Source organism: Spirosoma fluviale, from assembly GCF_900230225.1.
Classification (GTDB): Bacteria; Bacteroidota; Bacteroidia; order Cytophagales; family Spirosomataceae; genus Spirosoma; species Spirosoma fluviale.
This window is the reverse complement of the sequence record NZ_OCNH01000009.1, coordinates 115,344-173,014: the sequence shown is the minus strand read 5'-3', so window position 1 is coordinate 173,014 and position 57,671 is coordinate 115,344. Positions and strand designations below refer to the sequence as shown.

General features: G+C 49.4%; 44 protein-coding genes. 16 read left to right on the top strand and 28 right to left on the bottom strand.

Features of this window, described 5'->3' with window-relative positions; all coding sequences use genetic code 11:
- Nucleotides 1-8 precede the first annotated feature (8 nt).
- From CRO74_RS29910 to CRO74_RS29825, 18 genes are all read right to left on the bottom strand, one after another.
- On the bottom strand, nucleotides 9-929 hold the full coding sequence (locus CRO74_RS29910; protein ID WP_097131775.1) for an ROK family protein: 921 nt from the start codon (nucleotides 927-929) through the stop codon (nucleotides 9-11).
- Nucleotides 930-936: 7 nt separating this feature from the next.
- Nucleotides 937-3,564: a glycosyl hydrolase-related protein gene (locus CRO74_RS29905; RefSeq protein WP_097131773.1), complete on the bottom strand. Its 2,628-nt coding sequence runs from the start codon at nucleotides 3,562-3,564 to the stop codon at nucleotides 937-939.
- Nucleotides 3,565-3,897: 333 nt separating this feature from the next.
- Nucleotides 3,898-7,347, bottom strand: a complete 3,450-nt coding sequence (locus CRO74_RS29900; RefSeq protein ID WP_097131771.1) for a glycosyl hydrolase — start codon at nucleotides 7,345-7,347, stop codon at nucleotides 3,898-3,900.
- A 116-nt stretch (nucleotides 7,348-7,463) separates the two neighbouring features.
- Entirely contained in the window at nucleotides 7,464-8,558 is a 1,095-nt protein-coding gene (locus CRO74_RS29895; RefSeq protein WP_097131770.1) for a cellulase family glycosylhydrolase, read from the bottom strand.
- 21 nt (nucleotides 8,559-8,579) lie between these two features.
- Nucleotides 8,580-9,356 carry a glycoside hydrolase family 16 protein gene (locus tag CRO74_RS29890; RefSeq protein WP_097131768.1) on the bottom strand — a complete coding sequence of 259 codons (777 nt, stop codon included), beginning with the start codon at nucleotides 9,354-9,356 and terminating at the stop codon, nucleotides 8,580-8,582.
- 89 nt (nucleotides 9,357-9,445) lie between these two features.
- Entirely contained in the window at nucleotides 9,446-11,860 is a 2,415-nt protein-coding gene (locus CRO74_RS29885; RefSeq protein WP_144036004.1) for a glycosyl hydrolase, read from the bottom strand.
- Nucleotides 11,861-11,977: 117 nt separating this feature from the next.
- Nucleotides 11,978-13,672, bottom strand: a complete 1,695-nt coding sequence (locus CRO74_RS29880; RefSeq protein ID WP_097131764.1) for a RagB/SusD family nutrient uptake outer membrane protein — start codon at nucleotides 13,670-13,672, stop codon at nucleotides 11,978-11,980.
- Between the two features lie 14 nt (nucleotides 13,673-13,686).
- Nucleotides 13,687-17,193: a SusC/RagA family TonB-linked outer membrane protein gene (locus CRO74_RS29875; RefSeq protein WP_218840251.1), complete on the bottom strand. Its 3,507-nt coding sequence runs from the start codon at nucleotides 17,191-17,193 to the stop codon at nucleotides 13,687-13,689.
- 22 nt (nucleotides 17,194-17,215) lie between these two features.
- Nucleotides 17,216-18,220 carry a FecR family protein gene (locus CRO74_RS29870; RefSeq protein ID WP_097131762.1) on the bottom strand — a complete coding sequence of 335 codons (1,005 nt, stop codon included), beginning with the start codon at nucleotides 18,218-18,220 and terminating at the stop codon, nucleotides 17,216-17,218.
- 66 nt (nucleotides 18,221-18,286) lie between these two features.
- The gene (locus CRO74_RS29865; RefSeq protein ID WP_245878029.1) at nucleotides 18,287-18,994 is read right to left on the bottom strand and encodes an RNA polymerase sigma-70 factor; all 708 of its coding nucleotides are present in this window, start codon (nucleotides 18,992-18,994) and stop codon (nucleotides 18,287-18,289) included.
- 169 nt (nucleotides 18,995-19,163) lie between these two features.
- Nucleotides 19,164-20,471, bottom strand: a complete 1,308-nt coding sequence (locus CRO74_RS29860) for an MFS transporter (RefSeq protein ID WP_097131760.1) — start codon at nucleotides 20,469-20,471, stop codon at nucleotides 19,164-19,166.
- A 42-nt stretch (nucleotides 20,472-20,513) separates the two neighbouring features.
- Nucleotides 20,514-21,521: an AraD1 family protein gene (araD1, locus tag CRO74_RS29855; protein ID WP_097131758.1), complete on the bottom strand. Its 1,008-nt coding sequence runs from the start codon at nucleotides 21,519-21,521 to the stop codon at nucleotides 20,514-20,516.
- A 75-nt stretch (nucleotides 21,522-21,596) separates the two neighbouring features.
- Nucleotides 21,597-22,388, bottom strand: a complete 792-nt coding sequence (locus CRO74_RS29850) for an SDR family NAD(P)-dependent oxidoreductase (protein WP_097131757.1) — start codon at nucleotides 22,386-22,388, stop codon at nucleotides 21,597-21,599.
- A gap of 20 nt (nucleotides 22,389-22,408) precedes the next feature.
- Complete coding sequence (locus tag CRO74_RS29845) at nucleotides 22,409-23,578, bottom strand: enolase C-terminal domain-like protein (protein WP_097131755.1); 1,170 nt, start codon at nucleotides 23,576-23,578, stop codon at nucleotides 22,409-22,411.
- 14 nt (nucleotides 23,579-23,592) lie between these two features.
- Entirely contained in the window at nucleotides 23,593-24,153 is a 561-nt protein-coding gene (locus CRO74_RS29840; protein WP_097131754.1) for a helix-turn-helix domain-containing protein, read from the bottom strand.
- A gap of 103 nt (nucleotides 24,154-24,256) precedes the next feature.
- Nucleotides 24,257-25,894, bottom strand: a complete 1,638-nt coding sequence (locus CRO74_RS29835; protein ID WP_245878031.1) for a GH39 family glycosyl hydrolase — start codon at nucleotides 25,892-25,894, stop codon at nucleotides 24,257-24,259.
- 163 nt (nucleotides 25,895-26,057) lie between these two features.
- Nucleotides 26,058-27,605: a RagB/SusD family nutrient uptake outer membrane protein gene (locus tag CRO74_RS29830; protein WP_097131750.1), complete on the bottom strand. Its 1,548-nt coding sequence runs from the start codon at nucleotides 27,603-27,605 to the stop codon at nucleotides 26,058-26,060.
- Nucleotides 27,606-27,624: 19 nt separating this feature from the next.
- Complete coding sequence (locus tag CRO74_RS29825) at nucleotides 27,625-30,849, bottom strand: SusC/RagA family TonB-linked outer membrane protein (RefSeq protein WP_097131748.1); 3,225 nt, start codon at nucleotides 30,847-30,849, stop codon at nucleotides 27,625-27,627.
- Between the two features lie 665 nt (nucleotides 30,850-31,514).
- On the opposite strand from CRO74_RS29825, the gene CRO74_RS31410 reads away from it, so the two are divergent.
- Both CRO74_RS31410 and CRO74_RS29820 read left to right on the top strand, forming a co-directional pair.
- A complete protein-coding gene (locus CRO74_RS31410) occupies nucleotides 31,515-31,763 on the top strand; it encodes a hypothetical protein (protein WP_144036003.1) in 249 nt (82 codons plus the stop codon).
- Between the two features lie 384 nt (nucleotides 31,764-32,147).
- Nucleotides 32,148-34,109 (top strand): KUP/HAK/KT family potassium transporter, encoded by a 1,962-nt coding sequence (locus tag CRO74_RS29820; RefSeq protein WP_097131746.1) that lies wholly within the window; start codon nucleotides 32,148-32,150, stop codon nucleotides 34,107-34,109.
- 84 nt (nucleotides 34,110-34,193) lie between these two features.
- Here CRO74_RS29820 and CRO74_RS29815 read toward each other — a convergent pair whose 3' ends face one another.
- Complete coding sequence (locus CRO74_RS29815) at nucleotides 34,194-35,423, bottom strand: PQQ-dependent sugar dehydrogenase (RefSeq protein ID WP_097131719.1); 1,230 nt, start codon at nucleotides 35,421-35,423, stop codon at nucleotides 34,194-34,196.
- A gap of 929 nt (nucleotides 35,424-36,352) precedes the next feature.
- Nucleotides 36,353-36,916, bottom strand: coding sequence for a DUF4269 domain-containing protein (locus CRO74_RS29805; RefSeq protein WP_097131714.1), 564 nt, complete (start codon nucleotides 36,914-36,916; stop codon nucleotides 36,353-36,355).
- 450 nt (nucleotides 36,917-37,366) lie between these two features.
- Here CRO74_RS29805 and CRO74_RS29800 point away from each other — a divergent pair, with 450 nt between their 5' ends.
- From CRO74_RS29800 to CRO74_RS29760, 9 genes are all read left to right on the top strand, one after another.
- Nucleotides 37,367-38,272, top strand: coding sequence for an alpha/beta hydrolase (locus CRO74_RS29800; RefSeq protein ID WP_179830346.1), 906 nt, complete (start codon nucleotides 37,367-37,369; stop codon nucleotides 38,270-38,272).
- A gap of 125 nt (nucleotides 38,273-38,397) precedes the next feature.
- Nucleotides 38,398-39,252: a helix-turn-helix domain-containing protein gene (locus tag CRO74_RS29795; protein ID WP_245878028.1), complete on the top strand. Its 855-nt coding sequence runs from the start codon at nucleotides 38,398-38,400 to the stop codon at nucleotides 39,250-39,252.
- A gap of 94 nt (nucleotides 39,253-39,346) precedes the next feature.
- Nucleotides 39,347-40,165 (top strand): MBL fold metallo-hydrolase, encoded by an 819-nt coding sequence (locus tag CRO74_RS29790; RefSeq protein ID WP_097131708.1) that lies wholly within the window; start codon nucleotides 39,347-39,349, stop codon nucleotides 40,163-40,165.
- A gap of 38 nt (nucleotides 40,166-40,203) precedes the next feature.
- Nucleotides 40,204-40,554, top strand: a complete 351-nt coding sequence (locus CRO74_RS29785) for a nuclear transport factor 2 family protein (protein WP_097131707.1) — start codon at nucleotides 40,204-40,206, stop codon at nucleotides 40,552-40,554.
- 184 nt (nucleotides 40,555-40,738) lie between these two features.
- Nucleotides 40,739-41,140, top strand: a complete 402-nt coding sequence (locus tag CRO74_RS29780; RefSeq protein WP_097131704.1) for a hypothetical protein — start codon at nucleotides 40,739-40,741, stop codon at nucleotides 41,138-41,140.
- 235 nt (nucleotides 41,141-41,375) lie between these two features.
- The gene (locus CRO74_RS29775) at nucleotides 41,376-42,227 is read left to right on the top strand and encodes a sensor histidine kinase (RefSeq protein ID WP_179830344.1); all 852 of its coding nucleotides are present in this window, start codon (nucleotides 41,376-41,378) and stop codon (nucleotides 42,225-42,227) included.
- Nucleotides 42,224-42,961, top strand: a complete 738-nt coding sequence (locus CRO74_RS29770; RefSeq protein ID WP_097131700.1) for a LytR/AlgR family response regulator transcription factor — start codon at nucleotides 42,224-42,226, stop codon at nucleotides 42,959-42,961. The genes CRO74_RS29775 and CRO74_RS29770 overlap by 4 nt, the downstream gene beginning before the upstream one ends.
- 82 nt (nucleotides 42,962-43,043) lie before the next feature.
- Nucleotides 43,044-44,075 carry a neutral zinc metallopeptidase gene (locus CRO74_RS29765; RefSeq protein WP_097131698.1) on the top strand — a complete coding sequence of 344 codons (1,032 nt, stop codon included), beginning with the start codon at nucleotides 43,044-43,046 and terminating at the stop codon, nucleotides 44,073-44,075.
- Nucleotides 44,076-44,235: 160 nt separating this feature from the next.
- A complete protein-coding gene (locus tag CRO74_RS29760; protein WP_097131696.1) occupies nucleotides 44,236-44,904 on the top strand; it encodes a porin family protein in 669 nt (222 codons plus the stop codon).
- 286 nt (nucleotides 44,905-45,190) lie between these two features.
- On the opposite strand, the gene CRO74_RS29755 is transcribed toward CRO74_RS29760, so the two are convergent.
- Nucleotides 45,191-45,934: an SDR family oxidoreductase gene (locus CRO74_RS29755; RefSeq protein WP_097131694.1), complete on the bottom strand. Its 744-nt coding sequence runs from the start codon at nucleotides 45,932-45,934 to the stop codon at nucleotides 45,191-45,193.
- Nucleotides 45,935-46,025: 91 nt separating this feature from the next.
- On the opposite strand from CRO74_RS29755, the gene CRO74_RS29750 reads away from it, so the two are divergent.
- Nucleotides 46,026-46,454 carry a winged helix-turn-helix transcriptional regulator gene (locus tag CRO74_RS29750; protein WP_097131693.1) on the top strand — a complete coding sequence of 143 codons (429 nt, stop codon included), beginning with the start codon at nucleotides 46,026-46,028 and terminating at the stop codon, nucleotides 46,452-46,454.
- Nucleotides 46,455-46,487: 33 nt separating this feature from the next.
- On the opposite strand, the gene CRO74_RS29745 is transcribed toward CRO74_RS29750, so the two are convergent.
- The gene (locus tag CRO74_RS29745; RefSeq protein ID WP_097131691.1) at nucleotides 46,488-47,390 is read right to left on the bottom strand and encodes an SDR family oxidoreductase; all 903 of its coding nucleotides are present in this window, start codon (nucleotides 47,388-47,390) and stop codon (nucleotides 46,488-46,490) included.
- A 111-nt stretch (nucleotides 47,391-47,501) separates the two neighbouring features.
- Here CRO74_RS29745 and CRO74_RS29740 point away from each other — a divergent pair, with 111 nt between their 5' ends.
- Nucleotides 47,502-47,879, top strand: coding sequence for a winged helix-turn-helix transcriptional regulator (locus tag CRO74_RS29740; RefSeq protein WP_097131689.1), 378 nt, complete (start codon nucleotides 47,502-47,504; stop codon nucleotides 47,877-47,879).
- Nucleotides 47,880-47,903: 24 nt separating this feature from the next.
- Here CRO74_RS29740 and CRO74_RS29735 read toward each other — a convergent pair whose 3' ends face one another.
- The gene (locus CRO74_RS29735) at nucleotides 47,904-48,281 is read right to left on the bottom strand and encodes a nuclear transport factor 2 family protein (protein ID WP_097131687.1); all 378 of its coding nucleotides are present in this window, start codon (nucleotides 48,279-48,281) and stop codon (nucleotides 47,904-47,906) included.
- A gap of 379 nt (nucleotides 48,282-48,660) precedes the next feature.
- On the opposite strand from CRO74_RS29735, the gene CRO74_RS29725 reads away from it, so the two are divergent.
- A complete protein-coding gene (locus CRO74_RS29725) occupies nucleotides 48,661-49,053 on the top strand; it encodes a RidA family protein (protein ID WP_097131683.1) in 393 nt (130 codons plus the stop codon).
- 34 nt (nucleotides 49,054-49,087) lie between these two features.
- Complete coding sequence (locus CRO74_RS29720) at nucleotides 49,088-49,612, top strand: VOC family protein (RefSeq protein ID WP_097131681.1); 525 nt, start codon at nucleotides 49,088-49,090, stop codon at nucleotides 49,610-49,612.
- 118 nt (nucleotides 49,613-49,730) lie between these two features.
- Here the strand turns inward: CRO74_RS29720 and CRO74_RS29715 are convergent, their stop codons facing one another.
- The 4 genes from CRO74_RS29715 to CRO74_RS29705 all read right to left on the bottom strand — a co-directional run bounded on the left by CRO74_RS29715 (nucleotide 49,731) and on the right by CRO74_RS29705 (nucleotide 53,517).
- Complete coding sequence (locus CRO74_RS29715; RefSeq protein ID WP_097131873.1) at nucleotides 49,731-50,603, bottom strand: sialate O-acetylesterase; 873 nt, start codon at nucleotides 50,601-50,603, stop codon at nucleotides 49,731-49,733.
- 27 nt (nucleotides 50,604-50,630) lie between these two features.
- A complete protein-coding gene (locus CRO74_RS29710; RefSeq protein WP_317042422.1) occupies nucleotides 50,631-52,415 on the bottom strand; it encodes a prolyl oligopeptidase family serine peptidase in 1,785 nt (594 codons plus the stop codon).
- Entirely contained in the window at nucleotides 52,399-52,797 is a 399-nt protein-coding gene (locus CRO74_RS32335; RefSeq protein ID WP_317042421.1) for a hypothetical protein, read from the bottom strand. Before CRO74_RS32335 ends, CRO74_RS29710 begins: the two co-directional genes overlap by 17 nt.
- Before the next feature lie 345 nt (nucleotides 52,798-53,142).
- Nucleotides 53,143-53,517, bottom strand: coding sequence for a zinc-binding dehydrogenase (locus CRO74_RS29705; RefSeq protein WP_218840250.1), 375 nt, complete (start codon nucleotides 53,515-53,517; stop codon nucleotides 53,143-53,145).
- Nucleotides 53,518-54,307: 790 nt separating this feature from the next.
- Here CRO74_RS29705 and CRO74_RS29700 point away from each other — a divergent pair.
- On the top strand, nucleotides 54,308-54,688 hold the full coding sequence (locus CRO74_RS29700) for a response regulator (RefSeq protein WP_179830343.1): 381 nt from the start codon (nucleotides 54,308-54,310) through the stop codon (nucleotides 54,686-54,688).
- A 299-nt stretch (nucleotides 54,689-54,987) separates the two neighbouring features.
- On the opposite strand, the gene CRO74_RS29695 is transcribed toward CRO74_RS29700, so the two are convergent.
- Entirely contained in the window at nucleotides 54,988-57,645 is a 2,658-nt protein-coding gene (locus CRO74_RS29695) for an excinuclease ABC subunit UvrA (protein WP_097131677.1), read from the bottom strand.
- Nucleotides 57,646-57,671 lie beyond the last annotated feature (26 nt).

Sequence of the window (57,671 nt, the reverse complement as noted above, 5' to 3'; positions counted from 1 at the left end):
TCGCTCTTTCACTCTTTAAATAAAGCCGCACTGCCCAAAATACCCGCCTGTTCTTCCAGATCGGAAATAACGATGGTGGTTTTGTAGGCTTTGAAAGGGTTGAGTAAGTGGGGGTCGTGTAACTTTTCTATCTCGTTTCGTAAACCTTTGGCGATGCCTCCACCCAGCACGATAATGTCAGGCGCATACAGGTTGACGTAATTATCGATACCCGTTTTAAGATAGCCAAGGTATTCATCCACAATCACTTTAGCATCAGCATTTCCCCCGTTTTTCTGATTGAAAATCGTTTCGGCGGTGAGTGGCAGGTCTGGATACCGTTGCGGCCAGCCGAGCCGGTTGGCAATCCGGATAAGTCCCGACGACGAAACCAGCGATTCGAGACAACCCGTTTTACCGCAATAGCAAACGGTTTCGCTGGTCGTGATGGTCAGGTGGCCGCCCATATGCGCAAACGGCAAGGGTCCATCCAGTTTCCCGTCGATGGTAAACCCCAGCCCCAGCCCGGTACCCAGCGTAAGCACGAGAACACGAGAGAAACCCCTCCCCTGTCCGTAAAGGGCTTCGCCAAGCGCCACCAGCCGGGCATCGTTGTCGAGCCGACAGGGCAGACCGTGCTGTTGCTGAATATGATCCGCCAGTGGGTAATCTTCCATGAATTCAAGAAACCCGTAGGTCGAATCCACGACACCATTGGCAAATACAAAACTGGGAACGCCAATGCCGACACCCGTGATAACGAGCTGTTTGGCAGCCGCCCGTTCGTTCAGTTCACGAATGGCTTCACCAATCAGGTGCAGGAACCGTTCGCTGTCTTTAGTTTCTGTGGGGGTAACAAGCATGGTCTCCACCTGCCCGGTTTGCAGGTTTACCAGCCCGATTTTGGTGCGGGTGCCGCCAATGTCGATGCCTATTGCGCGTGTTTCCAAGGATACATCAGTTAGTGAATTGGAGCCGGTAGGTATTGAGTTGCGTTGGGGCGAAACTGACGCGTAACTGATTACCGGTTGGTTTCAGCAGTCGCTCATTTGTTTCGATGTGCGTCGTTTGCCAGGCTTGCCGGATCGGTAGGGCCAGTTGCAGTACCGGCGATACCGGTTTGCCGGGTATGTTCCACAGCCGGGCAACAAGTCCCTGACGGTCGCCATCCTCAGCCGGTTTCAAGCTCCACAACAGCACCTTTGGGTCGCCGGTGTTCAGCAGCGAAAACGTTGATGCCGGGTACGTATCCGCCGAGCCGGTTATCGGGCCGGTTACCAGCGGATTCTGATGTTCGAGCGAAAATTTCATGGCTACTACCGGCTCAAAATCAGCCGCGTGGGTGGTCAGGGCGAACTGATACCGGAACCCTTTCTGCCCGTTTTGCCCAAATATACCCAATACGCCTTTGTCTTCGCGCTTGGTATCGACCTGCCCGCCCGCCAGCGCACTCAACTGCGATGATTGCTCCCAAAGTGAATCGACGGTGCTCCGGCCGAGTTTAAAAAAGCTGCAATCGACGTTCGACAGGGTGACTCCGTAGTTAGCCTCACTCATGTCGGCGAAGTGGTTGAACGTCTGCCAGTCGAGCCGGGCGTTCTGGGCGGCATAATGGCCACCCCGCGTTTCTTTTTTAGCCGTCAGAATAGCGCCCACCTCTTCGTGCCGGGTGGTTGGCTTGGCAAGGTTAAACGAAAACGCCCAGGTCTTTACGTCGGCAAAATTAGCCTGGATACTGTCTTCGATCTCAATGCGTTGCGGTCCGGCGGTCCGGCTATTGGCAAACAGCGTCACGCGAACGGTATGCGGCACTGGAACGAGCGAAACCGCTTTCAGTGTGACGGACACCGGCCCCACGTTTTCGGCCACGACCGGGTTGCCGTCGTTGACGTTCGACACCCCCAAATCATTGACATACTTCCCGTCGATTGGCTTGACCAACTGCCGCCCTTTTGCCTGATTGTCAACAATCTCCGTAATCGCTCCCGATGGACTGAGTCGCAGGCGGTACCGGCCGTTCTGCATGTACTCGCCCGAAACGGTAGCAGCTGCTGGTCGGGCGGTTGGCGTTCCGGCTCTGATTTCGAAGACCTTATACCCAACCGAGGGAATATTTTCGGCGTAGATGCGCACAAACCGCCGTCCGCCTTTCGTAACAACCTGACTGGCAACTTCTTTATTCGTGGCCACGTCGATAACACGAACGGGATCGGTACCGGTATAGGCCAGATCGGCAATGTCGTTACGGAGCCAGCTTAGTGGGTTGAAAACGAAAAACCGGGGGTTGGCCGCTTTTCTGATTTGTCCGCCGAGGGTGTTGGCCGACAGGATGAATAGTGAATCGACGTAGCCGGTAATTTGTCGTTGCAGTTTGTTCTGCCAGGTAGCCCGCACCGGTTGTTTCACCGGCCCGTCGGCGGTCCAGTTATGTTCCCAGTACATCCCGAACGACTCCCAGGCCAGCTCTTTTGCAGGCGTCAAATGATTGGCGAAGGACGGTTTTTTCAGTGCTACCAGCGAGGCCAGGGCTTCGGCCGCACGAAGCTTCTCCGTCGACCGACGCACCTGCGCCGTCGTTTCGTTCATCGACGCACAGTACAAATCCCATTCATTGCCGTAACTCACCGACTCGGACGGCAGTTTCGGGTAGCTGCGGGCCACATCTTCGAAGAAGTCTTCTTCGTTCGACACCCGTACTTTTCGGCTGGCGTTCGTACCGTTGCGGGCTGCTTCGATAAAGGGGTTGGACACGTAGGTTTCCAGATCGTCGTGCCCGTAACCGAACGCGCCCGCCACGTTGTACGGATACGTTGACTTGGTGGATATAGTATCGCAGTAGGCATCGAGCTGGTCAACAATCTGCCCGATCTCTTTGGTTGGGTTGACGGTCTTGATAATCAGGCGACATTCGGCGTAGCCACCAAAGGGCGTGTGGGCCTTGGGACGGCCATCGTACGTGTACCATTTCATCAGTACGCTCGATGCATCCAGTCCCGTGTAACGATACAACTGGTTGCGTCGGTTGGCGCGGTATTCGTAGGTCATCTGACTACCGTAACCCCCGATCCCCTTCCAGCTGTATTTGGCTCCCGACCCCGCCCAAAGGGAGCTTAGTCCCAATGGCAGGGTATTGTTTTCCATCGCTTCGGCCAGGGTAAACCGAAGCTTATATTGCCGTTCGAGCTGCCCCGCATAGTACATGCCCCGCAATACGGCCTCGGTAGGTTGTGCGCCGTAAGTACTCACCAGTGTATTCAGCGGACTCCCGATGTGCCCCGACTTAACAGCGGCAATCAACCGGTTGAACTGGGCTGGCGACCGGTATTTCTGATACGCCCGCAGCCAGTAGCTGCCGTCGCAGTTGAAGCGGGCCTGAAAATCGGGCGGATTATTTTTTGTCGAGTCGATCTGTTTCAGGTAGAAGTCGAGCATCTGCACGAAAGCCGTGTCGTATTTGGCTTCGTTGGCCGTCCACATGTAATCGGTATGGTCATCATTGGCGATGTATAACCGTTTAACCGGCTGGGCAGTGACTATTGACAAACCTGCGAGCAGGAGCAAAAAGAGGAACGTATATTTCACCATGGGAACGTATAGGGAATGGCCTACTCACAAGTGCCTACAAAATAAGCGAATAAACCTCACCCCGTTAAACGGAGCAGGTTCCGACTTTTCCCGGTTTATGGCTTTAATTTGATACGAATAGATGAATTGGGAGCCGGTAGAGTGTCTTGCGGTTGATGGCCAACTGATAAGTCAATAAAGTCGACTTAACTATATAGCTAATAAGCTTACTCACACACAAATGCCCAAAATCATACGCATTTCAGGTTGGGGCGCTCCGCGAAATCAAAAATATTACCAGCGCGAACTGGCTGAAGGCTGGCACACGATATAGGCGTTGGCCCTGTAAACAGTTCACAGACGGGCAAACCGGGTAAGTGTCAAAGGCCCCGCTAATCCCGATGGTTTCAGGGGCATGTTCTTGTTCAATATCGTTTCTACCGGCGAGGTTGTCCACAGGCTTTTTATCTGTCCGTACTGAATCAAATCACCAATGATCCGGTTGCGGCAGACGGTGGCCACGGTGATGTCGAGTTTGTTGGTTGTCCTGAGCAAACCGGATACGACCAGATTGGTGTTCGGCTGCCAGGCATAGGCGATGACCTTGCCATTCAACCGCACTTCGGCGGTGGCGCTCACGTTGCCCAGGTTCAGTACCAGCGAGTCCCACGTCGACAGGACATTTTCAGGTACGGTAAAGGTGATCGAGTAGGCGGCTTTGCCCGCAAAGTATTTGATGGCCGGATCGTCAAACTCAGTCAGGGATTTCAGGGAGGTTAATTCCAATGGCTTTATTATCTCATCGCCAACGGGAGCGAACGCCACACTGGCCCGAAAATCACCCAGTGCAATGCGGGTGGGCGCGGCAATTTGTTTTGTGATGCGCGTACCATTGTTCTGGGTGAAGGTATACTCGCCAGCGGTGGACGCGACGAAACTGTATTTCCCCCGATGTACAGACGCGTGAGGAATGGATACCGTCGAATCCTGAACGGGCTGCTGTGGAAAAATGACGCGGCCTGCCCGTGAAACCTGATGGATAAATTGACCCGGCTTTTTGTTGGTGAAAACAATCAGCTTCGATTCGTAAGGCTTGAGCGAGATGGGTAGCCTTGTTTGTTTTTTTTCTACGGAGTAAATCAACGGTTTTGTGACCGTCCCATTTTCGGCATTCCAAAGCTCGGGAGTTTTGCCCGTCACCCGGAACAGCAATTCGCGGTGCAGGGCTTTATCCTGCTGATTAAATACGTAGTAGACGTCGGTATCCCCCAGTTTCCTATGGATATACATGATCTCTTTGGGATCATTCCGATTGGTGGTCAGGTCGGGCAAGACGGACAAGTTGGCTAACATCTCCTGAATTGGCTTACCCCAGATGACCCGTCCCTTGCCAGATGTCATCTGACCCGGTTGCCCCCAGAGCTTTTGTACCAGATTGACGAATTCAGCCGAATCCTGTTTGATCTCGGGTACGCTCAATAAGTCAAGGGGCTTAGGGCCGTACACCACCGCTCCCTCATTGACTAACTGAGCGATTCGCTTCAGCGTGGCAAGCTCCATTTTTGTACTATTCGGGAGCATCAGTACGGCAAACCGCTGCGTTCCACCCAACGATAACTGACCGTCAGTAACCTGAATTTTCGTCATCAGCATATCCCGGTTGCAGGCATTGGCCTGAATACCAATCGGTAAATCGGACAGGAAGCTTTTACTGAAGAATTGCGGCAGCTGATCACCGGCGTAAAAGAGCACATCCACAAGCGGTTCACCTTGTTGCAACACGTACTGAACACGGGCCTGATACGTCAGCCAGTCCTGATTATACACCCACCAGGGGTTGTTCCGGTTGAAATGAGCACCAAATTTACCCAACGTCATGCCCGGCTTTTTATCAACCGGCTGATGCACGAAACTATGCATGATTAATTGGTTGACTCCTGAACAATAGGCCGCATCACCAAAGGGTTTCAGGTCAAACGGGGCTTCGGAGTAATGCGCAAAATTGGTATAAGCCTCCGACCCGATCACCTGCTTACCATGCGCCAGAGCTGAGTACATCGGAAAGCCGGGCGTCGGCCGATTCGCCGGTTTGTAGTCGCCCAGATTATCCTTGTTGTTTTCAGCCCAGAACTCGGTCATGGGCAAATCCATGTACTGGTTGGCCTTCAGGGGGTCGAGGGGTGGGTACGCTCCCCAGTTGCTGTAAATGGCCTCGCCGTGCAGCTCCAGACGATTCTGGTGGCACAACTCACGAAAGTGTTTGTAATGGTTCTGGTCGATCAGATCGGCAATGGTCTTGCGAAAATCATGTAGAAAGGCTTCGGAAAGTTGTTGGTTGCCGACAACTTCACCGCATAAGACCGGTAACCAGGGTACGATGCTGTACCCCCTGCGGGCCTTGAACTCGTCGGGAAACGTTTTCGACCAGGTCTGAAAGTGAGCCTCCCAACTGTCCATCAACACAAACTTCAGGGTATTGCCGACGTAGGAACCAGCCGCCTGAATCAGTTTTTTGGCATAGCTGTTAAAATGCACGCTTAGTGCCGTGGTATCCATTTTGTCCGCTTCCAGGCCAAGCCCTTCGGGCGATGAAGGATCAGTTTTGACACCGGTGGAGGTATAGCCAAACCGAATCACTTGCCAGCGCCCGTTAGGCGCGTTCCAGTTAAGGGTTCCATCGGCCGACAGAAAGCGCGTTACATCGACGATGGCGTTTTCCGAAATGGCCGTGGCAGGGAGCTTCACATTGGCATCCAGCGCGTTTTGGCTGACATCAAACACCGACGCTGCCTTTTCAAAAAACGAAGTAAGCTGCGGGTTGAACGCCGGGGGTTCTTCGTCCGTCAATAGTTCCAGCTCGCCAATGGGGTACTCGCTGAAATACAGGAAGTTGGTCTTCGCCAGCTGAAGCCGGAAAAACTTCGCCCGGGTCGTGGGAAAAGGCAGGGTAATCGACTTGTTCACACCCACGCAGGAGAGGTTGGCTATGTTGGTATAGGTTTTCCCATCCATTGACCCGGAGAGGATGAACTGAACCTCGATTTTACCCATGTCGTCCCAGCAAAAAGGCAAATAAGGCATCACAACCAGCTTATTGGCCGTAAACTCAGCGGGCAACTTTATGTCGATCACATCCCCTTTTCTGGTTTTGACAGCGGTTTTCGGATTGCCATCCGCCAGTTCGGCCGCTTCGGTACGGGCGTTTACCATCAGGGTTGGCCACGCTTTCTGAAACGAATTGTCCGTATCGGCCATCGGATAGGCCACCACAGCGACATCGCGGTAGAAGTTCTCCTGTTGTAAGGGTTGCGGAAGTTTCACGGCCGTGTTTTTCCCGCCTTCCAGTACGGTTTTACTCCAGACGTACTCCTTCATCGACAAGTCGGGGGTAATCCACGGCCCACCGGAGGTGGCGTACCCATCGATGGTTTGAATGCCGATCGTGATACCCAGTCGATTGGCTTCTTTTAGTGCCCACTGAAACATCGCAATCCATTCGGGAGAATTGAATTTAACCTGGGGTACATCTACTTTTTTGTTCAGTATGTCGCCGACATTGATCAGGCTCGCCTGTACAATACCCTGCCGCTTCATGGATTCGAGGTCTTTGGTGATACCCTCTTTGGTAATGTAACCCGCCATCCAATGCCACCACGTATGGACTTTGGACGATTGAGGGGGCGTCCGAAAGTCAGTTTTGCTAAGTCCGTTTTGCGCATTCAGCGCCGGGTTGAAAATGAATACAAGCAGACTGGCGAGGAGTATAATTCGTACAATACGGGGGAGTGGTTTATCAAAACGCATAAAAAAAGGCAGGGTACAAAGATTTTTGAGTTACGGGTTGATGTAGCCTGGACGGCCACGTCCGGGAATAAATAAACTTTGTGCTCACCCGGACATAGCCGTCCAGGCTACAGACGTTAGTTTTCCACGCCCGTAATTTCGCGGACTTTGGCGAAGAAACCTTTCTTGCGTTTTGAGTTGATTCCCCAGTCGACCGGTACCGTTTGATAGCCTTCGCGGTAGTCCGTTTCGCCCGGAAAGCGGAAATCGAAGTAGCCCCACGAGACGTAGTTTTTGATCGATACCGTGAAATTATTCGTCGGCTTGTCGAAGTCATAATGATCGTCTTCGTTATTGACGACGGGCATATTCCGGTAGCCATCCACCTGTTTCGTCGCGTCAATCAGGGTTTGGATTTGCTCCGGCTTCGACGCGCCATTGCCATGAATCAGCAGGAAATCGGAGGCTTTGACCACGTTTGGCGTTGGCACCACGATGCCACCAAAACTGGTACTGACCAGATACCGGTACCCCCGTTTATTCGTGTTTTTTACCAGGTCGATTAACTCCTGAATTCGCTTCGGGCGCAAAATTTCATGGTTGTAGGTGCCATTATCCACGGTCTCATTAGCAATTTCAATGACTACATGCCTGTACCGTTTGTTGAACAACCAATCGACCAGCTCACGGGTAGCCTTGATAACGGCTTTTTCATCGGTCAAATATTGATCCTGACCGAAATAGAAAATGCCGAGAATGACCACCATATTTAATTCGTCGGCTTTTTTAAGAATCCGGTCCAGCCGTTGCATGTATGGCTCCAGCAGCGAGCCATCGGTAGCGAAACCCGTATTCAGGCATTTCGACGAGCCATACCCCGACGGGCTGCCGCCCTGCATATTCAGCGTAAAGGCATTGAGTCCGTATGATTTCCAGAGCGGCATGGCGGCCACAAACTCGTTTGTGTTGCGGTCGGGGTCCCACGTTTTGGTATCGGGGTAGGAAAAGCCGGATCGGGTTTCGGGGTTAGCATCGTCGAAAATACCCTGCACCATGCGGGAGTTCATCAGCAGACCTTCAATCTTATTACCATTCCAGTATCGGCCGGGATAAGTCGGCTTGCCATTGATCAAAAACTGGTTTCCTTTAATAGCCACCACCGTTTTTTGGCCAAACGCGCCGGAATACCCAACGACGAGCAGGAAGAGATAAAGTAAAATTTTTCGGTTCATATCGGGATGTCCTTTAGGGGGTTACTCAATCATTGCTTTGTACACCCGAATGTAATCACAATACATCGTAGCTGGTAGTGGAGTCGTTTCGTTTGGCGGACCGGGCCAGCTACCACCAATCGGCAGGTTAATCAGCACGTAATGAGGAGCGTGAAATTCCTGCGTACTGTTTATGCCCTTAGCGATTGGCATCTCATGAAACTGCACATCATCGATGTACCAGGTAATGGCCGTGGGTGTCCAGATAACCGAGTACGTATGCCACTGCGTCACGTCAATTTCGGGTGAGCTTTTGCCGTTCATGACATGCTTACTTGAATCGCTGGCCCAGTGGCCAGTTCCGTGAATCATGGGCTCCGTGTTGATGTGTTCGAAAATGTCAATCTCGCCACACGACGGCCAACCGATCTGGTCGATATTGGCCCCCAGCGTCCAGAAACAGGCCCATAGTCCCTGACCGCTGGGTAGCTTAAATCGGCCTTCAATTTTTCCATAGGTCCAGTCTGCTTTTCCTTTGGAAATGACGCTGCCCGAGGTGTACGCGTAGCCGTTCATCGGCTCTTTCCGTACCGTAATCTCCAGATTGCCCTTATACCGGCGGGCGTTGGTTGTCTCTTTGGTATAGTACTGCAATTCTTTGTTGCGGATATACCCGACTTCGTAATCCCACTTTTTGGGATCGGGTGCCCCTTTTCCATTGAATTCATCCGACCAGACTAGTTTATAGTCTTGTGAGTAAGCGGAAGCGGTTGTCAACACGCAAAGACAGACAAACAGGCCTTTAAAAAATGGCTTCATGAGAAATCAATTTGGTGGTAAAAAATGAAGCCGTTGGCTTGCATCTAAGCCACGCCTGGTGTTCATGCATACTGTCCCGGATCCGTTTATCACTTATTAGATACCACAAATGTGGACGTCACCGCCTTTAATCTGAGCGGAAAACGCGTGTAAGTCTGACCGTTCTTTTTCAGGTAATCAACCTGCTCGATTCGTGTCGTTTCCCCTGTGGCCGGGTCCCACAACTCAGGGCGAATCCTGCCTTCGACTTCGGCGACTGTTTTCACCGCATCGTCCGATGAATTGGCGAAATAGTAGATGTCCTGCTTTCCTTTTTTCTTGTGGAGACACGAAAACATACCCCCGCCACTGGTTGGACTCGGGTTGCCGTCGAACGCCACATCGGCCCGTACGTTCAATTGGGCCAGAGTGGCGCTTACTATCCGCCCATCGGGTTTGCGGATAAAGACTGCCTTACCCTGCTTTTTATTCGTGCGGATGGCCGATACACCGTCGGGCCGTGGTTTGGTCGGGTCAATGCCAAACATATCGTTGATAATGGCCTGCACCTTCTCGTTGTTGGCGTTTATATCGCGGCTATCCGCTACCAGTTCGGCGGCTGTGGTGGGTAGCTGCGAGGTAGCCACAACCACTCCACCCTGATCGTAATACGCTTTGATTTTTTGTAAGGCCTTTAGCGAGATCACCCGCTGCCCCGGCAAAATCAGTGCTTTGTAGGTCTGGCTGTTTACCTTGTTGTTCAATGCCAGCGCAGGCCCCTTGAGAGTGATTTTATCGCTCAGTAAAAAGTCAGGATGCAGGAAGGTAAAGTCGCGATGAACCTCGCCCAGCAGCATTTCGCCGATGGCCAAAAAGTCATTATCGTAAGGTACAAACGAACCCCAGCGCATGTCCTTGGTGTAGGCGGGTGCATCGAACTGATAAAAAGCCTCCAGATCCGCGATCGGATAAAAGAGGGCAATGTCGGAGACACGTCGGCCCCCCTGCAAAAGCATGGAGTGCCGCCCCACCCATTCCGCGAACGTTTTGGTGCCTCCGAGTGCGTCGGTTTGGGGTAATCCGGAGCCCATCAGTCGGTTGATGCCCCGCGCATACAGTTCCATGATCCGGCGGTAGCCGATCGTTTTGCCAGCCGGCGAAAATGTGTTGAAGGTCTCGGCCGCTACAATGGGTTTGTCGTAGAAGTCGGCCCCGTCGCTGACCAGTTTGAAGCCGTCCCGCCCGGTCGGATACGAAAAGATCACATCGACCATTGGAATGGGTTGAGCCCGGTAGAATTTAAACGGGTCGCCGTTCATATCGACCGGCTGGGGGTCGTAGTTGCCCGGACAGTGTCCCGACACGGCAATATTGTTCCGTTTACCCCAATCGGTCACTAGTTTCGGAAAGCCATCGGCGAGTAGTTCGGCCCGCGTGTCGAAAAGGGCGATGCGGGCCGCGTCTGTTTCGGGGCCAATCGACTCCCACAACGCCGGGTAATAAGTGGCCGGGTTCAGGCCAAATCGCTGTTTGAATTTCTCATTGAATTTCGGAGTCCAGGTACGTTCCTCATCAAAAATGCCCACGTCGTCGAAAAACGTCTGGATGATGGTATTGCCGAAATAAGACCCTATTTCCCTGGCGTGTGGTTCATACACCTTATCAATGAACCAGTTCACGGCTTCGGGGTCCATGTAGTCGGTACCCGCCCGGTAATCCAGCTCAGACCCCACGCGTTTGGCCGTAACACAGGTAAACACCATAACCTTCCAGTTTCCGGCAGGCGCATTCCAGACGAGTGTATTATTGGTCACCTGTGGGGTGAGGTCGATCCGTTCGAGCGATTGGCTGTTCATAGCCACAACCGCCATCAGCACACCGGGAGTGGGCAATTGCTTTCGGTATACCTGCGGACCGGCAACGACTTCCTCGCTCTTTTCGAGGAGCTTCCGGTTAAATTTTTCCGGAGTCGTGTAATTGGCGATGCCGCTTGGATACCCCACTTCATCGTAAAATATCACCTTCCGGCCCCGTTCTTTGGAATACGCCAGAATCTTTTTGAGCTGATCGAAGTACTCCCGGCTCAGGTAGGCAGGCAGTGGCGCAGGCGGTGTACTTGCCTTACTGACGGGCGAGAGGTATTCTCTATACGATTTAGCTCCCGGAAACAAGGTCATCAGCCAGGGCGAGGCACCGGCCGGGTTGGTTGCCTGCAGTCCGCTGCCAATGTGCTTCATGTACCCCGGCTCGGCATTGGCTTTCCCCGAAAACGGCTTGCTATCCGTGGGCGCTACGATAATACCGCCAAAACCAAAGTTGTCATAGATATTGTTCAGCTGGCTCTCTACCGTACCCGTTTCGGTGTATTTCGCCCCCGCAGCCCCCTGAAAGGGGAAGGAAGGCCGGTACTCATACGCCGGGTTTTTAAACTGCTCCCGTGCCGTCTTTTTAGCGACAGGTTGCGCCCATAAACTGATTGCGGAGAGTGTAGCTAAACTTACTGTCAATAGAAGTCGATCAAGCATCTGGCTTTTTTGGGTCAATTGTCCTTAAAATTGAGGGTTAATTTGATCAACTTGAATCAGTTAACCAAAAATAACTGACCTTACCCAGCCATGTAAGGTCAGTTAGTTAGTCCATTTTTACAGGCTGGAATTGCCGCCGTTCCAGCCGGGACTCTGTACCAGAACGCCGTTGGAAATCAGGATTTCACTGTTGGGAATCGGCCAGAAACCACCCGTTGCATTCATCCGGTCAACGATGTCAAAACTCATGGTCGCTTTTACGTTCGAGTTCAGGACTGATACTCCATTTTGGTTGGACTGAAGGACTGTACCGGCTCCTTTGCCGTACCATCGGAGCAGATCATAGTAGCGAACGCCTTCAAACGCCAGTTCATGCCGCCGTTCTTTTTGCAATGCCTCCAGCGAATACGCTACTGACGGTAAGCCGACCCGGTTTCGCACCCGGTTCAGGCCGGTGTTGGTTCCCGTAAGCTCGGAATGCATCAGCAGAATATCCGAGAAACGGAGTAACACCAAATCCTGACTTTCGCGGATAAACGTTGCCTCGGCCGATCCGTATAAGGGGTTCGTGTAACTTGGAAAAACCGTGCGTGCTGCCTTGTTTTTCCAGGCCATAATGGTCGTGTACTTTTTGACGAAGTAGTGGGTATCATTGATCTGCGCCCACCCGTTTTCCTCGTATTTTTTTATCCCTTCGGCCGGATCATCTACGTTGAGAACCGACATAAAAATACGAGGATCTTTGGGCTCGTCCTGTTTCCACTGATCGACCAAACGCGCGTTCACGGTGCCCTGCCCCCAACCCGCGCCAAACGGAAAACAATCAGCGTTATTATTCGATTGACCACGCAAGCTGAACGCTGTGTTTATAGCGTTTTGGTAGGAGTTACCCCAGTCGCCCAGATTACCGAACTTAATGGCAAAAACAGTTTCTTTATTGCCTCCTTCTTCGCCCGTCCACTTCAGGTTTTTCCCCGCCGTAAAGGCATAATCGTCGACGGTGAATTTGTTGGTGTAAGGCCACAATTCACGAAAATCGGTCGCTAATGCGTGTCCGCTCTTGCTGATGCAATCGTCCAGGTACGTGACAACCTGACTTTTGGTGATGGCCCCGCCACCCGCCACCGGCAGTTCGGCTTTCTGGTAATACCCGGTATAAAAGAGGAATACCCGTGCCAGCAACCCTTCGGCAACCCACTTGTTGGCATGACCCAACTGACTGACCGGCATGGCCGTAAAAGCCGTTGCCGGGAACAACTCGATGGCTGTTTTCAAATCAAGGGCAATCTGCCCGTACAGTTCAGCTGCGGCCGATTTTGGCTTTATAACGCTTTCAGCCTTGGTAAAGACGGGAACCTCCCCAAAGATCCGGGCCAGGCTAAAATAGAACCAGGCACGCATGAAATGAGCCTCCCCTTTTATCTGATTCATACTCGCGGTAGAAACACCGCTCACTTTTGCGGTATTTTCCAGTAGTTTGTTGGCCCGGAATATACCGGTGTAATAGTTCGACCAGGTTGAGCTCAGCATGTTCTCGTTGTTTTTCTTGAGCCTGTCTACCGCCATCGACTGAAAGTCGTCGGGTCCGCCCCCGCCAAAGGTTTCGTCAGAGGCTATTGTGCCAATAAAGAAATCGCCCCACTGCTCGGCGGCCATTTTCTGGTAAATGGATGCCAGCGAGTTTTGTAACTCCTGTTCGTTGGCCGGAAAATTCTGGTCGTTCTTATTCAGTAAGTCCTTGGTGTCCAGAAAGTCGCTACAGCCAGATGCTATAAACGAGAGGAGCACAAACAGGTATATGTACTTTTTCATGGTGATTTTCGGGGTTAAAATTTCAGGTTAAGGCCAACCATTACTGTGCGCGGGCTTGGGTAAAATCCAACGTCTATCCCTTTCGACCAGCCTTCGTTGGCGTAGCCTATTTCGGGGTCTGCTCCGTAGTAGTTGGTGAACGTAATCAGGTTGTTCACGGCCACATACAGGCGGGCCTGGGTAAGCGGAATACCGGGCATCAACTTTTTGAAATCGTAGCCCAGCGCTACAGACTGGATGCGAAAAAAGTCGCCATTATCCACGTAAATATCACTGTTCCAGCCCCAGTTTGGGCTTGACCCTGCTGCCAGTCGGGGGTACCGGTTGGAGGTCCCTTCGCCATGCCAGCGACCCAAATAAACGGAAGGCCAGTTGGCATACAGTTTTTCGGCCGAGCGCAAGTTTGACGCGATCTGGTTACCGGCCACCCCATTGCCCGACAACGAGAAATCGAAGCCTTTGTAATCCATCGCCAGGTTCAAACCAAAAATTACATCAGGATTAGGATCGCCAATATTCGTTTTGTCGCGTGAGTCAATGATCTTGTTGTTATCCGTATCCACGAAGATCAAGTCGCCGGGTTTTGTGTTCGGTAGTTTCCCGCCCGTATACGCATCAATTTCGCCCTGGTTCTGGAAAACGCCTGCCGTCTGATAGCCGTAGAAATAGCCAATCGGATACCCTACCTGCGCCCGGTAAAAACTACTGCGGTCGGCGGTGGAAAAAATGGTGGAACTGCCTTCAATGATCCCCTCCGTATTGGCAATCCGGGTTACTTTATTCCTGTTCAAGGCTGCGTTGGCGTTGATACTGTATCGGAAATCTCCGACTTTATCATTCCAGCTCAACACAAGCTCGATGCCCTTATTTTCGATATTACCCCCGTTGATGAATGGCGCGGCTCCACCCCACACGGCAGGTACCGGTGCCTGCACCAGCCAGTCGCGGGTTGTTTTGGTGTACCAGTCCATCACGATGCCAAACCGGGACCGGAAGAATCGGGAATCGAAGCCAATATTCAACTGTTCCGACTTTTCCCAGGTCACATTCGGATTGGGCAGGATACTCGGGTACGCACCGACATCGACACTGTTTTTTTCGGGGCCGAAGTAGTAATTAGCTCCCGAGAAACTATAGGTAGACAGGTACTGAAACGGAGAGATAGCCTGATTTCCGTTTAACCCCCAACTGGCCCGAAGCTTAACATAGTCGACCACGTTGCGAGTGGATTTCATAAAATCTTCGTCGGTGATCGTCCACCCTGCCGCTACCGACGGGAAGTAGCCCCACCGTTTGTCGGGAGCGAAATTGGACGAGCCATCGGCCCGCATGATGATCGAGGCCATGTACTTTTCCTTATAGTCGTAGTTGAGCCGACCAAAGAAAGACTGAATGGCACTACGACCCCAGGGAGAGCCATTGATAGCTAAATTTGACGGGTTCAGTGTCTTCACGTTGTTCAGATACGCGTATTCGAACGAGTTAAATACGGAACCCCGGTTGCTGCCGCTAACAGACGTACCCAGGCCATTCTTTTCGATCGACTGACCAATCAACGCATTGATATTGTGCGCATTGTTGATACTTGTCCGGTAATTGATGGTGTTCTCCAGCACATAGCCAAACCCGGTAGAAAGACCCTGATCAACTTTGTCGAGGTCCTGCCTGCTCCGCCCACCCAGGTCATACGCGGGTGTGTAACTTCTGGAGGCTCCGGAACTGTATTTGAAGCCGAAGTTACTTCTGAATGTTAGCCCCAGCAGGGGTTGTATTTCGAGGTAAGGGTTTACCCGGATATTGTGTGACTGGGATTCATTGTTGCTCCGCTGGTAGTCGTAGCTCCCCAGTGGGTTGATAGCCTCGGCCCAGGGAATGGCCTTGGTATAGTTTCCGGTATTGTCATACACCGACATCAACGGGTGCATGCTAATGACGCCCCGAATATCATTCCAGTTAATGTCGCCGGTTCCGATCCCATTCCGCTTTTGATCAACGAAATTGTACAGGATGTTTTCCCCCAGCTTAACGACATCGAACGACGAGTTTCGGTAAATGACGTGCTCTGAGTTCAACCTGAACGAATAGCGATCGTAGAGCGGAGCCTTTGGTTGTCCATACACGCCTTCCTGCGAGGTATAGGACATCCCCAGCGAATAGGTCGAATAGTCAGAGCCCCCCGTTAAGTTCAGGGTGTGATTCTGGATGGGTGCGTTTCGGTTCGTAAACTCCCGTTGCCAGTTGGGGCCTGTCCACCCCTGCTGTACCCGGCTATAGTCGGGCACCAGATTGGTCCAGTTCGGGACGGGAGATCCTATATTCTGATAGCTCTCATTTTCCAGTTCGATGTACTGTTGTGCATTCAGCACGTCTACGTATTTGGCCACGTTCTGAACACCGACAAACCCATCGTAACTTAACCGGGGTTTGCCTTTTTTACCCTGTTTCGTTTTGACCAGAATGACGCCATTGGCCGCGCGGGAGCCATAAATAGCGGCCGAGGCTGCATCTTTCAACACATCGATGGACTCAATATCGCCCGGATTGAGCATGTTCAGGTCGCCACCCACCACGTTATCGATGATAACCAGCGGACTGGCATTACCGATGGTCCCCAGCCCCCGGATGTTTATTTTGAAATCACTGCCGGGTTTACCGGAGTTTTTCGTGATTGAGAGGCCCGGCGACTGGCTCTGCATGGCCGTAAAGGGCGACACCGTACTCTGCTTGACCAGATCATTCCCGGTTATTTGAACGGTGGCTCCCGTCACCAGTTTCTTTTTCTGAACCCCGTATCCTACCACCACAACATCATTGAGCGATACCGCACTGGCCGCAAGCGAAACGTTAAGAGCGGTTCTATTTCCCACCGCCACTTCCTGCGTCACATATCCAACAAACGAGAACACCAGTGTTTCGCTACCGGTTGGCAGTTCTATTTCGTAATTCCCATTTGGGTCAGAAACGGTCCCCCGCTGGGTGCCTTTCACCAGAATACTCACCCCCGGCAAAACACCCCCGGCTTCATCCGTTACCGTACCCGTTATTGGTTTGACGGCTACTTTTATGGTGGGAGCTTCCGTTAGCTTCGGACTCTGCTGAGCCGCAGGCTGCTCCCTGGAAGTAGATTCAACCGGTTTAAGCGGGGTGTCGGTAACGCTTACTTTTTCCCCCTTCCCCAGAATCATATACGATCCGTTCTGCATCTTTCGAAATGTCAAGCCACTCGACCGCAGTACTTTAGATAGGTTTTTCTCGATGGATTGTCTAAAATCCAGCTCTTCACTGGCTACCGAGAAAGGCAGTACAGCCCGGTCACCAAACACGATATCGACTTTGTACTGATCTTTCAGGGTGTTGAGTGCATCGCGAAGTGGTATATTTTTAAGCCGCTGAACGGTTTGGCTGGGTTTAGCCGTCTGTCCGGCATACGCCATAGCGGATTGGGAAAACCCTTCCCGGCTGCTTATCCAGCCTATAAGCAAAGCGGTAGCCAGCCAACCTGGGTAAAGTTGTTTTTTCATAAAAATAAGGGTTGATAGGTTGTTATTTCGTCTGTGAGATAAGCACTTTATTGTCTTTCCGGGTGATGGTCAAATCCAGCACCCCCTGAATCAGCTCCAGCAACTCGTCGGCGTTTTTAGCCGTAAACGTTCCGGAGAGCGTTTGTCCGAGCAATTCCTTATCGGTCGCTTCGGCCTGAATTCCATAGTTTTCGGCCAGCAAATAGATGATTTCCTGTAGGGTGGTTTGCTGGAAGATATACCGATGGCCCTTCCAGGCGGCATGGACTTCGGGCTGTACCGTTGTTTTGCGAAGGGCATGGTTCTCATTATCGAGCAGAATAAGGTCGCCCGGTTTCATCAGCATCTGCCGGGTTTGGTTGCCAACGCTGACATTTAACTGCACTTTCCCTTTATTCAGCACCACTTTGGACCCTCTGGCTCTGGCAAAAACGGTGAACTCCGTACCCAGCACTTCCACATCGAATCGCTTGCCCGTTTTAACGACGAATTTTTGATGGCCGGGCAGGTGCTTCACCGAAAACTCCGCTTCTCCTGCCAGAAACACATCCCGGCTTTTTTCGCCGAAGCCCCAGCGCGGCACTTTCAACAGGGAGTTGGCATTGAGAACCACCGTACTGCCATCTTCCAGTTTGAGCGTTTGCGTTTCCCCGAAGTTGGTTCGGTAGGTTTGGTACCGCCAGAAATCACTTTTCGGGAGCAGAATAAAATAGACGATAGCCGTTACCGTGGCCGCTGCCAGCGCCCAGATCCATCTGTTCGGTCGGATGCTGACCACGACAGTTTCGGGCGCGTCGGCGGTTGGCACGCGTTGCCGTTGTTTCAAGAAATCATTGTATCGATCAATGGCACCGCTTACGTTTGCTTCGTATTCCGGATGTAAATTTTCGTACTCTTCCAGCCACTGATAATACACCTCTTCGTTCGCTACCTCCCGCGCCCATTCATCAATCAGTTGCTTTTGCATGGCCGAGGTCTTCCCCGAAAAATGCTGAAAAAGCAGTTCTTTTGTTATGGTCGACTTCATGGTTGCGGGGTTTGTGTTGGGAAGACGAGTGAAACCGGAATTCCACTTACAGCCGGGTGTAAATAGTTAGTCGATGAGGAAAGCGATAAAAGCCAGAAACCATTTTTCCTTCAGCAGTGCCCGCACAAATTTATTCGCCCGGTACAGTTGCACTTCAACGGTTTTGACCGACAGTTGCAGTTCATCGGCAATTTCCTGGTAACGTTTCCCTTCAAACCGGTTCATGAGGTAAATCTTTCTCCGTTGTATGGGCAACGTGTTCACGGCGTTTTGAACATCCTGAAACATTTCCTCGAACTGGCTGATCGCGTCGGGTCCCTGGGCCGCCGAAAAGTCGAAATCATGTTTTTCCTCGAAGGGCTCGACCCGTTTCAACTCCCACTTCACATAACTGAACGCCCGGTTGCGTACCGCCCGAAAGAGGTAAAACCGGTACGACGACTGAATACCGGCAAAAGCGCCCGTTTTATAAAACTCGAAGAACACATCAGAGACCAGATCTTCGGCAATGGTTTTCGACCCGACATACTTGATGGCGTGGTTGCAGAGCGGCTGAAAATAACGCCGATACAACAACTCCACCCCCTTTTCGGGGTTTTGGTCCATCGCGTTCTTCAGGAAGAGCTCATCGTTAGTCATCGGCACCATAGCGAACTCCCGTGTATTCTCCTGATAAGGCCCAATACGGCGTATCGGGGACAGTTCATTAGGGTCTTTTTTCTCCGTTAGCGCCATTTCAGTACAGGATAAACCAGCAATGTCGAACCAGGTCATTATCGTCTTACCTACACAAGACGAGTAACTCTGCTCTTTCACTTACATTGATTTGTGTTATTTGAGAAAAAAATAGAACATTTTTAAACTAAAAGCGGAACCAGACTGAATCATAGGGCGGTAGCCTGCTATGAACCAACTGGTTCCGCATGATAGGTTTCGTAAAGAATCAAGCCTGGAATACGGGAGCCGTATCGCCTTCGACGTATTGATGAAGTTCCTTGTTTTTGACGAGCGGCCCCATAAACAGCATCATGATCAGCAGCCCGATCAACGCCACCACGCCAAAGCCAATAAACAGGATATTGTAGGCCGCTGCATACCCTAAACTGCCCGCGTAACTTTTCAGGACTATCCCCGACAGCGACTGGAATAAGGCTCCGCCCAGACCCGTACCCACGCAGGCCAGCCCCCACACCGAGGCAGCCGCACTTTTGGGCACCACATCTGCCGGAAACGCCAGCGAATTAGCGGTGTAAGCTGTATATCCAAAGCCCGCCATGCCAAAAATCAGCAGGGCCGACAAGGGCGTTGTAATGACAAACGGGCCTAACAGCAGCGATACCCCCATAATGGAGCCCGCGAGGGCAACGGCAATTTTACGGGCTCTGGGAATGGGGACGCCCCGCTTAATGATGTACTGCGTGAAATAACCACCCACCAGATTGCCCACGTCGGCAATGATAAACGGGATGGTGGCGTACCAGCCAATCTGTTTCAGGTCCCAATGGTGAACATCCACCAGATAACGCCCGATCCAGAACGTGACGAAGTACCAGACCGGGTCCATGAAGGTTTTGGACAACGTAAACATGATCACGAAGCGGGTTTTGAGCAGCTTCAGGGGCGGAATGATCCGGGCTTTGGCCTCTTTCGCCGTGGCTTCGGGCGTGTAATAGGTGAACCAGAAAATTGCCAGCCACAGATAGCCGAATACCGCCAGAATAATGAACGTGGCCTGCCAGCCATATTCAACCCCCAGATAAGCCACCATGGGCGGCACGATAACGGCACCCAGCGCCGAGCCGCTATTGAAAATCCCCGAAGCGGTCGACCGCTCGTTGGGCGGAAACCATTCGCTGGTTAGTTTGATAGCCGCCGGCCAGTTTCCCGCTTCGCCGATACCCAGCAGAAACCGGCAGACCCCGAATTGCAGGGGGGTAACGGCAAAGGCATGAATCAATCCCGCGCTCGTCCAGAAGGCCATACACAGGGCATAGCCCACCCGCGTACCCAGCCGGTCGATCACAAATCCCGAAAACGCATTGGAGAGCATATAGGCGACAAAAAATGCCGTTCCAATGTAGCCAAAGGCATCGTCGGGAATGAGTTTCCGTAGATCACCGTCGGCGCTCAGGTAATTGAACGACAGGCGATGCACGTAGTTCAGGACGGTGGCCAGAAACGCCAGCCCCACCATAACCCAACGCATTTTCAGCGGTTGAGCGCCATTCACCAAACCTGATTGCATATCCATGAACGTAAAGGGCTTAGGAGAGTTGACTCGAACGGATTAGTCTTATAGGGCCTGAATGGGCTGTAGTTGTTCGGGAATGCTGGCGAGCCTGATGGGGTTTTGCAGGGCCCGGCCCAGCCCTTCCCAGTGAACATGCATTAAATCGCCATCCTGTAAGGCCACCTGGGCCCCAAAGCTGAACGCGTCGGCCCCAAAAAAGTGAACGTGCGCCTGAAAAGGGATTCTGTGCGCTTCGTATTTGAAGTGATGGTACTCCAGATTCTGCAGGCTGTGGGCCATGTTTTTCTCCCCCGTCCGGATGTCGGACGACCAGACAGTCGTGCCATCGCGCTTGATGCTCACCGTGCCCGTCCACTCGCTGAACTGATCGGTGATGACCAGTTCAGGCCCCAGGGCACACTGCCGCAATTTGGAGGGAGCCAGATAGAGGTAATTCTTTTTCTCCATCACGTGGTCCGAAAACTCATTGCCGGTACAGAACCCAATTCGCCGGGGGGTTCCGGCTTCGTCCACGATGTAGGCCCCGGCGACTTCGGGTTCTTCTCCCCCATCGTTGCCGTATGCGGGCACTTCCAGCGACTGTCCATGCGCGCGAAGGACCGCGCCGTTTCCCTTATAAAACCACTCGGGTTGCACGCCGATAGTGCCTGCTTCCGGGGAGCCTCCCTCTACGCCCCACTGGTACATCTGCATGCTGTCGGTGGGTTTTTCGGTCGCCGACTGGTGCATCATCTGCCGGTTCAAGGCACTGTTTTTGTGGGTCAGTCCCGTACCCGAAACCATGCAGCCGAACGGCCCGTCGGGGTGATCAAATGCGGGAAGTAGCTGCCAGTCGCTTTGGCCGTCGTACACGGATTGGTAGTCAATCGTCTCGCCTGACAAACGACTCTGGATCAGATCAGTAAGTGCTTGATTTGACTGAATTGCCTCGTGTGCCAGTGCGTAGACCGACGTCGTATTCTGCAAAAATTGCAACAACGGTTCCTGCACCAGCGCAACCCGCCGTTGCTGCGAAGCATTCGACAGTTGCACTAATCGTATGGTTTCCATGAAGGTAAGGGAAAGGATTTAGAAGCTGTTTGCGGTAGACGCAAACAGCTTTTTAGGCATTACGAACGAGACGGACTATTGGGTTACCCAGCCACCGTCGACCGAAAAGCACGAACCGGTTACGTAGCTCGACGCCCGGCTAGCGAGGTAGAGCGCCATCCCGCTGATCTCATGCAGTTCGCCCCAGCGGCCCATCGGAATTTTGTCGATAAACGCCTGGTATTTGACGGGGTCATTGAGCAAGGGCAGGTTCAGGTCGGTACCGAAAGGCCCCGGCAGAATCGCATTGACCGTGATGCCTTCTTTGGCAACTTCCATCGCCAAAGCGCGGGTCAGTTGCAGAATGGCTCCTTTGCTGGTCGCATAGGCAGTTCGGTCGGGAATGGCCGTCAGCGCCAGCATGGAGCCGATGTTGATGATCCGGCCGTATCCATGCTGTTTCATGACCGGAATCACTTCGCGGCAGGCCAGCCAGGTGCCCGTGACGTTGACCTGCTGCACTTTTGTGAAATCGTCGAGGGACAGATCTTCGATGGCGCCCCGAATGTTGATCCCCGCCGAATTGATCAGGATGTCTATTTTGCCAAACTCCTCGACAGCCCGGCTGACCGCCTGCTTCACACTCTGCTCGGCGGTTACGTCGCAGGTAGTGCTGATGCAATCGACACCATAGGCCGATTTGATCGCTTCTTCAGATTGCAGATTCGTGGCTTCGTCGCGGGCCGCGATCACGATATTGGCACCGGCCTCCGCCAGTCCCTGCGCCATCGCCAAACCGAGCCCCCGGTTCCCGCCTATCACCAGCGCCGTTTGGCCGTGCAGCTTGAAGAGGTCTAAAATACTGCGTTCCACCGATAGTTGTTCCATAATATGTTCAGTCAGGTTGGTTATTCAATAATGGTAAAGTGCTCCAGCCCCTCGGTTTTCAGCGTCAGGCCCATACCAGGTTTGGTATCGTCGAGTTGAAGTTTACCGTTGTCGGCGATGGCTTCGCCGTCGAAAATGTACCAGAACATTTCGTTGCCGACTTCGATCTCCGTTTGGGGAAAATACTCGGCCATGGGGCAGGCAAAGGAACTCATCACGACATGCAGGTTGTGCATCTGCCCCCCGTGCGGAATGACCTCGACACCATGCACCAGTGCCATGTTGCATATTTTCTGGGCTTCGGTAAAGCCGCCAACCCGGTTGGTATCGAACTGAAAAATATCCAGCGCACCAGTCTGCAACAGATCGTGAAAGCCGTAGCGCGTGTATTCATGCTCCCCGCCCGACAGCGGAATATCCGTGTACTGTTTGAGCTTGGCAAAATTTTGAATCTCGTCGGGCAGCATTAGTTCTTCAACCCAGCGCAGGTTGTAAGGTTCCAGCGCTTTGAGGAGTTGTTTGGCGTAGGGAAAATTGAAACCCATGTAGGCTTCGAGCATTATGTCCACATCATCGCCCACGGTTTCCCGCACCACCCGAACCATCTCCACGTTTTTCTTCAATCCGGCCAGACCGTCTGTCAGCGGATAGCCGCAGCGCAGCTTCATACCCGTAAACCCTTCGGCTTTATAGTGAGCCGCTTCGGCTTGCAGGCTGTCCAGATCACGGGTATACAACCGACTGTAATAGGTCTCGATATGGGGTTTGGCGCGCCCGCCCAGCAACATGAACACCGGTTGATTGAAGACCAGCCCTTTAATGTCCCACAAAGCAATATCCAGGGCGCTGATGGCCGCAATGACAGCCCCTTTCCGACCATAGGCCACAGTCGACCGGTACATTTTCTCGAAGAGGTATTCCGTGTTGAGCGGGTTTTCACCAATCAGGAGCGACGCCAGTTTGCTATCAATGATCTTCTTGGTGACGTCGGGGCAAAGGCCCGCGTTGCCAATACCGATGTGGCCTTCGTCGGTTTCAATTTCGACGACCAGCCAGCTAAAAAACCGGAAAGCGGCCTGTGAATCCTGTTGAAAGTGAAGCGGGCTGAGGGGTGTCGCAAAGATGGTATCTCCGGTTTTTACCGGCCCGTTCCATTGATAGAGTTTCGTTCTGACGGCACGAATTTTCATGAATTCTGATTACGTTAAACAAATATGTCTAAATAGGCTACCTCATCGGAAGTCGGCAGAATACCGTGCTTCAGGGAGGAGTTAAAATAAAGGCTGTCGCCTTCTTTGAGCTGGTATTCAACCTCGCCAACCTGCATTTTCATCTGCCCCCGAATGACGTAGATAAACTCTTCGCCCTCGTGCGACAGCTCGTGCGGTTTGACTTCGCCTTTTTTGCCCACAAACAGAAACGGCTGCATTTTCTTTTCGTGGTATTCCGACGCGTAAGGATAAATGGAGTACCCTTTATCCGTTTGCGTCAGGCTCTCTTCGGCCTTCAGGCGGGACGTCACAATGGCATTCAGCCAGCCATCATGTTCAAGCAAATTGGAGATGGTGGTGCCCAGGGTATTGGCAATCTTGACAAGAGCCGCTACCGAAGGCACCGTTTTATTATTCTCGATTTTGGAAATCATGCTTTTGGACAATTCACTGGCGTCCGCGATTTCCTGAAGGGTTCGATTCTGGTTAATTCGCAGGATTTTAATCCGGTCTCCTAAGTTCAGGTTGTTGGTCTTGTTCTCGATTGCAATCATTTCCCTTTGTCTACTTATAGTCAATTGTGTTGAACGAAAGTAAATATATTTCGAGAGACAAGACCTAAAAACCAAGTTAAAAGGAGTATTATCAGCGATTTAGTCAGTTCCAGGTGACGGTCAGCAGCGATACGCCCTGACGGGGTAAGGTAAAGTTCAGGGTTGTTTCACCACTCGAAACGGCAACCGATTTTGGCGCGGTCATCTCTTTAAGCTGCCCTGCTTTTTCGAGTTCGCTGATCTGCTGAGCCGTTGGTTTTTGGGGTGAACCCATCTTTTTCCAGGCTTCGTAGGAATTACTGAACTCCTTGTCGATGCGGTAATGATGGACAAGCGCTTTTTTGCCCGGTATGCCTTTCAACTGAATCGAAACGGGCGCGTCGGGAACGGGTACGTTATCGTCGTGGTAGTTCCAAACCATCACGGCGGCCGATTTGGCATCTTTCGAGGCCAGCGCATTGATGTCCGGCTCGGCGCGTACGCTCTCATCCCGAACCCGATTGTAGTCATACGCCAAGCCGCTGTTCACCTCGACGCGGGTAGTCGGCATCATACCAAACATGCGGAATACATTCAGGACCGGCTTATCGACACCATTGGTGGCCAGATCGCGGAACCCACGGAACCAGGGCTGGTCTTCAAATTCAAATGCCCAGGTCACCGCCCCCGCCAGATTGACCCCGCGCGATTGAGCCAGATCATATTTCCGGGCATACGCAGCCGCCGTATAACTTGAATACATGGTGCCATTCCGGTACGCATTCTGCGGATTGAAATCTTCCGAACAGGCCGCGCATCCTTCCGGGTCGGACTCGCCAATAATAATGGGCAGGTTTTTTAACGTGGGGTACGAAGCCACAATTTCAAAGCCTTTGTCAATATCCCGCAGTTGTTTTCCCAGATTCATCTGAACATGACCGTCCACCACTTTAGGGGCTCCTTTGGCGTGAAATGTAATGAAATCAATGGGGGCACCCGTTTTACCCGTGACGTAATTCTTCCCGCTCACGATATGCTCCATAAACGCTTTGAAAAATTTCTGAGAATTTTCGCTCAGCGGACCGGTCACTTCGGGGCCACCCATACGAGCCGTGGGCAGCGCCCGCTTAACGGCATCGGCGGTGTAGTCGTAGAGTTTGATGTACTCCTCCGTCGTTCCCTTCCAGTATGGGATGTCGGGTTCGTTCCACAGCTCCCAATACCAGCTTTCCACTTCTTTCTGGCCATACTTGGCCACCGAGTGTTTCACCCACTGGTACACCAGCTCCGACCATTTTTCGTAATCTTTGGGCGGGTAGGCCCAACCCGTAAAGATATCGTAGTTCTTGTGACTGGGGTCCCATTGATGCCGGTAGGGCTGCGGGTGCGTCGACAGGGCTTCGGGCATGAACCCGATCTGGGCAATGGGCTTCATGCCACGCTCGATGAATGTATCAAAAATTTTGTCGACGATGGTCCAGTTGTAGACCGGTTTCCCGTTAGCATCTTCGGTATAGGCGTTTGTGGACCCCCATTTCAGGGCGGCCTTTCCGTCGCCCGTAACGAGCAGGCTGTGAACCCGGACATAAACCGGCACCTTGCTCAATTTCGAGATTTCGGTCAGCAGCTTCTTGCCGTCCTTCATGTAGGTATAGTTCGGTTCATCGTAGCCAAACCACGCCCATATTGGTTTCAGCGGGCCTTTCTCTTTAGTCAGATCGACATTGATCGATGTCGTTTTCGGGGTAGGGCTCTGCGCCATACTATCGGCAGTGGCGAGTGAGCTAAAGACACCAATACCGAGTGCGGTTAGCTTCAGCAGGGCATTTCGTTTACGTTGGTACATACAGTTGTAAAAACAGGAATTAGGAAATATTATTGATAAACCGGGAATACACCCATTCTACCCGCTTAGGGAAGCTGGATTAATAGCCGGGATTTTGCTTGAGGGCGGTATTTCGGCTTAACTGAAGAGCCGGAATCGGGAAGAGAACGTGCTTATCCGCAGCGGCCGAAATACCCAGTTGCTTGGCGTTGGTGATGAGCCGGTCGTGCCGGATCAAATCCCAGCGATAGTGCCCCTCTCCGACAAACTCCTGCGCTTCTTCGTTCAGCACGGCATCCCGAAACTGGGCTGGGCTAAGCCCGGTCAGATCAGGGTAAATACTGGCGGGTTGCGCGTTGGGGGTTCCTACGGCACGCGCCCGTCGCCGGACTTTGTTCAGGGCTTCGTAGGCTTCGGCCGTTGGGCCACCCACTTCATTGGTGGCTTCGGCATAGGTGAGCAGCACATCGGCATACCGGATTAGAGGGTAATCGACACCTTCACGTAGAATCCCCGTCGAAAAATCGACCCGGTTAAATTTGGTCAAAAAAGGGGCATACATCTTTACGGTATCCCGCACCAGTTCTTTGATACCATTTTTGTAATAGTATGGCATTTTATCCCGCACCGACCACCATTTGCGATACGTATCGGGCGAATTAGCAAAGAACTCTTTACGTGCCTGAAAAATGACCAGGTCTTTCAGAAGGTGAAACTGAATGCTGGTACCGTTTGGCAACGACATGGCCGGTGGACCGAACAGGTAGATCATCCGGGTCTGGTAGAGCTGCGAGGTACTGTTGGCATTGCCGCCATGTTGAATCGCGAAAATCATTTCTTTCCCGTTACGGAAGTCCGGGTTGACGATGTTCTCGTAATCCGCCATCAGATCAAATGCCTTCGAGTCGATCACTTTCTTTGCTTCCGCAGCGGCTTTCTGCCATTGCTTTTGTTGCAAATAGACCTTTGCCAACAGGGCAGTAGCAGCTAAGGAGGTGGCTTTACCGGCGATTTGGTCACTTTGACTGAACGGGCTAAGCCCGGTTACGGCTGTTTCCAGGTCTTTGACAATAAAGGCGTAGACCTCTTCGGCCGTACTGCGGGGTTTATTGACTTCGCTGAGATCGGTCGTACCCTGGGTTTGCAGAGGAACGCCCCCGAATATACGCACCAGATTAAAGTAAAAGTGGGCGCGTAGGAACCGGGCTTCACCATCCAGCCGGGTCTTGTTCGGAATTGTTGAAACGGCCAGTTTGTCGATCAGGACGTTCGCCCGGTTGATGGCGTTATAGAAGTAGTCCCAGGTTGTCGATAATTCGAGGGCATCGGACTTCCAGCTAAACGTGTTGAAATCATTGGTCACCCCAGAGCGGTCGCCGGAGCCGTTTGCCGACCCGCCCCCGATCAGGGTACCTGCCGTTACATCGGCCAGCGTTACCCACTGCCCATCGCGGTAGGTATCGTTCCACAATTGGCCGTAGACCCCATTCAGGGCCAACTGGGCCTGGTCGCTGGTTTTGTAGAATGCATCGACGGCTACCTGGCTATAGACTTTTTCATCCAGGGCATCCTGACAAGCGGTACTCCCCAGAAGAAGCAGCACCAGGCACAGGGAGGCTATTTTATTTGTTTTACAGAAAGTAAGCATGGCAAAGGATGGTTAGGAATTAGAAACCCAGTTTGAGATCAAGTCGGAACGTGCGGGCGGATGGATAGCCGTAGCGGTCCATGCCTTTGGTCGTATTACTGGAACCGTAAGAATTCAGCTCCGGATCGTAGCCGGTGTATTTCGTCAGAACCGCCAGATTATCAACGCCAATGCCGATTCGGGCATTTTTGATGAATTTGGTGAACGACGGCACCCGGTAGGTCAGCGCGATGGTCTGAACCCGGAGGAATGAGCCATCTTCGACCATAATCGAGCTGACACGCTGGGGAACGGACGCCCCCGCTCCCGGATAGATGCCGTTGGGGTTGGTGGGCGACCAGCGGTCCAGACGCATGGCCGAAATGCCCGTCCCCTCCAGCAGCCACTGCTGTTTGGCCAGGTTAAGGACCGAATTGCCGTACTCGCCGTACATGAATACATGCAGGCTAAGCGGGCCAAAGCTGAGGTCGTTGGTTAGTCCAAAGTTGAATTTAGGATTCGGGTTACCCAGGAATACATCATCACTTTCGGTATTGTATGTCCCGTCGCCATTCACGTCTTTGTACCGAATATCACCGGGCTTAGCGGCTGGCATCGTACCCACTTGCTTAATTTCTTCGGCCGACTTCCAGATGCCTTCGTAAACAGAGCCGTAAAACTCACCTACCGAACGCCCCGGCTCCAGGCGTGCCGTGTTTTTATCGTGGGGCGTTACGTTCGCGCCCCCAACCCAGCCAGTGTACAGATAAGGTGCCCCTCCGAGCGATAAGACCTCATTGCGGTTGAAGGAGATGTTAAAGTTGGTTGTCCAACCCAGTTTACCGGCCAGATTGGTACTGTTGACCCCAATTTCAATGCCTTTATTCAGCATGGCGCCCGTATTCTTGAGTACACTACTAAATCCGGTTTGGGATGAAATAGGTACATCGAGCAGCAGATCGGTCGTTTTCTTGTAATACGCATCGACCGAGAAGCTGAGCCGGTTTTTGAACACGGCAACGTCGATACCCAGATTGTACTCCTGCGTTTTCTCCCAGCTTAAATCCGGGTTAGGAATGTTGTTGGGGTAAGCGATCGGCACTTTCGAGCCGCCGAAAACGTAGGAACTACGTGTACCAAAGGCCGTTCCCAGGAGTGACAGTGACCGGTATACGCCAATGGATTCGTTGCCCGTTCGTCCAACGCTGGTGCGCAGTTTCAACTGATCGAACACACCCAGATTTCGGATGAAGGGCTCATCGCCCAACTGCCAGGCAAACGCTACGGAGGGAAAATAACCGTATTTATTGTTGACCCCGAACTTGGAGCTTCCATCCGCCCGAATCGACGCGGTAAACAGATACTTATCGTTAAAGGTGTAATTTACCCGCCCCAGATACGAGATCAGGGTCCATTCGTTCTGGTTGCTGCCCGGCGTTTGGGGGCTGCTGCCCAGGCCGAGGTTATAGTACTGAAACACATCGCTGGGAAAGCCAAACGACGACGCGTCCATCGACTCATTTTTCTCCCGCTGGTAGGTGAATCCACCCAGCACTTTCAGTTTATGGAGGCTATTGAATGTTCTGGCGTAGGTCAGCGTATTGGCGTTGCTGATGTTAAGGTTTCGAATGGAAATCTGCCGGGCTTTACCACTCGCCCCCGCTGCCGCTTCGGACCCGATGGGATAGTACTCATGATAACGCCAGTCCCGAATATCGGCCCCGACCCGGATATCCAGATCCAGCCCATCCATGATGTTGTAATTGGCATAAGCCGTACCGATCAGGCGCAGCGTATTGCTCAACTGCTTGTACTGTTCAGTCATGGTCAGCGGGTTTTCCAGCCCGCTGCCGAGGGGGAAGTTGCGCAGGTTGTTGGGCAGACCAAGGCTATCGCGGGCCGGTATGGTGGGCGGAGCCAGGTAAATGGCATTGATCACATTGGAGATACCTTCGTACCCCTTCGTATCGGTTGGAACCGTGTATTGATCGGTGACGCTGAACAGCAGGCTTTCGCCAACCCGGAGCCGTTTGCTGACATCCGCATCCAGATTGATGGTGGTGCCATACCGTTTGAAACTCGAACCAGGCAAAATACCCTCCTGGTTGGTGTAATTGCCGCCAATCAGGTACCGCAGATTCTGCCCGCCCCCCGAAAAGGCCAGCTTATGAGTCTGCCGGGGCGCCGACTGAAACACCTCATTTTGCCAGTCGGTGCCCTGCCCGAAGGCGGTCACCTGTGCAGCGGTGTAGGTAGGTGTACGCCCCAGCAACGTCGCCCGTTCGTTGGCCTGCTGCGCCCATTGCTGTGCGTTTAAAAACGGAAGTTTGCGCCGGGCTTCCTGAACCCCGACGGATACATCATAATCGATGTTGTGCTGGTTGGCCTTACCACGTTTGGTGGTGATCAGTACCACTCCGTTAGCGGCTCGTGATCCGTAAATAGCGGTCGCGGAGGCATCTTTCAGCACCTGTACCGATTCAATATCAGACGGATCAATGGAGTTTAACGGGTTGGGAGCGCCCCCAAATGAACCAATATCCGAGCTGGCACTGGTCTGCGTACCGTTGCTGATGGGCATGCCGTCAATGACATAGAGGGGCGACCCACCGGCCGACAGCGAGGCAGTACCGCGTACCTGAACGGCAATACCCCCACCGGGCGCATGTGAATTGGTATGCACCTGCACACCGGCAATCTTTCCCTGCAGGGCTTTGTCCGGGGTGTTGATGGTAGACAGTTCAATATCCTTGGACGAAATGGAGCCCACGGCACCCGTCAAATCCTTTTTCTGCTGGGTGCCGTAACCAACCACCACTACCTCTTTCAACTGTTCGGCATTGGGCAGCAACTTGACATCAATAACGCTTTTATTGCCCGTTACAACCTCGTAGGCAATGTAGCCCATGAACGAAAAAACCAGCGTTGCCGAGCCTTCTTTCACAGTCAATGCATACGTACCATCCGATTTAGTGGCCGTACCCACAGTTGACCCTTTCACAACGATACTGACACCCGGTAATGGCTGGTCGTTCTCGTCAATAACCTTTCCTGTAATAGTCCGGTCAACGGTGCGGGTTACGCTGTTGGCAACCTTTGCAGACGACGAATGAGTAACTAGTTGCGGGTTTGACTGGGAGTTTGCGGGCGTGCCAGGATCTGCGGCACGAGCTTCCCAGGCCACGAAGAACAGGATAACTACTGGCTGAATCAGGCATAGGAATGCCATAAAACCCCCGTGGGGCTTTTGGATAGTTTGCTTCATAAAAACACAGGAAAAGGGTTTAGGGCAAGCTATGTTTGATAAAGGGCGGGGCGCTCAAACGAGCACCTATAACAAGGTTTATTTTAATTCAACAATGTTGAATACAAAGGTAAAAGTTGATTTCACTATGTCAAGCTTTTTTTACTATTTTTATTTTTAATTATCTTTTTAGAGTGTCTACATAAATCTAAAATAAGTTAACTCACTTATATTCAATTCATTAATACCAATTCACGCACTAGCGTAGCAGGGGTGAAAATTGACGTTAAAATCTTGGCAGAACGTCTGAGTAAGCATTGATACTACACCTTCAAGCAACCCGGAAACGGGTCTGACCAATTACGCCAGAACAAATAGTCCAGGCCACACAGGAAAGATGTTTAGAGAAAGTTGCCTCATCAAAAAAGCAGCAAAAATGCCTTACTTCGATCGACGGTTCAGTACACAGCCTTCAACTGATCAGCCACAAAATCCGTGTTCAGCCTTACCTGTTATAGATTTTAGAACTATTGTGCTTTTTCATTAAGAAGACCACCGGCTTAAAAGAATAGTAGCCATATCGACAATGAAAGCTGTTCTATTGTTATCTTTGCGCAGTGAAAACTGGTTGGCGTCTTTGGCTTTTACACGTATTGACCGTCTGTCTGTTCATTTCAGCTCTTGAAGTGAATACTCAACGAATCGTCAATACCCGAGGGGATTACTGCGAGGCCTATGTGCCCGTCAAGTATGTCGCCAATTCCGTTCAATCGACTGCGGTTTCGACGTTACGGTCGATTGACCGTAACAGCCCGGCGAAGCCGCTTACCCGTTTAATCGCCCTCCCGATCCCCTTTTTTTGTGAGCATGGTAACCCCGACTTGTTCAGCCGGTTCAGGCGAATTTATCTCCGGTGTTGCCAATGGCTTAATTAGACAAACCTTTTCCTAATTCTCCGGGCAGCGCTCTGGTTCTCTGCTTCTCAAATCCGTTTCCAGCAAACAGTCTGTTTGGCAGGTGACCTCGCCTGTCATCGTCTGGCAATGGATAGCCCATGAGCTAACGTTAAACACAACTGCTGGTAATCAACCGACGAGTCGATTACAACGATGCAGTCTATCCCATTGGCAGGCAGTTCCACAGTTCGCTCACATGATTACTAGTAGCGTGAAAAGCGGTATTTTATCACCGGCTAATTTCCAGCGCGCCCGGATGGCTGTGCACTTCCCAAACGAATCAATCCCAAACATTATCTGGTCGGTACTAGCCAGCGGAAGTCATCCGTATGAGGCTCCGTGCTGGATCTATTAAACACAATTATGACGAATAAACACAACCTCGATACTGTTTCGGCAGCGGGGTTATTGGTGGCCATGGGCATCATTTATGGTGATATTGGTACCTCTCCCCTCTATACCTTACGAGCCATTATCGGGCCCAATAATCGCATCGATGCCGAAGTGGTGCGAGGTGCCTTATCCTGTGTATTCTGGACACTCACCCTACAAACGACGGTCAAGTATGTTATCCTGATCTTACGGGCGGACAACCGTGGAGAAGGCGGCATTTTCGCCCTGTACGCGCTCATTCGTCGCCACGCCCGCTGGCTGACCCTGCCAGCCATTCTTGGTGGAGCGGCTTTGCTGGCCGATGGTATCATTACCCCGCCCATCTCGGTTTCCTCCGCGGTCGAAGGCCTGCGCCTATTATATCCAACCATTACTGATGAGCTTATTATTAAGATCGTCATTGGCATTTTAACCGCCCTGTTTTTGATCCAGAGCTTTGGTACCAGCGTAGTGGGCACGGCTTTTGGCCCGATCATGTTGGTCTGGTTCATTATGCTGGGGACGCTGGGAGGCCTGCAAATTGCCCAGGCACCTGCTATTCTTGCCGCTCTGAACCCATACCACGCCTGGTGGTTATTGACCCAATACCCGGGTGGCTTCTGGCTTCTGGGGTCCGTTTTCCTGTGTACGACGGGGGCCGAAGCGCTGTATTCCGACATGGGCCACTGTGGCCGGGCCAACATTCGGGTAAGCTGGGTATTTGTTAAAGCCTGCCTGCTACTCAACTATTTTGGTCAGGGTGCCTGGCTGTTGAGCCAGACGGGTCAAACACTTAACGACCGGATTCCCTTCTATGCCATTATGCCCCCCTGGTTTCTTACGATTGGCATTTGCATCGCTACGGCCGCCACGGTCATTGCCAGCCAGGCCCTGATTACGGGCTCCTTCACGCTCATCAGCGAGGCCATTCGGCTGAACTTCTGGCCCAAAGTTCAACTGCGCTATCCGAGTGCCCAAAAAGGACAGCTTTATGTACCCAGCATCAATTTTCTGCTTTGGGCCGGTTGTGTGGGTGTGGTGCTTTACTTTCGCGAATCAGCCAATATGGAGGCCGCCTATGGACTGGCCATCACGTTAACTATGCTGATGACCACCTTACTGATGTCCTATTACCTGTATACCCACAAGTACCAGGCCTGGTGGGTCGTTTTATTCCTGACACTTTACCTGAGCCTGGAAGGTAGTTTCCTGGTGGCCAACCTAATCAAGTTTCCTCACGGGGGCTGGGTCTCCGTGCTGATTGGTTCGACCATTGCGGGGGTCATGTATATCTGGTTGCAAGCCTTCCGGATCAAGCTGCGCCTGACGGAATACGTCCGGATCGACCATTACGTACCGGCCATTAAGGAACTCAGCCGGGACATAAGTATTCCCAAGTATGCCACCCACCTTGTTTTTATGAGCAATGCAGCTCGGCAGTCGGAAATTGAATCCAAGATCATCTATTCGATCTTTCAGAAGCGACCCAAGCGAGCCGACATTTACTGGTTCGTACACGTCGATATTACGGACGATCCCTACACCATGGAATACAAAGTAAATACCATTGCTCCCGATGATGCCTACAAAGTGACCTTCCGGCTGGGCTTTCGGGTCGAACAGCGGGTCAACCTGTTTTTTCGTAAGGTAATCGAAGACATGGTTCGTAACCAGGAGGTCGACATTACAAGTCGTTACGAATCACTGAGTCGACAGAACGTAATTGGGGATTTTCGGTTTGTGGTCCTGGAAAAGTTTCTCTCGTTCGAGAATGAGTTGCCAGCCGTAGAGCGATTCATTATGAACCTGTATTTTACCATCAAATCCTTTACAACACCCGAAGCCCAGTGGTTCGGCCTGGACAGCAGTTCGGTAAAAGTGGAAAAAGTGCCGCTGGTTATCCGGCCCGTAGAAAACATTCAGTTAAAACGGATTGTCACGTCAACCGCCTAGTCGGTAGGCGACAAAGCTAAACATTAGTCGATCTAACCCTCGTTCTCAGGCACGTATCTGGAGAACGAGGGTTTAGTTTTACCTTTATTCCCGATCAATGCGATACAAGCGTCCCTGATCGGTGATGGCATATAGCGCGCCGTCCGGTCCCTGGGTTATATCCCGAAAACGCTGGTTCTCACTTACCAGTAACCGCTCTTCGCCAACCACTCGGTTATTCTCGATTACCAGGCGGACAATGTGCATTCCACTTAAGGCACTAATAAACAGGTTATTTTGCCACTCCGGGATTCGGTTGCCGCTATAGAACGTCATGCCGCTGGGCGATACGACCGGGTCCCAGTAGTAAACCGGCTGTTCGAGTCCTTCCCGCTGCTGAATCCCCTCCCCTATGCGTTGTCCACTGTATTCGATCCCGTAAGAAATCGTCGGCCAGCCATAGTTTGCGCCAGACCTCACCCGATTCAATTCATCACCGCCCCTCGGACCGTGTTCACCTTGCCATAACTCAGCAGTTACGGGATGGATGGCCAGCCCCTGTGGATTACGATGCCCATAGGAGTAAATTTCAGGGCGGGCTCCCGTTTGGGTCAATACAGGGTTTCCGGACGCTGGCACACCTTCTTTGGTTATGCGAATGATTTTACCCAACCCCGAGGTCAGCGACTGGGCCTGGGGCCGGGTGACAAGATCGGAACGTTCTCCCGTGCTGATAAGCAAGTTGCCCGCCTGATCGATGACAATTCGACCGCCGTAGTGCAGGGTCCCATTATAAGCAGGGGTGGCGCGGTAGATGACCGTTGCATCTTCAATCCTGGTTTCGTCGGCAGCCAAACGACCTTTCGCTACAGCCGTTACATTTCCCTCGGGCAGTGGCTCGGAAAACACCCAGTACACCATTCGGTTGGTAGCAAAGCTGGGATCTACCCGAAGGCCTAACAAACCGCCCTGCCCCGCTGGATTTACCCTGGGTAAGCCTGTTATTGGCGTACTTACCTGACCCGTTGAGTTAACAATGCGCATTGTACCGGCTTTCTCGGAAACGAGTAGTCGGCCATCCGGCAGCGCAGCAATGCCCCAGGGACTAGTCAACGATGAAGTAACGACCCGAGACTGGAAACCGGTACTCGTCCGTACACCACCGACCCGGGTCTGTCCGGCAAAGGCGGGCTGGTAGGCCGAATTAGGGGGGCTTGTTTCGACTGGTGTCCCGTTATTCGACCCAGTTGGCGGAGTAGTATTATCCGTTTCCTCCGGCTTACAAGCCGTAAAAGCCAGCGTAGTAGCGAGGACAATCAGCAAGTAATTTTTCATAGTGCCTTGAGCGTTTGTATAACTTGTTTATAGTTTATTGATTGTGACGAGCATCCACATAGGCGGTCTGACACTATTCGTTGAGAGGTTAGCCAACCCGCTCTTTAAACAAACGTATAGAATGCCGGGGGTATTTGATACCTGCTTCATAAGCATAAAGACATTCAGACGCTTAAACGGAATTAGCTGCTGATTATTAGCATGATACCTGCCAATAGCTGTAGAAATGTGTTGAATGAAGACCAACACGAAACGAAAGAGCTCTAAGTAGCCCTTTTTCATGTTTGTAAGTTAGGAGGGCAAATTTTGTTGTCCCTATTATTGTGCCTAAACGCAAATCAGCTAGCCAGCAATGAAGCTAACTAGCTGATTATCAACGCAACCCCAATTGGATTCGAACCTCTAGATCTATAGTCCTGAATATCAAACAAATAACATTATTGAATTTTCCAGTTGACGGAGTGCGTGAGCACATCAAAGCTAGCATAAACCGCCAGGAGCGGCTTAGATTGCCGCCTACCATAAAAGGGAAGGCGACTAGCCATAATATCGCCATCAACCTCCAGTCGGAGCGGGTGGGTTTACGAACGGGTTGCTGGCTACGTTTCATCATATGGGCAGGTTAAGACCCTCAAAACTAAATGGATTTGCGGTTTCTTCACCACGAGGGTGTAACGCTCCGATCATAGGAACAGCTCATGGTCTTAGATACATTTGAGGAATAGCAACCTTATAAGTTGATCGAGGTTTCTAGTAGTTTTACATTGTCAGTCGTATAGTTAAACCTTGTTCTTTGTCAACACGCTGAACGATTAAACTGAAGGGGTTTATTGGACGCCAAAAAGTTTGTTTTCGGCAACTTCCCTCCTACCCGACCACCGTACAGAAAAACCTCCGGCTCCAACTAGGACAAGACATTTTGAATCGTCCTATTTAAATAACATTCTTATGGCCTCATCGCTCATACCTTCTACCGTTAATAAGGATTGGTATGGATCTCCAGACAATCGTAATTGATTGGCAAAAGAAGGTTCAGTTTTGAGACCTTCGCTTTTGGCACGGGTAATAGCCGCTTTGAATGTAGCTCCGCCCAGTTCAAGTAAACGAGCTTCAATCACCATATGCCTGTAACCATTCTGTTGCCGGGTAGGTATTGGCTGACCAAAGATTTCGACCTCGTACTCCTCTATCCAAAAACGGGCAATAGTAGAAGTGACACCACCAATTACGGTACGATAGCTAACGTACTGGTCGTACTGCCCGAATCGTTCATCGACCGTTTTAAGGAAATTCTCCTCCCCGTATACCTCACAAATTATATCAAGGTCGCTACCGTGTACGGTAATGTCAAGTGGAAATGTGCCGACCAGTACCGGGTCAAATTCAGCCAGACGAAGTAAAACAGCATGCCGAGACAGGAGTTCGTAAGCCGCGCGTTGTTGAACACTACCCGACTGCAAATAGTCTATATCATGCCAATTTGTGTAGTTCATCAGTAACAATTCTTACGGGTTAACTCTTGTTCGTTTATGCTTTGTTTGTATGTCTTGAAAAGCAGGATGTACCCCTAACTAATCCAGCACGCCCCCCTCACGCTTGATTGCATTTCGTATTCAGGATAGCCAATTGACGAAATACAGTGGAAAAACAAAAACTAAACTTTATATAAAATATTGAAATTATACCATCACCGGTGAAGGGCTGACAGCCTAAATCAAATATCTACAACCTGCCTCTTCACCAAACCGAGAGTCAAAGTAAGAGGCCCGGCGAACTTTAAAGAAATCTATTATCTGAACAGACGTTTTATATAGGCAAAAGAGAGAAATACTGATTCGATAACACGATCCCCGCAATTTGGATACAACTAACCGTAATCTGGAAACATCCTTCTTTTTATATCTTCTGAATTTTGCATTGTAACTAATAAAAATCAGAAAATCATGCAAACTGTAAGTTTCAGAAACAGAAATTGGGATGTAGCGGGACACTTATATCTTCCCGAAAATTTCGATAAAGCAAAAAAATATGCTGCCATTGTTTGTGTGCATCCGGGAAGCAGTGTGAAAGAGCAAACAGCTGGTCTTTATGCCAATCGACTCGCTAAAGGCGGACTTATTGCTTTAGCCTTTGACGCTTCTTTTCAAGGAGAAAGTGGTGGCGAACCAAGATTTTTAGAAGATCCGGCAACAAGGGTTGAAGACATCCGGTGTGCCGTAGATTTCCTTACCACCCTGGAATTTGTTGACAATGACCGCATTGGGGCATTGGGTGTTTGTGCAGGTGGTGGCTATGCTGCTAATGCTTCGATCTCGGAAAAGAGAATTAAGGCAATCGCAACCGTGGTAGCAACAAATGCAAGTCGCGCGTACAAAGAATCGGATCCTGAGGAAATGCTCAAGGCGGTTGCACAGCAACGCACTGCCGAAGCCAATGGTGCCGAAAGACGTATCAATAACTGGATCCCCAATTCTGTCCGGGAAGCCAAACAGGCAGGTATGGAGGAATTGGATTTAATGGAAGCTATAGACTATTACAGGACACCACGCGGGCAACATCCAAACTCCAGCAATAAACTGCTGTTTACCAGTATGGACAACCTGATTATGTTTGATGCTTTTCATTTGGCTGACTATTTTCTTACGCAACCGTTATTGATAATTATTGGTGATAAGGTGGGTGCTTTTGGTTCATACAGAGACGGGTTCGATTTGTATAATAAAGCCGCTTCCGGCAACAAAAAGATATATACCGTAAAAGGTGCAGGCCACTATGATTTATATGACCAACCCAAAGCGACCAATGAAGCATTGGAGCAAATCATTCCTTTTTTTCAGGAAAATCTTTAACCAGTCGATAGCGGTAAAATGGCACCCTGAAAAAATTTCTGGTTTTACCTGTTAATTTTTCTGCAGACATGCAAGTCATAAACTCTGTGTCCGAATTTCACCGGTTGCTATCTATTGCACCACCAATGCACCCGTTGATCAGTGTGGTCCATGTTTCGGAACTGCACGCCGTCACGTCTGATGTCTGGAAAAAATTTACCACAAATTTCTATACCATATCGCTAAAAAATAATATTCAGTCGAAAATAAAATACGGTCAAAATTATTATGATTTCGATCGAGGCACGATGACCTTTACAGCACCGAAACAAGTTCAATCGGTTGAAGTGGAAACAACCAATACGTTCAATAAAACGTCAGGGAGCGGTTATGTGCTGATGTTTCATCCCGATTTCTTAGGGAAACATCCATTAGTGGTGAACATCAAAAATTACAGCTTCTTTTCCTATTCTGTAAATGAAGCCTTGCACCTTTCCGAGAGAGAAGAAAACGACGTGATTGCAATTTTTAAAAAGATTGAAGAAGAATACCAGCATATCGACCGTCATACGCAGGGTGTACTATTGGCACAAATAGATTTATTGCTTCAGTATAGCAACCGCTTTTACGAAAGACAGTTTATTACTCGAAAGTGGGTAAATGATGATTTACTGGTAAGAACCGAAAGCCTCATTAATGAGTATTTCAATACTGAGTTAGGTTTGAAAAATGGTGTTCTTACTGTCGACTATCTGGCGCGGCAGCTCAACCTATCTTCCAATTATTTGAGCGATGCTTTACGGTCGCTCACTGGACAAAGTGCCCAACAACACATCCACGAAAAACTGATTGAAAAAGCGAAGGTATATTTAACGGTAAGTAATTTATCGGTTTCCGAAATCGCCTATAACTTAGGCTTCGAGCGTCCGCAATCGTTCAATAAACTGTTTAAAAACAAAACTGAAATGTCTCCCTTGCAGTTTAGGCAATCATTTAACTAAACTGTACTACCGCCAATAGTTAGGCTTTTGTCTGCATTTGCTACAATAGCGCGCTTTTAATTTTCTGAACCAGGACGGTGAGCGATTCGCTGGGATGACTTCTGGTACAGACGTACCAATTACGATTCATGCCAATACTTTGTTGCTCGTAAAATCAGTAATCATTATGTTAATTCAACGGTTGTCTTGGGCAGGTATAAAAATTGAGTCGGATGGTCAACTATTGTTGATTGATCCTGTAGAAACATTTCAAGGAAGAGGGGTGTCGGTTGGCCCTGCGAATCCTTATCTGTTTAGTGGGAGCATAAAAGCAGATACGATCTTACTTACGCATTTACATTCCGATCACTACGACAGCGAGGTAATTAAGAAAACCCTGCGGGTTAGGGGGCAGGTGTTTTCATCTGACCAAATTGTAGATGAACTTTTGAGCGATGGCCTTGAAACGACAGGGATTGCCCTGGATGAGTCGCAACAGATAGGGCCTTTTACAATCACCCCTGTTTTTGCGATGGACGGGATTGGGGACAAGCAGGTTTCGTGGGTTGTGGAAGACAGGGAGCACCGCATTCTGCACGGCGGGGATACAATGTGGCATACACAGCTTTGGAGCATAGCAAAAAAATTTGGGCATTTTGATGCCGTTTTCCTACCGATCAATGCACCGGTGCTCAACTTTCCCGAGCTTTCTTTTGGGCCGGTACCGCTCACAATGACCCCGTTGCAGGCATTAGCGGCAACACGGATACTGAATGCCGACGTACTGGTACCAATTCATTACGGCTTTCATCAACCGGGCGTCTATGAGCAATATCCGGATATGTTGAGTGAGCTAAACGAGCAAAGTAAAAAACAGGATGTCCCATTTAAGCTGATAGAAGAGGGCGAATATTTGACAATTCCAAAAAACTAAAAATGTCGAAACAAGTTTAATTAAATCTTTATTTCAATATGAATTCAGACAACAAGGCCATATTATTAAAAGCAAACGCTGCTGTGGCCAAAGGAGACAATGAAGGATTTTTGTCTTTCTGCACAGAAGATATTACCTATGAATTTGTCGGTGATAAGACACTACAAGGCAAGGATGCCGTTCGGGCATATATGAAATTAGCCTATGTGGAACCGCCCGAGTTTGATGTCGAACAGTTGATCGCCGATGGTGATTTTCTATCAGCCATTGGGAAGATTAGTATGAAAGACGAAAGTGGAAAAAAAATCCACTACTCCTACTGCGATGTATGGCGTTTTCAAGATGGCAAGATGGCCCAGTTAAAAGCGTTCGTCATCGAAATTCCATAGACGTTTCACAAAAGCATGACAATTGAGACGGCACATATTTTCTTTGTTGGCATCTACAAAACACCTGTTCGAATAATATATTTTTTCACGTTTGACTGCTGGCCTACTTTTGTTTCACGATTTAGGGAAGAGGAATCTACCTGACATAATCTTATGAAATCCTGGAATACTATAGCCACTCAACATGAAAGCATTCATAAACTTACTCGTTATCTTGTTCATTGCATTAGTAGCAGCATGTTCAAAGAAATCCTATTGTGGGAAGACTTATTCACCAACTCAGCATATAGATGTTTATCTTGATAAAGCAGATATTAGAAAAGGGTACATTACTATAGGCTCTGCTAATCTTGCGAAAGGTTTCAGTTCAATGGATGCCATGCAGCAAAAAGTAATTGAGTTGGGTAAATCCAACGGTGCAGACGGCGTGATTATGACCCTCACAGAAAATGGAATTTTAACCCAGCAAAATGGAACAGGTGTAGTCTCGAAAACTAAAAAGCAAAAAGTCATTGTCATCAATTCCTCATCGACAACGCCCATGAAAGAAAAAAGGATAGTAGCCACCTTTATTAAATACGAATAGGATGTTGAAATCGGCTATAAACTTTTTTAGAGCAAGTTATAAGCGGTTATTGCTATTAGCCTTATTCTCTTTATTCGTTTATGGTTCGTTTTTTTTACTTTCGTACGTTGTAAACCCAGCGCAAACCGCACGAAACTTTGCTGGTCGAAGCAGCATTCCTTTAAGTATCTTAACCTTCGTTATTGAGTCGGTAATCACGCATTATATTCTAATTTTCGTAGTGATACTTCCTGCAATGCGTAGGGAACGTAGTTTTCGCAGCGTGGTGAGTATTGGGCTACTGTTGTTTATAGTCAAGTTTGCGTATGACTACATTTTCTTTTTAATCGATAGAGCACAGCGAGCGCGAGACATTACGGATTCGTCTCCGGCTGAGTTGCCTGAAAATAGTATCGGATGGGTGTTGATTATGTCTTACTTTTTTGTCCTCGTTACAAGCTTTTCGGCGGCACTATTGGTTGAATGGGTTCATAAAGGTAAAGAACGCATCAGGCTTGAAAAGCAAAAGACCGAAGCGGAACTCAAAGCCTTGAAGCACCAAATTAACCCACATTTCCTATTTAACTCATTAAGCTTTATTTATGGAAAGGTCATCAAACTCGATAAAGAAACGGCTGATTCTATACTGATGTTGGCCAACATTATGCGGTATGCTTTTGGGAAAAACACCCGCATCGACGGAACCGTTAATATTATGGATGAATTGGAGCACCTGAAAAATGTAATTGAGATTAATCAGCGTCGCCATAATCATCAACTAAATATCTGCTATGACGAACAGATTGATGACCAGTCTACCAGCATCATCCCACTCGTACTGATCACACTCGTTGAGAATGCTTTCAAACACGGCGACCTGCATGACTCCGCCCATCCCTTAACGATCAGAATTAATACATCCGTCGATGAATTATTATTTGATATTAGCAACAAAAAGGGGAAAGGATTGAAAGAGCTTTCCAATGGAATCGGTCTTCAAAATATCAGGCAACAACTGATCTTGACTTACGGTAACCGGTCTACGTTTCTAATAGAAGAAAGTGAACTCCATTTTAATGTATCATTAACAATAACATTTCCGGTATGATTGATTGCATTATAATTGATGATGAGCAGCATGCCATTGATTTATTGAAAGAACATATAAGTCAAGTGCATTTTTTGAGATTAATAGGCTCAGCCACAAATCCTATAAAAGGGTTGGCAATGATTGGTGATCTCAAACCAGGGCTTGTTTTTTTGGATGTTCAAATGCCCAACCTGACCGGAATAGAAATATTGAAGCTGATCAGTAATGATTGCCATGTTATTATGACTACTGCGTACAAGGAATATGCCCTTGAAGGCTTTGAGCATGCGGTGGTAGATTATTTATTAAAACCGATCCCTTTTCTTAGGTTCCTGAAAGCCGTTAACCGTTTATGGACCATTCAAAATAATGTTCGCCCGGTTAATGATCAGGATTATTATGTATTCGTAAAAACAGAACAAAAGGGTAAACTTTTAAAAATTGATTCTCGCCGAATAACATATATCGAAGGACAGGGAAACTATGCCACAATCCACATGAACGATCAACGAAAAATTACGGCCTATTTAAAATTAAAAGAACTGGCCGAACATCTTTCCTCAATGGGTTTTGTCCGCATTCATAAGTCATTTATTATTTCTCTGAGCCACTTAACCGCCGTTGAAGGCAATATGGTCCGGATCGTGGATGAAGTACAACCCATTACAATAGGCGAAGCGTATCGCAAAGATTTTTTTGACATGATAAATGCTAAGTTACTGTCTATTCCTCCGACTAATCCAACTGACTGACCTGTCACAGAACCTCCTTCATTCTTCCGGAGATATATTTTCTTTTTTTTTCTTACCGACGTTATAAACGACAATTAATCTTATGAAACGTATTAAAATTCTTACGGCAACTGTTGCCGCCTGTTTTATTCTTTTTTCTGGTTGTGAAAAAGAAATGGATAGTCCGGTTAACCCGATTTTAGATAAAGTGAAGCCCACTCCATGCGATGGTGCTACTAGTCCTTCAACTGGATGGCTTTTAAAGCAACTTACTGGTTGGAGTAAAGAGAGCGCAAACATTATCACGAATGAGGAGGCAGGGAAAATGGCCATTTTTGCTGCCGTTTTTACTGAAAATAGTTCTGAAAACCAAAAGTTTGGTGTTAACGGTGAATATACCGCTCCGTTAACTAAAACCTTTAACGATCTAAAGCGCTTTTGGGACACTAAGTCGGACAACATCAGTATGGTTGCAGCGCATGGCTCCATGCTGCAGGACCGGAACAAAATTTTAACCTTGTATAAGGCCGAATATGGGTACAGTGATGAGAAGGCTACTTACTATGCTGACTCGCTAGCCACTTTATTTAAAACCTATCCGGAATACCTGAACGGCAATCATCCTTTTTTTACATTAAATGCCTATGCCCACCAGGAAAAAAACTATCCTGCCGTTGGTCAAATTCAGGATAAAATTGTTTTTGGTGATGGCCTTTTACAGGCTTTTGATGCGATTGGTTACGGCGATATTGCTCCGCAGGCTATTCTGGCCCATGAGTTTGCGCACCATATTCAATATAATTTGGGAATAAAAGATTATGCTATCCCCCTAACCCCCGAGGGTAGCCGTCGCACCGAATTAATGGCCGACGCGTATGCCGCGTACTTCCTCACGCACGCCCGGGGAGCAGCTCTGCCGTTGCGAAGCGTGCAACGAGCCGGAGAGGTATTTTCAAGTCTTGGTGATTGCGTGTTTGATCTGAAGGAGCACCACGGTACACCTACCCAAAGAAAGGCAGCTACCGAGTGGGGGTATAAACTGGCCAACGATGCGCAACAACAGAATCATATTTTACCTAGCAGAGAATTTGCGAGGTTGTTTGACGCAGAATTAACTAATATAGTTAAAAAATAATCTTTTATAACGGCAATAGTGCCTCCCACATGTAGGCTACAAACCGCCCCTGTAAGGTGTTTGTAAAAACTTACCCCCTGCTGCACGAATGCTTTCCCACCCAGCGTGCACGACTCTTTACTAGTTTATTAACTCCAATTCATTTCAAACAAAAACTCACATGAAAAACATGATGATTGCGCTGTGTATGCTGACGATCAGCTATGCGGCAACTGCACAATACAATCCTGGCTTTAGATTTGGTATCAAAGCAGGCGCTAATTTATCGAATATCAATGGCAGCAACGATTTAAGCCTGTCACCCGGCGGTAACGCATTTAATTTCAAAGACAACGATAACCGTTCACTTGGGTTCGCAGGTGGTGTTTTCTTCCGTTTTGGTAAAATGGTTTATATCCAGCCAGAGATTCTGTTGTCTCAAAAAGGGGGTAAATTCAATGTATATAAGGACGGTGTGCTGAGGGATGGAAAAGTGGACGTTCGGTTTTCGAACCTCGACGTTCCCGTCCTTGTTGGGGTGCGCGTTGCTAAGTTCTTCCGCGTCAATGTTGGTCCCATGGCATCGCTCAGATTATCCAATAATGGCAAAATCGGTGATTCTTTTAATGATGTCACAGGTGATAATGCAGAAGCTGAATTTAAAAACCGATTAGCATTCGGTTACCAGGCAGGCGTTGGCCTTGATCTTGGAAGACTGAGTTTGGATGTCCGTTATGAGGGCAATTTTACTGATATTTTGAAAATTCAGTTCGCTAACGCTACAACCGCTTCACAATTTGGCAAAAAAAGCAATCTGTTTCAGGCAACGCTGGGCTTTACCATTTTTTGATTGAAAATTTCAATAATGTGATCACAGGGTTTCGTCGTGGAAAACGAAGCGAAGGCACTATCTACAGGTTGCTTTTAAAATTATTCCAATAATGCAAGTAGCGTATATAGCTTATCGTTAGATAACGGCAAGCTATATACGCTACTTCATTTTGTACATTAATCGTACAATTCGTACCGCCGGTTAGTATAATATGCTTGAAGAATATGCCGGGTTTTTAATGTGTGCCAAAGGAAAAAGCGGCAGATGCCGCTTTTTTATACCCTAACAAAATGATCTAAACGCATTATTTCAAAGCGTAGCTATGGTAACCACCATCGACAGTAACCTCTGTTCCTGAAATATAGCTTGCGGCATCAGAAGCTAGAAACAATACTGTTTTTGCAATTTCATCGGGATGGCCAAGTCGTTGTAGTGCGGTAACACCAGCTAAAAACGTTTTTGCTTCATCAGTTGCCACACTATCCAAACCCGGTGTTGCAATGGGTCCCGGACTAACGATATTAACCCGGATTTTCTTCGTTGCCAGCTCGTTAGCTGCAATATGGGCAATTTTGTTGATCGCCCCTTTGGTTGCAGAATAGACACTGGTCTCCAGATTGGCAGCAGTTGCGGCCGATGAAGAAGTGAACACTACGGATGCTCCTTCTGCTAGATGGGGAAGTAATTTTTGTAGTGTGAAAAAATTCCCTTTTACATTCGTATTGAACTGAGCGTCGAAACTGGCTTCGGTGACCTTTTCGATTGGCTCGAATGTACCTATTCCTGCATTTAGGAATAGAACATCCAATTTGTTTCCCTTTTCTGAAAATGCCTGTTCCAGAAAGGAAACGTCTGCAAGTTTCGACGTGTCCGATACGACAGTAGTGAGTTTCGGGCTATTTATTTCTGTGCTGGCTTTATGCAGATTCTCTGCATTTCTTCCTGTAATCCAAACAGTTGCGCCTGCGTTGATAAAGGCTTTTGCTGTCGCTAGCCCGATTCCTGTAGTTCCGCCGGTGATAACGACGTTTTTATTTGTAAAGTCCATAATTAAACTTTAGTTATTTTTGTAGTCTGTTTTCTGAACTGCAATTTTACGAAAGTAGTTCATAAAACAGACTACTTTTAATATTAACATCATGAAAACAACCGAGAGAAGATCAACATGCCCTATCAATTATTCGGTAGAAATTTTTGGTGACAAGTGGATGCTTTTACTCTTGCGGGATATTATGTTCAATGGCAAAAATTCTTTCCTTGAGTTTCGGGCCTCAGATGAGAAAATATCCTCAGCCGTACTTACTGAAAAGCTGAATATGCTTTTGAACGAAGGAATTGTATCCAAAGTTACCTCCCCTAAAAACGCTTCTAAATTCCTGTATCTGCTTACTGATAAGGGTATCGAGTTGGTGCCGGTCATGGTCGAAATTCTTAGCTGGGGCTCCACGTACAATCCTGACGGCGGCCCAAAAACGTGGCTTGACCGGATCAAACAGAATAAAAAGAAAGCGATTACGGAGCTACAGGATGAATTGAGAAGCCAGTGGCGTTCTCATGTGTCAAAATAAAAGACAACCTAAATAGGTCGAACACGTACAAACCTAAGGTGTGGTTTCAAAATCGACCTTTGCGTAAACCTTATCGATAAACTGCTTCATGGTGGTTGGCCGTCTGCCCAAAAATTCCTCTAAAGTAGGATCGTCTGCATCCATTGTATCTTGTGATAATGCCGTAGCCCACATGGTAAACATCCCGATATATTGATCCGGTACACCAACGCTTTTTAGGATCGATGCAAATTCGTCCACCGGTGGGGACTGATACGTCACCTGTTTACCAGCGACCCTGGATAATTGCTCAGCTATATCATCAAAAGAAACGGAAGCAGTATTGGTCAGTTGGTACAGCTTGTTTTGATGGCCTTCCGTAGCCAAAATGTGAGCTGCTGCTTCTGCTAACTCCTCCCGAAGTACATAACTGGCTTTACCATTCCTGGCCGGAAATACGATAGTGCCTTTCTCTACAATCGTTTCGCCCAGGAAGACCGGTATCATTTCGAGATAAATACCATTTTGCAGAATCGTATAATCGATGCCGCTTTTCATTAAAAAGGCTTCTGACTCGACATGCGAATTTTGAAAGGCTGCGATGGCAGAATCTTCAAAATTCGGTTTTCTAACGAAGGAGGTATAAACAATGTGTCCAACGCCAGCCTCTTTTGCCGCTTTGATGACATTCATGTGATGAGCCGTTCTGTTTTCAATAGCCTGCCGGTCATTACTCGAAACCAGCAGTAGTTTGTCTACACCATTGAAAGCCCGAACCAATGAATCGTAATTTGCATAATCGCCAACTCTACTATCAATGCCTTTTTCCTGAAGAGCCTGTGAATTTGCTGCGTCTCTGACTAACGCAGAAATCCGGGAGGGTTCAATTCCTTTTTTCAATAAATGGTCTATGGCTTTCCCGCCAAACTGACCTGTTGCACCCGTGACTAGTATCATGTTAATTTTTTGTTTTGATAGGCAAAACTACCAGTTCTGATATATTTAGTATAGTTTGTTATCATATAATATCAGTATACTTTTGTATATCGAACATTTTGAATAGTATGTATGAGTGACTTTAAAGATTTTATCGGAAGTGACAAAGGCCCGCAATGTCCTAGAATTTATATTCTGGCTTTATCAGATACATTAAACGCCATCAGTGGCAAGTGGAAATTACCAATCATCGCAGCGCTCCTCCGTGGTGTAAACCGATTTAAAGATCTCCTGGACGCTACAGAAAAGATAACACCTCGCATGTTATCAAAAGAATTGAAGGAGCTTGAAATGAACAGCATTGTTGAGCGTAAGGTGTACAATCAGACACCCGTGCTTATCGAGTACAGGTTAACAAAGTCTGGAAAAGACATTGCAAATGTCATCGATTCAATGATTGATTGGGGGATGGTTCACAGAACACAGGCGATTACAAAAACCGACGTTTAGAAAAACAGTAATCGAAGATTGCGATCAAAACAATCCGTTATCGTTTTGGCTATTCTCTGGGACAACCTGTAAAACATCCCAGTGTTCAACAATTTTACCGGTATCGTCAAAGCGAAAAATATCAATTCCAGCGTAGTCGGAATCCCCTGGCCACTGCTGGAAGCAATGCAAAACAACAAGGTCATCTTCCGCAATAATGCGTTTAATCGTGACCTGTTTGCCTGGATATTCCACGGCCATCCGTTCAAAATAGGAAATGAACCCCTCCTTGCCATCGGCTACGTGCGGGTTATGCTGGATATAAACGTCTCCAACGTATAAAGAAACCGCTTCTGCTGGCTTGCAGTCGTTGAACATCAATTCATAAAATGCGACAGCAGTCTGCTTATTTGTTTCGGTCATACCTGTTTAAAATTTGTTTGTGGTTGCTGCTATCATTCGCACATAACCCGGCTGGTAGTACGGGTTTACGACTAATAATACCAGAAGATATTCCTTTAACAACTAGTCGCTGCCGATAAGATTCCTGACCTGCAGTTTGGATACAACAAAGCATGATTTGGAAACAAATTTCTGCGGCAGTATCCCAAAATTTGCAATCGAATCAGTACTTCTCTCTTTTGCATGGACCAAACGCCTGTTCAGATAATAGATTTCTTCAAGGATCGCCAGGCGCGTTACTTTGATTCTGGGTTTGGGAAAGAGAAAGGTTAAATCGGACAGGTGCATCTATCGCTCGAATAATTGTTCTCAATTCTACAGCAAAAAATCAAAAAACGTCATGAAAAAAACAGTGTTTAATCCCTGGACCTGGCAAGAACAACTCAGTTACGTACAGGCCGTAGAAGTGACAGAAACAACAGGGACATTATACTGTGCCGGGCAGGCGGCCGTACATGCGGATGGCACATCCAGCGATGCCGATATGCGCACCCAGCTTGCCTTGGCGATACAGAACCTCGAAACCGTCATCAGTGACGCTGGTTATGAATGCGGTAATATCGTTAAGCTCACTATTTACTCGACCTCCACAGATGAGTTTATCAATAAATGTTTTGACATATTTCGGGAATTCGTGGCAAAGCATGACATGAAACAGGCTGTTACGCTGCTCCAGGTCGTTGCCCTGAACGACACATTAACTATAGAACTGGATGCCACTGTGGTAAGATAGCGGTTGGCCAATCATCCACTTAAAAATCCATTTTATGAACTCGACCAGCATTCGCGGCATCGACCATATTGGCATTACGGTGCCCGATATTGAAGCCGCAACCCAGTTCCTCATAGCGGCCTTTGGGGCCGAAGTCATTTACGAGTCGCTATCCCGTGTCGATCCCCCCATCGAAGGCTCCAAACCGGAGAAAATGCTCCTGCTTAGTAAGGGTACGCAAACGGTCGCGGTGCGCATGATTAAGCTACAGCACGGGCCCGGTATTGAGCTCATCGAGATGCACGCCCCCCAGCAATTGAAACCTGTACGCCCTAGTGATTTTGGCTTGCAGCACTTTGCACTCTATTTAGACGATATGTCGGCGGCCGTTGCCCGGTTCACGGCCGCCGGTGGAGTTATCTTCGACCACCCTGCCCCCAACCTGTTCCCGCTGGAAACCGGCTCCGGCAATATCTTCTGCTACGGCCGCACACCCTGGGGTACGGTTATTGAACTTATCACGCTACCCACCCCACCGCCTTATGAGCAGAAGACGACCCTACGTCGATGGCGACCCTAACGTCTCTCACCTGCTTAGGTTGAGGAGGTTGAACTTGAATCAACAGCAGTGAAGTGAACCTGGAAACCAGAAAACGCTGGCAATTGACGTCTGTAGCTGTCAGTGTTTACCTTTTGATTTACGACGGCATTGAATTCAATGTTGATAACTGGTTCTCAAAGTCTGCCAACGATAGGTCACCACGGGCAAAACTGATTTCCAGTAAGGCTGCCTTCTCATTCCTGGTCAAAGGTTTGTCCTGAATCCTGTTGATAAGCTCGTTTTCATCATCAAGTGGACCAAGCACATTTTTCCGGCCATAAAAAGCGTCAAAGTATCTGACGCCAAGCTTCCGCTGTGATATGGCGTCAAAGTGGAGCCCGTCGGCATTGGCTGTCAGGTCAGATGCAGCGACAAAATAGCTATTCGCCGTCGTGTCGGCATACTCCCGAAGCGCCTGGTTAACAGCACTGAATTCGGTAAAATACGTCCCGTACCTGCCGCTGCTTAAAAAATCACCTAAACCTCCTGCAATGAAGGGGACATCCGGTGCCTGCAGTTCCTTCCGGAATGCAGCCACCAGATTTGTCAATTTATCAAAATAGTAGCTGGATCGGCCCCCAAAGCTATCATTCTCTCCCTGGTGCCATAAAAAACCGCTGAGCAAACTGGTACGTTGTGCAAGTTTTGTCTGAAATACGGCATTGTCAAAAAGTGGCCCTCCCACTTCCCAGTCATCCAGACTAGTGCCACCCTCTGCACAGGGAATCAGCCCTATCTGTAAATTTTCATTTTTCATACGCCAGGCACCGGCGAAAGACGCAGCAAGACCAATTCCCGAAGTGGGTCTATCAAAATTTATTGGCTCAGTCATTGTTTGCCATCTCCCGTTCACCAGCATTTTGATATGCTCGTCGTAAATAGGTTTTACATCTTTTATATACCCACGGCCCGCCATATTGGACTGGCCTATCATCAAAAATGAATGCAAGGTGTTTTCGTTTCTATCCATAAGTAAAATTACAAAGTGCAAGTCGCCTTACTCGTGTTGTCTTGGGTTCTGCTCGTACGGCAATCCCATTATGTGGAACATGAAAGCCCATTTATCGGCCTGCTGATCAATTGCCATGGCCGTCGAGATTCCTGCACCATGACCGGCTTTGGTGTCTACTCTTAGCAGCACAGGATTATCTCCTTTTTGGGACTTCTGAAGCCTGGCAGCAAACTTGAAGGAATGTGCCGGAACAACGCGGTCATCGTGATCAGCCGTCGTTATAAGCGTAGCGGGATATACAGTGCCCGGTTTAATTGAATGGTATGGAGAATATTGATAGAGATAGTGGAACATGTCACGACTATCTTCAGGGGAACCAAAATCAAAGGTCCAGCCTTCTCCGCCGGTAAATTTATTGAACCTGAGCATATCCAACACCGCTACACCCGGGAAAGCGACCTTAAAAAGGTCCGGGCGTTGGGTCATGCAGGCCCCAATCAACAGTCCTCCATTTGATTCTCCGGCTATGGCCAGTTTAGCTGGCGAGGTGTAACGCGACGCTATTAAATAGTCTGCGGCAGCGATGAAATCGTCGAACGTATTCTGCTTCTGCATTTTTGTCCCGGCCAGGTGCCATTTCACTCCGTATTCTCCTCCCCCGCGAAGATTCGCCACAGCCAGTACGCCCCCCTGTTCGAGTAACAAAAGGTTTCGGATGTCGAATGTTGGCGTGAGATTGACACCAAAACCACCGTATCCATGTAAAAGTGTAGGATTAGAGCCATCCAGTTTAATGCCTTTTTTATGCGTTACAATCAGAGGAATCCGGGTTCCGTCTTTGGATTTATAAAACATATGTTTTGAGACATAATTATCAGGTTCGAACTTTACATTGGATTTTTTGTACAGCTCTGAGTGACCAGACGAAATATCGTATTTGTATATTGTTCCCGGATGAATATAGGAGGTAAAGTAATAATACAGATGTTTATCATCCGGTTTGCTCCTTATCCCTACTGCCGTAACTGAGCCAATATCCGGCAATTTAAGTTGATGTTCCAGTTTGCCAGTAAAGTCAAACTGCTTTACGGACGAAAGGGCATCTTTCAAATAGTTAGCAAATATTTTTCCCCCGGCGGTTGTCACCTGTAACACTTCCTGGCTTTCAGGAATAATCTCCTGCCAGTTCTGAACTGACGGATTGGAAATATCTGTTGCCACAAGCTTTCCATTAGGTGCCTGCAGATCAGTACGGATAAAAATTTTACGATCTCTTATATCAAGAATCTCGTGATTGCCTGACAAATTCCCTACAACAGTTATGAACTTTGAGGACTGCCGGGTTAGGTCTTTTATGAGCAGTTCATTGCCAGAACTTGAGTTTGCGGCAGTAACAATCAGATAGCGGCCATCTTCGCTCACACGGCTCAATATATATCTCCTGGAATAGTCAGCACCGCCCAGAATCAATTCATCTTTTAGTTGGGGTGTATCAATCTTGTGAAAATAAAGCTGATGCCGATCTGTTTTCTCGGATAAGCTGGATTTTCCTCTTTTCCTTTTATAGGCACTATAAAAAATACCTTCGTTGCCTTTCCAGGCAACAGTGGCAAATTTAACGTTCATCAATGTATCCCCCACCTGGGATTTATCGGCAGTTTTTATGATAACAATTTTTGTCCAGTCCGAGCCATTTTTAGAAAGCTGATAGGCCATAAGAGAGCCATCCTGGCTAAAACCGAATTCGGTAAGCGAGGTGCTGCCATCTTTTGAAAATGCATTTGGGTCGAGAAAAACCTCATCTTTACCTGAATCACCTTTTTTTTCTATTTATGACCCATTGATTTTGCAAGCCATCTATTTTCAAAAAGTAAGTATACTCTCCTTCTTTAAACGGGGCAGAAAGTTTTTCATAGTTCCATATGCTTTTGAGCCGTTCTCGCATGGCATCGCGATATGGAATTTGATCGAGATAGGCAGAGGTAACACTGTTTTGCGCTGTAATCCAGGCCTTTCTTTTTTCTGAGCGGTCATCTTCAAGCCAGCGGTACGGATCTTCGACCACCGTATCAAAGTATTTATCTTTTTGATCCACCTCTTCAGTAATCGGATATGGCTTTCTTACAATTTCCATATTGGGGGCCTTTTTTTGTGATTGGTTGCAAGCCGCAACCAAAAAGGCAAGCAAGAAAAAGTGAATGGAATTTTTCATAACTTTCTTTTTGCAAATTCCTGTTTGCTAAATCGTAGAGCAAAAGTAAATCGGCAAGAAATTGTGGAAAACTATATTATTCGAACAGGCCTTTTATACATGCCAATAGAGAATTGGGATCACCACCAAGACCCGAAACCATTCGTACTTTTATAAGGAAAGTGATTCCGTCGATGTGCAATCGTTAAACGTGAATTCATAAAATTCAATTGAAAATTTCCATCATCGATAACAATTCGATACTACGAGAAAATATAATTCTGGTCATTTTAGGCTATTTAATTAACAGTCTATTCCTGAGCTACACACCAGCGGACGGCATTAAATGTTGAAAATCTGAATTATTTATTTGTCGATCTCGATTCCGATTTTACCGTAGAAGTTTTTGTCGCCGACTTTGTTTTCCAACAAACTATGCGCCTTACTTATCTCCGACAATAAAAAGACTTTATTAAGAACTGGTTTTAACTTGTTAGTTTCTACCAGTTTTGTTATTTCATCCAACTTATTTCGGTTTTGTCGCGTAAATACAAAATGGTAAGTCGCATTTTTCCCCCAGGCATAGATAAGGTTTTGAGGTTTTTCAAGATCGACCACAGTAACTACCTGCCCCATCTGACTAAGAATTCGTCCGCTATCAGAAAGTGTATTACCTCCAATAGTGTCGATGATGACATCAACTCCTTTACCACCTGTACTAGCCGATTTAAAGAAGATCAAAAACAAATTAGGAATCGATCAGCCATTGCTCCATCGACCCCTGGGCCTCAACCGCCCGTCAACCCACATGGCGGGCCACATCTACAATAAGCTATACCAAGGAGTACATGTGTGTTTTCTGACTTGTACATTCAGGATCGTCAAGGGCGTACGCTACGGAAAGTAGTTGACAGCTATTTAAAACAGCCGCCCAGTTTAACCCCCTATTTATGCCGCAGAGTTGAAGATCACCTCGTCTCATGCAGGAGCATTATTTGAGAATATTCATCTCACGCTAGTTGGATGCATCATTGTCCCTCGATGGAAATAAGTGACAAGTAATAACTCTTGTCACCCGCGACAAATCCTAGTTGTTTATCACTCTGGTAATACGTACCGCTGAATTTGACCTTTAGACCATTTCTTTGGTATTCAGTAGCCAAGTTGCAGGTGTAACCAAGGTCATGGGAATCGAAGCTATTAGGGACCCGAATAAAGTAGCTGCTTTGCGTGGAGTCGTAGTAAACCACACCGCCTATGTTATAGAGGTTGGTTAAAGCCAGAGGATTAGTTGACTAAGGATGATTTAGCCTATGCCCTCAATCGGTATTTGACGAATGTAAGCATAAAGTTAACCATCAACTTTAGTGCTTTTAAGACAAACTAATAAGCAAGGACTACTTACATTAAACTGATTCTATTTACCCATGCACTCTTAGTTACTAATACTAGGTATCTATGTAGACTACATATGCATAAATACTTAATATTGCATAAAATTTATGATTTAGTTCTGCTGAGTAAATATATTATGCGTAATCATATACTTTTTGTTGATGATGATCCCTTCATTGGATTCCTTATTCAGCACGGATTAAAGAAAAAGTTTGAGTTGACAAGCTGTACAAATGGACTGCAAGCCATTGACTGGTTCGAGAAGGGCCATCAGCCGGATTTGATCATAACCGATTTAAACATGCCCTTAGTTACAGGGCAAGCCTTAATTGAACGAATCCGAAGTTCTTCCAGAGGCCAACAAATACCGATTCTTGTCGTGTCTGCGAATACGGATAATATCGTGCGCAACTATTGTCAGGAGTTAGGGGCTAATGACTTTATTGGCAAACCGTTTAGCCTTAAAGAGTTAATCCTGCGAATTAACCGGCAACTCCAATCCACCCCGATAGCCTGAAAAAGCTTGGGGTAAGACCATCATTTCCGTACTTTAGGGTAAGTCTGTCGTTGCTCGATGAAAAAGATAAAACGACTACAGTTTGTTTGGGCCACGGCCTCCTGGTAGTTCAACATAACTACTTGTTTTTTAGATATGGGTCTTACCGGCAAAACGGCGGGGCTGCCCACGATCCGCCGTTGCGCCGGGCCGCCGTTGCGCCGGGCCGCCGTTGCGCCGGGCCGCCGTTGCGGTGCAGGCCATCCAGCCGGACCAACATGAAACTAACTTGGTAGCGCATTGACTTGTAATGACGTTGATTAGGGGGGACTTAGCTCGGGCTTCAGGATGTTCGCCAGGAAAGGAGCCGTACGGCTTGCCTGACACGCGGCTACCTCGGTCGGTGTTCCTGCCGCAACGATCGTGCCGCCGTGATTCCCGGCTCCGGGTCCCACGTCGATAACCCAATCACACTGGGCGACCGTACGCATATCATGCTCGACGACGATAACGGTGTTGCCCGCATCAACCAGGCGGTTCAGCTGAACCAAAAGACGATCGACATCACGCGGATGCAGGCCGGTGGTCGGCTCATCCAACACGTAGAGGGTGGTGCCCCGTTGCGTACGTTGCAGTTCGGTGGAGAGCTTGATGCGCTGGGCCTCCCCGCCGGAAAGCTCAGTCGCGCTTTGCCCCAGCTTGAGATAACCCAGGCCAATATCCCGCAGCGTGTCGAGGGACCGCAACACTAGCGCTTCCCCGGCAAAAAACAGGCAGGCTTCGTCGACCGTCAGGCTCAGCACATCCGCAATAGATTTGCCGTTCCAGTTAATCTCCAGCGTCTTTTCGTTATAGCGTGCGCCATGACAGGTCGGACAAGGGGCATAAACGCTCGGCATGAACAGCAGCTCGATGCTGACCTGGCCTTCTCCCTCACAGGTTGGGCACCGCCCTTTGGCAACGTTGAAGGAAAAGCGGCCGGCATCGAAGTGTCGCCTACGGGCCTCCGGCGTGGCGGCAAAGAGTTTTCGGACCTGATCAAAAAGCCCGGTATAGGTGGCCAGGTTGGAGCGTGGGGTTCGTCCGATTGGTTTTTGGTCCACCTCAATCAGTCGCTGTATGGCCTCGACATCGCCCCCCAATCGACCGATGGTTTTTTCGGCGGGGGCCTGCTCCAGCGCATCTTCCTCGGCCTCTTCCCGTCTCATGCCCAGGTGCTGTGCCACCAGATCCAGCAGAGACTGGCTCACCAGGCTTGATTTGCCGGACCCCGAGACACCGGTCACGGCGGTAAAGCAACCCAGCGGAAACGAAACAGTCACCCCCTGGAGATTATTTCGTCGGACTCCTTCCAGACGTAGCCAGCCTTTAGGGGAACGGTTGGGGGACGAGAGCCGGGCTGTTTCCTCAAAAAGGTAGGGCCGGGTGCGGGACTCGCTAACCCGCCTAAGGCCTTGTGGTTCTCCACTGTAGAGAATGTGCCCGCCCGCGCTGCCCGCTTCAGGGCCAACATCAACGAGCCAATCGGCACGGCGCATCAGCTCAACGTCGTGTTCGACCACGAAGAGCGAGTTGCCCGACGCTTTGAGCCTGTCCAGTGCGTCGAAGAGCGCGTGGCCATCGGCCGGGTGCAGCCCTGCCGTCGGCTCGTCCAGCACATAGATGACCCCAAAGAGCTGGGAGGAGAGCTGAGTGGCCAGCCGCAGCCGTTGCAACTCACCGGATGAGCAGGTGGGCGTGCTGCGGTCAAGCGACAGGTAACCCAGGCCCAGCTCGATGAGCGTTGTCAGGCGATCCAGCAGATCACCGCACAGGCGCTCGGCAGCGATGCGCTTTTCAGGCGAGAGATCATCGGTACGGCGCACATCCGGGGCGCCCTTGTGCGCCGAGCCACCTGCCTGCACGCGCCGATCCAGCGCAGCTTTTGCCGCCTGGCGACTCACCAGCGACGTTGACGGATTCATCTCGGTGGCAAACTCGCCATTCGCGGCCGGCTTGATGACTTCTACCAGTTGCGTCAGGGAGAGATGCGAGAAATCGGCGATATCGTAGCCGGCGAAGGTAACCGAAAGTGCCTCGGGCTTTAAGCGCTTGCCCTGGCATACCGGGCAGGGGCTACTGATCATAAACTGCAACACGCGTTTGCGCATGGCTGCACTGTCCGTATGGGCGAGCGTGTGCTCCAGGTTTCGCCGGGCGCTGCTGAAGGTTCCCTGATAGCTCGGTTCCATCTTCAGTCGCTGAGCCTGACGCGTTTCGGTTGGGGTGAGGCCCGCATAAACGGGAACCGTTGGCTGCTCGTCCGTAAAGAGAATCCACTGTCGGTCCTTTTTGGGCAGGTCTTTCCAGGGTTTATCGATGTCATAGCCCAGGGAGACTAAAATGTCGCGCAGGTTCTGACCGCCCCAGGCCGTGGGCCAGGCGGCAATGGCCCGCTGGCGGATAGTCAGCGACGGATCCGGAACCATCGACTCTTCGGTCATGGTATGCACACGGCCCATACCCTGGCAGCGGGGACAAGCCCCTTGGGGGGTATTGAAGGAAAAATCTTCGGCATAGAGCATCGTCTGGCGGGCGGGGTAAGTACCCACGCGCGAGTAGAGCATACGCACCAGGCTCGAAAGTGTCGTCAGACTACCTACCGTCGAGCGGGCATTGGGCGTGCCGCGTTGCTGCTGAAGGGCGACGGCGGGCGGCAGGCCGTCAATGGCATCGACATCCGGCACGCCAACCTGATCGATCAGCCGTCTGGCATAAGGGGAAACCGATTCAAGATACCGTCGCTGTGCTTCGGCATAGAGGGTGCCGAAGGCAAGGGACGACTTACCCGAGCCGGAGACACCGCTGAAAACTACCAGCTGATTCCGTGGTATGGAGACGTCGATATTTTTGAGGTTATGCTCACGAGCGCCCCGCACGCGGACAAATCCGGATGTTTCTTTATCGTCCTGGTCGTTGGCGTTTGTTCGTCGAGCCATAAAGGGATACCGAATGTGATTGGTTT

Excerpts from the sequence above, each read along its gene's own strand:
- CRO74_RS29905 (WP_097131773.1), bottom strand. The coding sequence starts at position 3,564 with ATGGTGAAATATACGTTCCTCTTTTTGCTCCTGCTCGCAGGTTTGTCA.
- CRO74_RS29900 (WP_097131771.1), bottom strand. The coding sequence starts at position 7,347 with ATGCGTTTTGATAAACCACTCCCCCGTATTGTACGAATTATACTCCTC.
- CRO74_RS29895 (WP_097131770.1), bottom strand. The coding sequence starts at position 8,558 with ATGAACCGAAAAATTTTACTTTATCTCTTCCTGCTCGTCGTTGGGTAT.
- CRO74_RS29890 (WP_097131768.1), bottom strand. The coding sequence starts at position 9,356 with ATGAAGCCATTTTTTAAAGGCCTGTTTGTCTGTCTTTGCGTGTTGACA.
- CRO74_RS29885 (WP_144036004.1), bottom strand. The coding sequence starts at position 11,860 with ATGCTTGATCGACTTCTATTGACAGTAAGTTTAGCTACACTCTCCGCA.
- CRO74_RS29880 (WP_097131764.1), bottom strand. The coding sequence starts at position 13,672 with ATGAAAAAGTACATATACCTGTTTGTGCTCCTCTCGTTTATAGCATCT.
- CRO74_RS29875 (WP_218840251.1), bottom strand. The coding sequence starts at position 17,193 with ATGAAAAAACAACTTTACCCAGGTTGGCTGGCTACCGCTTTGCTTATA.
- CRO74_RS29870 (WP_097131762.1), bottom strand. The coding sequence starts at position 18,220 with ATGAAGTCGACCATAACAAAAGAACTGCTTTTTCAGCATTTTTCGGGG.
- CRO74_RS29865 (WP_245878029.1), bottom strand. The coding sequence starts at position 18,994 with ATGACCTGGTTCGACATTGCTGGTTTATCCTGTACTGAAATGGCGCTA.
- CRO74_RS29860 (WP_097131760.1), bottom strand. The coding sequence starts at position 20,471 with ATGGATATGCAATCAGGTTTGGTGAATGGCGCTCAACCGCTGAAAATG.
- araD1 (WP_097131758.1), bottom strand. The coding sequence starts at position 21,521 with ATGGAAACCATACGATTAGTGCAACTGTCGAATGCTTCGCAGCAACGG.
- CRO74_RS29850 (WP_097131757.1), bottom strand. The coding sequence starts at position 22,388 with ATGGAACAACTATCGGTGGAACGCAGTATTTTAGACCTCTTCAAGCTG.
- CRO74_RS29845 (WP_097131755.1), bottom strand. The coding sequence starts at position 23,578 with ATGAAAATTCGTGCCGTCAGAACGAAACTCTATCAATGGAACGGGCCG.
- CRO74_RS29840 (WP_097131754.1), bottom strand. The coding sequence starts at position 24,153 with ATGATTGCAATCGAGAACAAGACCAACAACCTGAACTTAGGAGACCGG.
- CRO74_RS29835 (WP_245878031.1), bottom strand. The coding sequence starts at position 25,894 with ATGGCGCAGAGCCCTACCCCGAAAACGACATCGATCAATGTCGATCTG.
- CRO74_RS29830 (WP_097131750.1), bottom strand. The coding sequence starts at position 27,605 with ATGCTTACTTTCTGTAAAACAAATAAAATAGCCTCCCTGTGCCTGGTG.
- CRO74_RS29825 (WP_097131748.1), bottom strand. The coding sequence starts at position 30,849 with ATGAAGCAAACTATCCAAAAGCCCCACGGGGGTTTTATGGCATTCCTA.
- CRO74_RS29820 (WP_097131746.1), top strand. The coding sequence starts at position 32,148 with ATGACGAATAAACACAACCTCGATACTGTTTCGGCAGCGGGGTTATTG.
- CRO74_RS29815 (WP_097131719.1), bottom strand. The coding sequence starts at position 35,423 with ATGAAAAATTACTTGCTGATTGTCCTCGCTACTACGCTGGCTTTTACG.
- CRO74_RS29805 (WP_097131714.1), bottom strand. The coding sequence starts at position 36,916 with ATGAACTACACAAATTGGCATGATATAGACTATTTGCAGTCGGGTAGT.
- CRO74_RS29800 (WP_179830346.1), top strand. The coding sequence starts at position 37,367 with ATGCAAACTGTAAGTTTCAGAAACAGAAATTGGGATGTAGCGGGACAC.
- CRO74_RS29795 (WP_245878028.1), top strand. The coding sequence starts at position 38,398 with ATGCACCCGTTGATCAGTGTGGTCCATGTTTCGGAACTGCACGCCGTC.
- CRO74_RS29790 (WP_097131708.1), top strand. The coding sequence starts at position 39,347 with ATGACTTCTGGTACAGACGTACCAATTACGATTCATGCCAATACTTTG.
- CRO74_RS29785 (WP_097131707.1), top strand. The coding sequence starts at position 40,204 with ATGAATTCAGACAACAAGGCCATATTATTAAAAGCAAACGCTGCTGTG.
- CRO74_RS29780 (WP_097131704.1), top strand. The coding sequence starts at position 40,739 with ATGAAAGCATTCATAAACTTACTCGTTATCTTGTTCATTGCATTAGTA.
- CRO74_RS29775 (WP_179830344.1), top strand. The coding sequence starts at position 41,376 with ATGCGTAGGGAACGTAGTTTTCGCAGCGTGGTGAGTATTGGGCTACTG.
- CRO74_RS29770 (WP_097131700.1), top strand. The coding sequence starts at position 42,224 with ATGATTGATTGCATTATAATTGATGATGAGCAGCATGCCATTGATTTA.
- CRO74_RS29765 (WP_097131698.1), top strand. The coding sequence starts at position 43,044 with ATGAAACGTATTAAAATTCTTACGGCAACTGTTGCCGCCTGTTTTATT.
- CRO74_RS29760 (WP_097131696.1), top strand. The coding sequence starts at position 44,236 with ATGAAAAACATGATGATTGCGCTGTGTATGCTGACGATCAGCTATGCG.
- CRO74_RS29755 (WP_097131694.1), bottom strand. The coding sequence starts at position 45,934 with ATGGACTTTACAAATAAAAACGTCGTTATCACCGGCGGAACTACAGGA.
- CRO74_RS29750 (WP_097131693.1), top strand. The coding sequence starts at position 46,026 with ATGAAAACAACCGAGAGAAGATCAACATGCCCTATCAATTATTCGGTA.
- CRO74_RS29745 (WP_097131691.1), bottom strand. The coding sequence starts at position 47,390 with ATGATACTAGTCACGGGTGCAACAGGTCAGTTTGGCGGGAAAGCCATA.
- CRO74_RS29740 (WP_097131689.1), top strand. The coding sequence starts at position 47,502 with ATGAGTGACTTTAAAGATTTTATCGGAAGTGACAAAGGCCCGCAATGT.
- CRO74_RS29735 (WP_097131687.1), bottom strand. The coding sequence starts at position 48,281 with ATGACCGAAACAAATAAGCAGACTGCTGTCGCATTTTATGAATTGATG.
- CRO74_RS29725 (WP_097131683.1), top strand. The coding sequence starts at position 48,661 with ATGAAAAAAACAGTGTTTAATCCCTGGACCTGGCAAGAACAACTCAGT.
- CRO74_RS29720 (WP_097131681.1), top strand. The coding sequence starts at position 49,088 with ATGAACTCGACCAGCATTCGCGGCATCGACCATATTGGCATTACGGTG.
- CRO74_RS29715 (WP_097131873.1), bottom strand. The coding sequence starts at position 50,603 with ATGGATAGAAACGAAAACACCTTGCATTCATTTTTGATGATAGGCCAG.
- CRO74_RS32335 (WP_317042421.1), bottom strand. The coding sequence starts at position 52,797 with ATGAAAAATTCCATTCACTTTTTCTTGCTTGCCTTTTTGGTTGCGGCT.
- CRO74_RS29700 (WP_179830343.1), top strand. The coding sequence starts at position 54,308 with ATGCGTAATCATATACTTTTTGTTGATGATGATCCCTTCATTGGATTC.
- CRO74_RS29695 (WP_097131677.1), bottom strand. The coding sequence starts at position 57,645 with ATGGCTCGACGAACAAACGCCAACGACCAGGACGATAAAGAAACATCC.